Below are 57,671 nucleotides of genomic sequence, written 5' to 3' on the forward strand. Positions count from 1 at the left end.
TTTCTGTCAGTTTCAGCTCCGTATTTGCGTGTGCAAAAGTAAAAATTATTTTCTTTATGACCAAATGTTTTTAAAAGAATTTTAAAGTTTTTTAAGTAACCTTAAACCCTTCACCAACACCCTCTCAAAATACTCCTGCGCTTCCCGTTTTACCGGACTGCAAAGATACTAATCTTTTTTAATCCCACAACTTTTTTTATTTATTTTTTTTATTTAAAACTAAATGAAAAAGTGCTTTATCCTGATTATCTCTTTTTGAAGTGTTTCTAATCTTTATGCCTACCCAAAGGCTCTTCTGCGCTACTTACTAACTTCTCGTTTTCAGTGGGGCAAAGATAGGGGCTTTGGGTAATACAATCCTAATCTATTTAACATAATATCATTTTGTTTACTTCTATTGTGGGCAACTTTTGCTTTTAACTTATTGATATTATTTCGTTTAAAACAGCAATGATACTTATCCACAATAACCGAATTTTGAAATAAGGGCTGAATTTTGGGTTCATGATGAGCGGTTTTGCTGTTTGTGAGGCATGTTTTAGAATGGAATTTGATTAAATTAATAAAAAACAACTCGGAAAGAGCCTTGCTATATAGTGTCGAGAAAATTAAAGTGTTTGATACTTTTAAAACTCCTGTGGAGGGGAAATTTTGTGTATAATAGAAGTTGTAGTATGTAAGGAGGAAGGGTTGAATTAAAAAGACCGCCGTTCAATGGTGGCTGAGGCTCTCAAAGCCACCTCTACCAACATCCCAGCCCCGATAGAAATGACATCTTTTTTTTGGGGGCGGCCGCAGCAAAGCAAAGGCCGTACCCAAAAAAGATATAATACTTCGGCTACGCTCAGTATAAATTCCTACTGGAAATAGCTCCTGAAAAAAGAAGGATTGGAGAAACTGAGAGTTTAAGTAAAATGATGTGAGAGTTAAGGAATCGGGACAGTAAGAGAAATTATTTATGCAAAGGACATTTTAGATTGCTTCTTCGCCGATCATCACAATGACGGAAATGGCATATTTAGAAAAATCTTTTGATAAGCAGCTTATATATATAATAGCCGATGAGACAACCTATAGTATCTGCGACGATGTCCAGATTCTCCATAGATCTGCCGAGTCCCATTTCTTCCTGGAAGATTTCCGTAAGGAATGCGTAAAGCAGCATAATCTGAATGAAGTAGTAAAATTTGATTTTTGGGAATGCTGCCATAAAGCAGAAACCGAGGGCGGCAAAGATGCTAAGATGCAAAACTTTGTCGATACCGCTGAACATAAACCAATATTCATGGTTTTCTTCTCCCGGCCTGAGGAGCATATAAGTAAGAAATGCCCAATAAATGGGCAATATCTTACTGAATATTTTTGAAATATTATCCAATGACAGCCTGGTATTCTTCTGCAGAAAGCAATTCTGAATGATCTGCACCGTCAGCAATTTCTAATTTGATGATCCATCCGTTTCCATAAGGGTCTGTATTCAATAACTCAGGCTGATCTTCTAAGTCTGAATTGAATTCAATCACTTTACCTGAAATAGGCAGGAATAGATCCGAAACCGTCTTTACAGCTTCTACACTTCCGAAAACCGCACCTCCTTCAAGATCGTCATCCACAGTATCCACATCTACATAAACGATATCTCCCAACTCGCCCTGAGCGAAGTCTGTAATACCGATGGTAGCTACGTTACCTTCAATCTTGATCCATTCGTGATCTTTAGTGTACTTTAATTCTGATGGTGTATTCATTTTTAAATTTTTATTTGTACAAATGTATTCAAAATTCTATAAGGTTCAAATATCGGATATAAAAAAAATGTCCTCCAAAATTGAAGGACATTAAAATTTATTTTTGTTCTAATTAGAAACCACCTGAGTCTCCGAATGTAAACGTGGCAGAAATACCTGCTCTGATCGTTGACAGCGGGAAGGCCGTTGAGATTTTGTACTTAGAAGTCATCTGCTCATAGAATACTCTTAGATTTAAATTCTCCGAAACATTATAATCTGCAGAGACTTTAATGTTCATCAGCCTCTGGCCTCCTGTAACCTGTGAATCATCTAATAAAATATTGGTGATGCTTGTCTTACTGTCCCTTAAAGAGAAGTCTCCCCTGATATTCAGATCGCTTCCTTTTCCTTTCCCTCTTCCTCTTACATTGGTCATTCCCAATCTGAAGTTTCTGATGATGTATCCTACCCTTACCACATATTCACTGTTTGAATCTTCTGTCAATGTATGGTTTACCAATCCTAATAACAATGTTCTTAATCTGTTGTACTGGATACCGAACTGCATGTTATTTCTCATGGTAACATCTACCCCGATCAGTGGTGAGAAGTTTTCTACATAACCCACCTGAGCGAAGGTAAACGGATTAATATAATCATCATTGATATCTCTTTGGGTCGCATCATAAGCATTAAGACTGTTAAAGTAATCAATACTTGACTGAATACCTGTAGCAGTATAAGTTGCCTGATAAGAATGCAAAATATCAAATTTAGAGAACTGCCCGTTAATAATCGGAACGTTTCTTAATCCTGAATAGGTTATCTTCCAGTTCGGAATCGGCAGCCCTGCTTTTTTAGGATTGGTCATTTGTTTTGGTGACTTTCCTTCTACTGCTGCCCTGAATGCAGGAATCAAGATATAAGCATTCGAAATTCCATATCCGTCTTTGAATCCGTTTGATTCCACCTGCCCCGGCATTTGTAATGATAAGGCTTTTGCATTTTCCCTGATCGCCTGATAAATGGCAGCACCGTCTTTGAATGCTGTTTTCAGAAGCACTACGGAGTTGGAGTAAGTGACCATATCATTTGCGAACGTATAATCCGGATTCACAGCTCCTGTATTCGGATCCCTGTAGTTGAAGCCGGTGTGGGTAAAGTTCCTGTTGTAATTATGCAAGGCACTGATATCAATTCTGAGGTCGTTCATCGGCATTATCTGTAAGTTTGCCCGCAATTCCCTTGTCGACATGCGGACATAAGGATCGGTCATAAATTCCGAATCACTCACCCATCCGTTTTCCATAACGGTTCTTCTGATATCTGCCTGTGATCCCAATAGGAAACCAATTGTTGGCCCGCCGAGCGTCTGTCCGTAGCCGTACCAGTTTGGCGCAGATAATAATCCCGGAAGAACGGTTCCGTTATTTTCAGAATAATTAACATCCAATTGCTTGAATGATGTTAAAAGATAAGCCATGCTCTGAAGCATTGTCAGCCTGTTTTTAAACTTATATTTTTTATAGGCATATCTGTTTTTCTCCCAAGCTTGTGTGTAGACGTTGTTTAATGAGTCTATTTCCTGCTTACGCTTCTGAAGTTTTGCAGAAATATTTTTAAAATATTTAAACTGACCAAAAAACTTAGTGAAATCAGCACTTCCTGTAGCCTGGATTACATTGGTGTTCTGGCCAATTGAACCTAAGCTTCCGTCCGGACTGGAAAGTAAAACCGTAGATCTTGCATTCCAGTTGTAAGTAAATCCGTAACCCAATTCCGCATCGATGAAGTCTAAATACGGAAGGTACTGGAACGGCAGCTTATAATTCAGCTGAACCCTGTGGTTATACAATACCGGCCTTCCGGCTCTGAATATGTTTCCGAAGATGGATTTATTATCCATGGTATTTACATCTACATTATCATTCAGGGTTCTGGTTGCAGAGTTGATTTCAAGCTTTAAAGATTTTGTAAAGTTGAATCCTAAACCGTACTGCCACCCGAAATAGAAGTTCCTGTTTTTGATGGCTCCGAAATCATCATTATAGTTTCCGCTAAGAATAGCATCAATATTTCTAAATTCAAGCTCGTTGTAATTTCTGTCAACTTCCGTTCTGAAAGATAATCTTGTAGGAACCGGATTGAAGTTGAATTCTTTTACCCATTTCAGATATTTTGCAGACTTCGCCGTGTCGCTGATCATCTTGTTAAATGGTTTAATCACCCACGGTTTGAATGTATAATTATAATCAATATATCCTCTCAGATATTGTCTGTAATTTCTCTTCGTATAAATATCCCTGTAGAAATCATCATTATAAACAGCCGTTACGGAAAGGTTTTCCACATCATAGAATTTTGGCTTTCTATTTTGGTTCATTCTTTCTTTGTGCATGTTTACCACCCCGATGCTTCTTTGCTGAGTATAGGTTCTTGCTACTTTCTTCAATTCTTCTTTATTCGCAGCTTTATTAAACTCAACATCGGTATCCAGAGGATTGTATTTCGGATCTTCAATGGTTTGTGAATATGAATAGTTTACCGGGATCTTAACTCCACTTTTTTCAGGTAAGAATTTATCCACGTTTACTGCCGTATTGATACTGAAAGCAGATTGGGTAGACTGGTTTCTTTCCGCCGGTTTCGAATCAATATTTCCGAAACCTACCGAAGTATAAGAAGCACTGGTGTTCACCGTAGCAAAATCTCCAAGGTTAAAATTTAAGCTTGCGTTTCCTGCGTAACCTCCATCATTTTCAATTTCAGAAAGACGGATTTCGTTTACCCAAAGAACTCTTTCAAGATTAAATCCAAGGCTTCCTCTATCAATACCATTTCTAATCCCAATCATGATGGTGGTTACATTTCCTAAACTAGGACGACCTTTGATATAAATACTCTTTGAGGTATTTCCAGGATCAAAAACCTCATCTCTTAATCTTTGAACAATTTGGGTCGGATGGTTTTTATCTCTTCTTATCTTTGCATCTACAAAATCCTGAATATCCAGATCTACATCATTCTCCATCGGCCAAATTTCCATAGGAGCAGTTGCGCTATTCTGAGTCAGTTTTAAAGATGCTTCATATTCATAGTAGTTATCCGTAGCATCACTACCGAAACGGATGAAGAATTTAGTTTTAGGGTCTATCTGTCCAATATTTGCATCTCTGTTTGAAGGATCATGAGCATGTACAAAAAGCTTAAGCTTCTTATATCTTCTCATATCAAGCGAAGTATTTTTAAACACCCCTCTTGACTGTGCATTAGGAAGAGCTTTTATCTTCATATACAGGGAAGCTTCGTTTTGTCTTTGTGCTCCTGCATTTCCGCTTAAAATTTGTCTGTCTATTCCCGGAGGTAAAACATAAGGGGGCTGGTTCAACGCATTTTCCTCAATATTTACACTTCCTACTTCAAGGTTACTTGTATCTTCAATTATACTACCCTCATCGGTTGCCGGATCCGGAGGTGTCTGACCGAATTGTGCAATATTTTTAGGGTATTTTCTCCAATCTGATCTTACCAAATCCATCGTTCCGAATCTCAAGGTTGAAGTTTGATCAAAACCTTTTAATAATAATCTCGCAAATCTTACATTGTTAAGAATTGAAGGATCATGATCACCTGCTGTATTAACATATTGCGAAACAGGAATTCTGAATAAATACCATTTCACCTGAGAAGTCTGCCCATTCTGGAACTGTGCTTCTACGGTTTTAACATCTACGATATTATTCTGACCTAAAGCTAAGCTTGGCTGGTCTAAATTAACCTCATATTGATTATAACTTTCACTTTGATCCAAGTTATAATCTTTATTGATATCTTCTGCATCAGGAGTCTGAGAAGCTACCTCCAAAGAATTGCTTTGAGAGTTTCCTTCCGGGCCTCTGAAATACTTGTATCGCTGAATTACAGATGAAGCCTGATTTCCTGTAAACTTATCAGACAAATAAAATACAAAATCATCTACCGCAGGGTCAGAAATATTGGTAACAGGATTCACAAAAGTGTTCCCGAATAAAGCTGCTTCCTGATCAGAATTTAAACCGTCATAACCCGTATCCTGAGCAACCCTGTCTCCTCCTTCGCTTGAGAAAGCGTAAAGAATCGGCGGCTGCTTTGGCTGTGTACCCCAATTTGAATTGGTGGTGGTAGATGGAGCTGCAGGAGTAGGCAATCCGTTTTCATACTGCATTTGTCCGTCTTTCAAAATGTCTTCAGACACGTTACCCAACTGTAGTAAAAGTTTTGGAGCTGTACCTAAAGTGTTACCGTCTGCATACGGATCCATCATCCAGAATTCCACATATTCAATGTTGGAACTTACAAAGTTGGAAACCGTAATCGGTCTCATGATCCCGGCCCATCTTTGCGTTGTACTTTCAGGAGTAGGATTTGCGTTGTAAGGTCCTTTTTCTGTTGGATAATATGAAATATCAAAAGTATTCGTATATGTTTGCTCACCTGCGACAAAATCTCTGTTGTTGAAAATCTCAGAGAACTGAACTCTTCTTGAAGCGTGATTGGAAACTGACTGCGGTGTAATCCCGTTTGGAGCCTTACCTCCAATTCCCCAGAATCTCGGATCAATATTATACCAGGACAATAGACCTCTTCCGTATCCTTCCGTAATATCATTATTTTTACCGGCACCCTGGAAAAGAGGATCAGACTGATTCTTTTCCGGTTTTGAAGCCAAGCTCCATGCTGTTGGTTCTTTTAAGGTAATTTTTGATGTGGTCTGTTCAAAATCATCAATGTATGACTGGTCATTAATTCCTTTATTCAATCCCGGAAGTAAGTAGGCAGCCTCCATTTTGAAATTCAAATTAGAAGGCGCTTCTGTATTTACCAGCGGAATTTTATCTGTTAATCTTGTCAGGAATGGCAATTGGTTGTTGTACATCAAATTGATGCCCGCCATGGTGTTGTTTACTGCTTCCTGACCATAATTTACTTTTTGAGTAAGAGGCGATTCCGAATAGTTGACAACCGTACCTCCTAAAATAAAGTTTTCATTAAACCTTCTTTCTAAATTTAATCCTAAGAATCTTTTTCTCTGGGTATTAAATGTCAATTGGTTTTCTAATGAAATATTGATTGCCTGGCCGGACTGCTTCACCTGTTCATTGATGATGGTCACTGTTCCTAACAGATAATCCACGGTATAGTCGATACCTTCCGTCAGCTGAACCCCGTTTGCGGAAACTTTTACCGAACCTTGAGGCACATTTACCGCTCCCAATGAAATTCCCTGTCCCTGCGTTCCTTTATAACGTCCTTCGATGGTATATCGCTGTGCAAGGTTACTTGATGTAGCAACCTGTTTCTGCTGCTCGTAAAGGTCTGTAAAGACGAATTGCGGATCATTGGAACCAATCACAGAAGTAATATAATTTCCGAAAGGCTGAACTTTCGTGAAAATCACCCTTCCCGTTTCCGGCCTGATGGTAATACCGTTTACAAAGTCAAAAATACCATCTCCGGTAGAACTACCATTGTTTTGTAAGTCTCCGTTTACGTTGAGTCTGTCCCAGTTTAATAGCTTGATTAAAGGCTGGCTTCTAACCTGATCGTTATTGTTAACCGGAAGATAATTTACCTTACCTCCGGATTGTGGATCTCTGTATAAAACGTTTAGGATAAATCCGTCCTGATTTACCTGTCCTGCATCCAGGGAATAGATGTTTTTCATCATCAAATCCCACATTGGCGAGGTGGTTTTAACGGTAGTATTCGGCTTCAAAAGTTTGGTCACCAAAACTGTACTTTCTTCGGAGAATTCCCCCACTTTGTACACTTGGTTACTTCCATTGACAGTATAGGAGAATGAAACCGCCAAAAGCTGGTTGTCATTTAATTTTTGGTTTAATGAAATATATCCTAACTGTGGCTGCAATACATATTCATTCTGATTAAGCCTTCTTGCTTTTTTGTTAAAAATAAAATGCTCCCCGTCTACATACGTTTCCGTACCACCCGTAGCAACAGGAAGGTTATTTCCTTTGATGGCATTATAAGCCGTACTTGCATCCCTAATTCCCGGAAGTGCATTTACAGTTGAGTATAAATTAAAGCCGGTCTGGTCATTATTCGGAAGGCCAGCGCCGTCACCTAAATCTCTTATCCCCACAATACTTTTCTGGTACTGCAGGTTGCTGTTCCCCTGATCCAATACCCACACTTCCATCCTTGTGATGCTGATTTTTGAGTTGATCTGCGGATAATTTAATAATGAATTATCGTAATTATTTAAGAAGTAATGTCCTAAAAAGTAGTGCTGGTTATCTTCATAATCTATGGCGCTAAGCTTAAAATTATTCATGACACCACCGCCCTGAACTGTAATATTCCTGGCTTCACCCTGCTGTTGGGAAAGTACAACCGTACCGTATGTTTTTCCCAGTTGGAACTCGGTTTTAACCCCGAATAATGATTGAGAACCGCGTATCAAACTCGTTGACAGCGGCATGCTTACGTTACCAAATTCTACTCTTTTAATGATTTTGTCCTCACCTCCAGAGTTGGGCTTGTCTACATCATCCAGACCTTTCTGCTGCAGGTCTTTCCAGCTTCCTTTTGCCTGCCAAACCAAATTCATTCTGTTCTCAAAGGCAAAACCGCTCTGCGTGTCATAATTGGCTTTAAGCTGAAGATTTTCCCCCACTTTCCCAATTAAGCCCAGCTGAATCCGCTGATCAATATCAAAGGTGAAACTCGTTCTGTTTTGAGGTAAAATTAAGGGATTGTCGATCTTCTGGTATAACCCTGCAAAATCAAAAGAGGCATATCCGGAAGGGATAATTTCGATCTTATTGCTCCCGAAAATGGTTTCAAAAAGCCTGTTGTTGATCGTAAGAGAAGGAATAAGACCTTTTCTTGCGGCATCGCTTTTGTCTTTCCTGAACATCAGACTGTATCGGTCTGATTTTTCTTTATAATAGGCCTTTGTCTGGGCTTCCATCATGAACTCCTTGTAATCTTCGGGAGACATGGCTGTAGGAGGTCCTGTAATGGTATTCCCGATTTTCGGGTATACGTAATACATGCCGGTTTTTATGTCGTAATAGGCTTCGTACTGCGTGGGATCCGCCAGCTGATAGTCTTTCTTTATAATTGCCGTGTCTCTTACAGGCGGCCTCTGCTGTGCAAAGACACTCACTGACATACACAAGAACGACATGAACAAAAAAATATTGAGGTACTTATTATTTGCCACCAAATGTTAAATGTTTTTTAAAATTTGTTTTACCAACTCTTCTACTGAAATGTTAGGATTTTGTTTTATAATTCTGTCTGCAAGCTTCTCGCTCATTCGTTTCGGGATACCCAAAACTTCTAATGCAGATAACGATTCTTCCTTGATTTTATTATTTACAAATGTAGAAATATTTTCCTCCGGATTGCTGAATTTCTGGACTTTATCTTTCAGGTCTACAATAATCCTTTCCGCGGTTTTTGCACCGATACCTTTGGCCTTTTGAATAAGCGCGCTGTTCTTTGAAAGTATGGCAGATGCGATCTCCTCAAGGCTTAAAGTGGACAATAAAATAAGCGCTGAAACGGCTCCTACTCCATTAACGCTTATTAACAAATTGAACATTTCTTTCTCTGAACGAGTGTTAAATCCAAACAATAAATGCGCGTCTTCCCTAATGATCTGCTGAATAAAAAGAAAGGTCTCCTGATTGGGAGCCAGGGTCTGTGAGGTCATTAAACTTATACCCACATAGTAACCAACTCCCTGTACGTTAATTACTGCGTAGGTAGGCGTAAGTTCCTGAACCAAGCCTTGTAGTGAAAATATCATTATTAATTTTTAAAACTCCCAAATATAGTAATTTAAACTAATTAATATTTTCATTTCACATGAGAATGATTTTTAACTTAATTTTTATTGATCAAATTAAAATTTTCACATAAAAACAAAAGACTCCAAAATCTGGAGTCTTTATAAAATTATTTATACTTTAAGCTTATTTAATTAAAATTTAATTTAAAATAACCTCAACTTTAGAATAATCATTAATTGTAAGAAAACAGCCGTTATCCATAAGCTCTTCCTCTGAATGAGATGTGGTAATGCCTACCACTTTCATCCCGGCTTCTTTTGCCGCTTTCACTCCGCCTATGGAATCTTCCACAGCTACAGCATCTTTGTTTTCGACCTCTAGCTTTTCCAGTGTTTTCAGGAATATTTCAGGATCCGGTTTTCCTTTCATCACTTCAATTCCGCCGGTGATTTGCTGAAAATAACTTCCGATGTTTAGGTTTTTCAAAATAAAGTCAATACTGGAAGGAATTCCCATGGTGGCAAGTCCGGTTTTGATCTTATTCTGAGACAATTTTTGAAGAAACGGTGTTAATCCGTTCACCTCCTTTATATGTTCACGGTACAGGTTCTGATAGGTTTGTTCTTTTTAAATCGTGAACTTTCCCGTCCGGCAGATCATTTCCGAAAAAACGTATGATCATTTCATCCATCGTTCCGTGATTCTGGGCAGCGAAATTTTCAGGATCCATAGGAATTCCGTGTTCCTTCAAAAATACCATCCAAGCTTTTTCCTGAAACGGAATGTTGTCTACCAACGTTCCATCCATATCAAAAATAATGGCTTTATCATTAAACCTCATCTTTTCAAAATTTGTGTGTTTTTTAGTAAAATTAAACCTTCAAGGTTTTAAAAACCCTGAAGATTTGTATGTTTAAATTATTTTTTCTTCTCTCTTCTCTGAGCATCAAGAACAGCTATTGTTGCCAGGTTTACGATCTCATCAACACTTGACCTCATCTGTAAAACATGAACAGGCTGTTTCAGTCCCATCAGGATAGGCCCGATCACCTGGGCAACTTTCATACCTCTGATGATTTTGTATGATAAATTCGCGCTTTCAAGGTTAGGGAAAATAAATGTATTGCCCGGTGTTGTTCCCAGTTTTGAGAAAGGATAATCACTCAAATGATCTGCATTCATTGCAAAATCCGGCTGAATTTCCCCGTCTACAACCATTTTCGGATATTTTTCATGGAGGATGCTTACCGCTTTCGCCACTTTTTTCGATGTATCAGAAATCGCAGCGAAGTTTTCAAATCCCAACATCGCAATTCTTGGTTCGATGGCAAAAGATTTCACTGTAAACTCCGCCATTTTAGCAATATTTACAAGATCTTCAGCCGTAGGATTCTGATTTACTGATGTATCTGCGAAGAAAATAGGTTTCTTTTCAGATAAAATCATCATCATTGCCGCTACTTTATCTACACCTTTATCTTTTTCGATTACTTCTAAAACAGGTCTTAAAACCGATACATAATTCTTAGAAAAACCAACGATCAATCCGTCCGTATCACCATGTCTCAACATTAATGGCCCGAAATAATCTCTCTGTCGAACGTATCTTTTTGCTTTGTACTCGTTCATGCCTTTTCTCTGACGAAGTTTCCAAAGAGTTTCCCTGTATTTTTTCCTGTTTTCCTTTTGATCATCATCACTTGGATCGATAATCGGAACATCAAGATTGATTCCGAAACGCTCCATCTGCTCTTTGATGTACTGCTTGTTCCCCAAAAGGCTTGGATACGCAATTCCTTCTTCGTAAAGGATCTGTGCGGCTTTTAATACATTGTATTCTTCAGCATTTCCAAGAGTAATTCTTTTTGGATTTGCTTTTGCACGGCTCTGCATCATTCTTACCAGCTTTTCATCTCTTCCCATTCTGTCGAGAAGGCTGTTTTCGTATTCATCGAAATCAGTGATTGTTTTTCTGGCAATTCCGCTTTCAATGGCTGCTTTTGCCACTGCGCTTGAAACTTTAGTAATCAATCTGTTATCGAAAGGTTTAGGAATAAAATATTCTCTCCCGAATTGTAAATTCTGAACATTATAAGCTAAAATTACAGCTTCCGGAACCGGCTCTTTCGCCAGATCTGCAATAGCATGAACGGCTGCAAGCTTCATTTCTTCATTAATCCCTCTCGCCTGAACGTCCAATGCACCACGGAAAATGTAAGGAAACCCTAACACATTATTAACCTGGTTAGGATAATCACTTCTTCCTGTAGCCATGATGACATCTTTACGGGTCTCAAAGGCTAAATCGTAAGCAATTTCCGGATCCGGATTGGCCAGCGCAAAAACAATAGGATTTTCGTTCATGCTCAGCAACATTTCAGGGGTCATTACATTTCCTTTTGACAAGCCAATGAAAACATCTGAACCTTTTACGGCATCTTCCAACGTTTCAATATCAGTTTGAGCGATGAAATCTAATTTTTCCGGGGTAAGATTTTCTCTTTTATGGTTGATAACTCCTTTACTGTCGCACATTAACACATTTTCTCTTTTTAACCCAAGAGAAATATAAAGGTTCGTACATGCTATAGCTGCTGCTCCTGCTCCGTTCACAACCATTTTCACCTCATCGATCTTTTTGTTTGCGATCTGAAGGGAGTTGATTAAAGCTGCAGCAGAGATAATAGCTGTACCGTGCTGATCATCGTGCATTAAAGGAATATCCAATTCTTCTTTTAATCTCTGTTCGATATAAAATGCTTCCGGCGCTTTAATATCTTCCAGGTTGATACCTCCGAAAGTAGGAGCAATACCTTTTACAATATCGATGAATTTATCAGGATCTTTTTCATTGATTTCAATATCAAAAACATTGATATCTGCAAAAATTTTAAACAAAAGTCCTTTTCCTTCCATTACAGGCTTTGAAGCCTCAGCACCAATATCTCCCAATCCCAGAACAGCTGTACCATTTGAAATTACAGCTACCAGATTTCCTTTTCCTGTATAATCGTAAACCGTTTCCGGCTTGTCATGGATTTCCATACAAGGCACTGCAACCCCCGGAGAATACGCCAATGACAAATCTCTCTGAGATGAGTGCGGTTTTGAAGGGATCACTTCGATTTTTCCTTTAGGTTCCGCTTTATGATAATCTAACGCGGCCTGATTAAAGTTCTTTTCGTCGCGGTGGGTTTTACTTGACATAGAATTTTGTTTTTTTATTTATATATAGAAATTAATCTTGGATTATTTGTTTTTAACATTAAGAATTTTAAATACTAAAAGTAATATTGAGAATTTTGACAAGTCAAAATAATTAAGCTATATGCTTTGAACATTCAGTAATGTTAATTTAAAAATAGTCTCAAGTATATTTATTTAAAGTATGTATTTAATATGGTAGTCCACTAAGCTTTCTATAGGTTTCTGCACAATCTGCCCTACATTAAGGTGAAGTTCCGCAGCTGCAGAACGTAAAATATCTTCGTAATAATAAGCGATGGAGCCGATAAAACTGATCTCGGCCGTTTTTGATTCCTCATACGGAAGCACCTGAAAATTGAAGAAACTGATCATCTCATCAAAAACCATTTTTTTGAAATACGGATGGTCTTTTCTTTCCACAACAAATTTGTTGAAGTTGGCAAGATAGGCATTTGGCCTGGAAGTATGATACATGTTTTTAAGTACCTCTTCAATGGAAGGGTTGTATACTTTCTGAAACTCTTCATGGAGATCCTGCGGAAGTTTCTGCATAAAAAATCTTCTGATGAGCTGTTTTCCAATGGAGCATCCGTTTCCGTCATCCATAAGGAAGCCTAACGAAGGTAGCTTCACCTTTAGGCTGGATCCGTCGAAATAGCATGAATTGGAGCCTGTACCCAAAATACAGACTACGGCCGGTTTCCCGTTAAACGCCGCATAAGCTGCAGCCGTAAGATCTTCTTTAACGATAATTTCCGCTTTGCTGAAGAACTTTTGGAGCTCTCCTTCAATGATGGCACGGTTTGATGCCACTCCACACCCTGAACCGTAGAAAAACACTTTGGTTATAGAATTTTTAACAGCACCCAGACTGATATTTTTTTCAATTTCGGGAACGATAAGTTCTGCTGCAATATTATTAGGATTGAAACCAATGGTTTCAGTTTTCAAAAAGACCTTATGAAAGTCGTCCAGAATTACCCAATCACATTTTGTAGAGCCACCATCAACAATAGCAACCATATTTTAGATTTTAGTTTAAGGATGCTAAATTATGAATTTATCTTTAAACAGCCTTTACAAACAAAGCGGAAGCTGTCTAAAATCATTAGTGTTTAATTTCATTTTTCTTTTGATTGAATTGTATTAACCAATCTTCTATTTCATCTTCAAGATATGAAGTCTGAATGATCATTGCATTAATAAAATCATCGGGTACGGGTTCATTGGTAGAATTCTCAAGGTTCCAAAGCTCATCGGACATATTTTCGTATTCTGAATAGACTCTTTTGAATCGGGAATTTTCTCTCTCAAGAGCTTCAATATTTTTCTGCTGAAGCTGAAATTTTCTGTATTTGTTTTGACGTTTCATACAAATATTATTATAAGTGTGCGTAAAATGTTTTTGATCGTATGTTTTCAATCAGGGCGTACAAGATAGAAAAACCATCAACACAAATAGTTGAAAATGAATTTATTATCAGGTGAAATTTGCATCATTCCGAAAACTAAATTTAGAAATTATTTTGAATCTAAAAAAATTTTTAACATCTTTTTTTACGGTTTAACATATAGTTATAAATTTGCATGTCATATCATATTGAATGAGAGAAATACTAATACGCCAGAAACAAGTTTTGTTCTTCATCATCGCGGGAGGGCTCAGCGCCGTTGTAGAAATAGGAAGCTTCAAGGTTTTCAGCACGTGTCTTCCCCAGTTCTTTCCCCGGGAGATGAACTTCCACGGAATCCATTATCCGCTGAGTAATATTTTCTCTACAAGCTGCGGAATTATTACCAATTATTTCCTGAGCATCTGGTTTGTATTTGAAAGAGGAAAACACTCCAAAAGAAGAGAGTTTGCTTATTTCATGATGGTGTCCTTTATTTCCACTTTACTGAGCCTTGGCTTTTTCCAGGTTTTTTACAGCTATGTTTTTAAGGATAATATAGATCTTGTGATTTATACTTTAAGTCCGGAAATGATCAGTAAGATCGCTGCGATTCTTCTGGTCTCCATTCTTAATTATTCTGTAAAGAAAAAGGTAATTTTTAACGGATAAGCTGTGACTAAAGTTTTAAATTATCTCTGGAGATTCTGGCTTTTGCTGCTGGCCTTTGTATTTACGGTACTTTTCGGAATACCGGTTTATATTTTATCATTTAGTAAAAAACATTATAAATACGCTTATAAATTCATCAGATTCTGGAGCTACTTCATTTTTTACGGAATGGGACTGCGGTATGAGCTTACCAGACTTTCCGATCAGATGCCAGATAAAAACCAGCAGTATGTTTTTATTTCGAACCATACTTCGATCATGGATATTATGCTGATGTGTATTCTGTGTTCGGAGCACCCCGTCTGTTTTGTAGGAAAAAAAGAACTGGTAAAAATCCCGATTTTCGGAACCATATATAAAAGAATCTGTGTGATGGTAGACCGCAGCAGTGCAAGAAGCCGCGCCGATGTCTACCGAAGATGCGCAGAAAAAATGGAGGAAGGAAACAGCATTGTAATTTTCCCCGAAGGCGGAGTTCCGGATGACACTTCTGTTATTTTAGATGAATTCAAAGATGGTGCTTTCACCTTATCTTCCAAGCATAATTCGCCAATTGTAATCTTTACTTTTATAGGTTTAAAGGAAATTTTTCCGTTTGATAATTCAAAAGGTTATCCGGGTAAAGTAAAAGTGTTTTTTAATGGTATTTTATCCCCTTCTGAATCCATTAAAGAGCTTAAAGCAGAAGCTTTTTCCGAAATAAAAAAAACATTGACGAAACACCATAATTAAAAGAAATAATAATATATTTGTTTTCAACAATTATCAATAATTTATGGATTCTAATCAACAGACCAAATGGTCACAATTCCTATCCTTAATAGTCGTTTTCTTTTTCTGGGGTTTTGTAGCCGCCAGTAATGATATATTAATCCCTGTATTCAAAAAATGGTTCGTCCTTTCTCAGGTACAGAGCCAGCTTGTAGCATGGGCATTTTATGTCGCCTATTTTGTGGGGTCAGTCATTTTCTTTATTATCTCTTTAAAAAGTGATATCCTTCAGAAATTCGGTTATAAGAAAACGCTTGCAGTAGGTTTGGGGCTATCCGCTTTCGGAGCATTTTTATTTGTTCCTGCGGCTGCAGCAGCAAATTTCTGGTTTTTCTTAACGGCATTGTTTATTGTAGGTCTTGGTTTTTCTGTACAGCAGATCGTTGCAAACCCGCTTGCCATTAAAATGGGAAGTCCGCAAACGGGAGCTCACCGTCTTACTTTAGCCGGCGGAGTAAATTCCCTTGGAACCACCATTGGGCCGATCCTTGTAGGAATTGCCCTTTTCGGGATGGGAGACAAAAATGAATCCAAAGCACCAGATCCTAACTTATCTAAAATAGAAGTCGTAAAAAATGAATTTATTGCTCATAAAGAAGAGCTTTCCAAAAATATTATTGCCCTGAAAAAAGACACTCAGGATGATCCGGTAAAAGTAAGAGAGGTAATTTCTACTATTGGAAAAAACATTTCCGACATTGATGCTCAGGTAGCACAGATCGATCAGAATCTGGCAAACGCTGAGGCCCAGATTGATACTTATTCTAAAAATTTAGGTGAAATAAAACAGCGTTCCAGCAATATCAATTACCCGATAGAATTTGTAAAAGATAACCTGAAAATGGTTAAAGTCCCATTTATTGTTTTGGGAGTTGCATTTATTCTGGTAGCGATTTTCATGTTGTTCTCAAAAATTGAAGATCCGGCAAAGGAAGAAGAAGCAGAATTGGAACAAGGCTCTTCAAAGTTCAGTGTTTTCTCTTATCCTCAGCTTTATTTGGGAATGCTTGCCATTTTCCTATATGTAGGAGTGGAGGTTTCTATCATCAGTAATCTTCCGGCATTGCTTCACACGAAGGAGTTCGGAGGAGTTTTGGAGCATAATATTGCGCCGTTTGTTTCTTTATATTGGGGAAGTTTAATGATCGGAAGATGGAACGGCAGTATCAATGTTTTCAATATTTCTAATGCTACTAACCTTATTCTGAAATTTGTAGTTCCTTTTATCGCGTTTGGAATTATCATTGTTGCCAATGAATTAAGCGGCAAGGATGTTTCATCTTTCTATATTTATGCGATATGGATTATTGCATTTATCATTATGAGCTTTATCGGAGGTAAAAATGCAGGTAAAACGCTAATGATATTCGGAATTGCAGGCGTTGTAATGATGTTCTTAGGTTTGATCTATCCTGACAAGGAAATTGCAAAATACTTCTTTATTTCAGGGGGCCTTTTCTGCTCTATCATGTGGCCTTCAATTTTCGACCTTGCTATTGCAGGACTGGGAAAAAACACAGGAAAAGCGTCATCTTTTTTAGTAATGATGATTCTGGGCGGGGGTATCATACCACTAATCCAGGGATGGCTTTGTGATTTTGATAAAACAAGTCCGGAGGGAATTATGGGTATTACGTGGACGCATTTTTCATACGTGATCCCAATTATCTGTTTTGTGTATCTAGCGTTTTATGGTTTTATCACTCCTAAAATATTGAAGAAACAAGGTGTACAAGTTGAAGAATCAAATGGTGGCGGGCATTAATAAAAAAATAACATATAAGAAAAGATTTTGGGCGGGTTTATTACTTGCCCAATTTCTTTTGTTTTATATATTCTCAAAATCCGGAATGGTTATTTCTTTTTTTGAATCTTTTTTTGAAGTTCAGAAAAAAATCCACCGGATCATATTTTCATGGATTCCCTTTTCTTTTGGGGACATCCTTTATATTTTGCTGGGTATTCTCCTTTTGGGGCTCATCATTAAATCTTTTAAAAAAACAAGCAGGAAATCTTCTTTGTTAAGAATTCTTATTACCGTTAATATCTTTTATTTTATTTACCAGATATTTTGGGGAATGCTGTATTTCCAGGTTCCGATTATTAAAAAATTATCCAGACAGGAAGAACCAACAATTGCAAAAGCAAAAGTTCTGGCTTTAAAATATCTGGCCAAATGCAAAGAAACACGAAAAAGTGTACAGGAAGATCACCGCGGAGTCTTCATAGTAACCGATCTACGAACTATCCAGCAGGAAATACTCGCTCAGCAAGCCAGACTTCCGAAGTACATTTCGGATAAAAAAGCACCTCAAATCAACTCTTTTAAGCCCAGCGTATTTAAAAACATTATGAGCTACACCGGCATCCTAGGATATTACAATCCTTTTACTGCAGAGGCGCAGTATAATTCGGAATTACCCGGCACTTATATTCCTTTTACTACAGCCCACGAAAGCTCACACCAGCTTGGCTTTGCAAGAGAGCAGGAAGCGAATTTTATTGGCTATTTAACAGGTATTAATTCAAAAAATTATGAGTTACGATACAGCACTGAATATTTTACATTAAAAAGTCTTCTTAATTTCATTGTAGATGAAGATCCTGAGTTCGTAAAATCTGTATTGAAAAACTATTCTGCAGAAATGAAAAGAGACCGATTTAACGAAAAAAATTTCGTTTTGAGTCATCAGGGCTGGCTGGATGAATTTTTCGGTTTCACAAATAACCTGTTTTTAAAAGGAAATCAGCAGGAAGGATCCGTTACATACTCCTATTTTATAGATCTTCTTCTTAATTATGAGGAGATTAAATAAAAAAAGAATCGTATCAGGCGATACGATTCTAAAAACACAAATGATGAAAAAAAATTTATTACCTTGACTTGTTCCCTCATTCAAGGCGTTGTAAAAGTACAACATATTTTAGAAATACAAAAACATTTTTCCCTTTTTTTAAAACTTTATGAAAATTTTAAGAATTTTTAAGTTTTTCAAGTTTTAGTCACGATTGAGTGACTTATTTGTAATTTCAAATTTAATGAAAATAATAGTATTTTATAATAAATTTTAACTTAAAAGTAATAAAATATCAAACGTTCGTTTAGTAATAAGTTAATTTCAGACATGCATTTTAAGAAAAATATTTTTTTTCACGTTTAGAAATATTATTGTTGTATTTTTTTATATGAAATACATAGCTTAATAATTTCAAAGTTTTTATTTATATGCGGATAAGACTTTATCAAGCTTTAATTTTAAAACACTCCGATTTATAATACCTGTACATATAATCATAAATCACCATCTCAAAAACCCGCTGATTTGAAATAAAAAGCCTGTTGATGTTCATGTGAAATATACTTTCAAAGAATCTCTGAAGAAGTATGTTATCAGATTTTTTAGAAATAATTTTAATAGTTTCATTCAGGCTGTCTGTTTCAGAAATAATTGTGTCCCTGAAATATTTATATTCATCATGATCCAGAAAATCAGAATATTTTATTTTAAACGCCCTGTATTTTTTATCCAATTGAGCATTAAGCGTTTTATCAGCATTGAATTCCTGTTTGAAAGCGCGGTTTGAATCTTCTATCCATTTTAATTTTTCTTCAATGGAAAGCCCTAATTTTCCCAGGATTTGATCAATATAAAATACCGAAACGATGAGTTTTTCTTCATCATCAAAATCCAGATATTCCTTTACTATAAGTTCACTGTTTTTATAAAATAAATATTCAGCTTCGTTAATGGTTTGCTCACCATACCTTTCAATTTCACGATTGTAGGTGTCTATCAAAAAATTAGAAATCTCACCGGAGTCCATATACTTTTCAAGGGCAGTATTTATTTTTAAAATAATTGTATCATAATTTCCGGTTTCTGCAAGCTCAAATCTTAATCTAAGATGAGGTTTAGGATCATTATACCGGATAAAAAACCACTTTTTTATAAGCCTTTTTTCTGTTAAAAATTCAACTAAAGGCATGATACTGTCACTTAAAACAAGGTCTGCAGTTTTCACTCCGGTATATATTTTAAGATAGAGCCATTCACTTCCCGGGATAAATTTTCTTTTCATTATCAGTTCACTTTAAAAATTGGGAAAATGAATTCTCGCTTAAAATCATCATTTTCATTGTACAGATATTCTTCAATTATAATTGATTTTTCATTCTTAACTACATCCACAAACATCATTACAAGATCATAGTTTTCAAGATTAATGGTAATCTTATTATCAGATTTTACCCACTGAATCCATGCGGGAATTTTTCTTTTGTTTCTCCAGTTTTTAATCTCCTTTAAAAAGTTTGCCTTGTCTTTAGTGATGAGCTCCAGTGCAGATACATCCATTTCTGAAATTTTCCATTGAGCTTTTGAAAGTATAATGTTCCTATACTCCACTCTCGGCAGGAAATGATACACCTGTTCTAAGCCTCCCCAATTGAAATATAATCCCGTTCTTCTGTTTTGAGAATGGAAATCTGCTAAGAAATGATAGACCGGAAGGCTATTTGAAAAATAATTATGGGCATTCGTTAAGTAGGGCCGAACTTCTTTATTTAGCTTTTTTGATCTTAAAATAATACTGCCATTTTTCAAAGAAATATAAAGATCATCAATTGGAATTTGATTTTCTTCTGCTAAAACCGATTGACCTAAATATGGAATTTCATATTTTCTCAGGGTCGACCTGCGAATTACGTTTCCAATCCTGGCCTCAGGAAGGTGGATGATTTCAGCTAAAATAAAGTCGGGATTTAATTCTTCTTCCTTTTCAGCAATTATTTTGGTTAAATTTTTCAGCTTTGATTTTTCAGAGCAAAACCGGCCGAGAAGATTTGCTGCCGTGCTTCCTCCGCCTCCATTCAAAAATAATTTTTCTTGTTTATTCTCAGAAACAATCTCCCCCATAAAAGAAATTGTCTCAGGTATATCTTTCCAGTTTTCTTCAAAACCTTTAAAATCTTCATCCGATAATTCAATCATAATTTGATTTTCCCACAAAGCTTGTTGCAGTTTTTCATTCAGGACTTTGTGTACGGGGCTCAGCTCAATTTTCTGGTATTCATTTTTAGCAGAAAATGGAAATTTCAGATCTTCAAGGTATGGATGGATTCCCTTTGACTGAACATCTTGCCTGTAACCAATCCCAACTTCTACATCGAGGACGTAAGTTAATGGCATTTCCTGAGTTTCAAACCTTTCATTAAAAGCTTTTTTAAATTGCTCGAAATGATTATCTTTTTGCAGGAGGCATAATTTGCTTAAAAAACTAATTCCCTTTTTGAGCTCTTTTTTCCAATTTGGCGATAAAGTGTGATCTACATTATTATAGAGATCGGTCTGGAAAAGGTAGTTCTTTTCATAATCAGCATTGAGGGATTGTATGAGTTGTTCAATTTCCAGATACTGTTTAATAGAATTTCCTATTGTTCCATCAACTGTATCCAATTTTGATTTTATTAAAAGTAAAGTTTCAACTTCCTTTTCTGCATTTATCCTATTCAAAGCAGAAATAAGTGTATCCAGAAAATCATTTCCCGAAACCACCGGTTCTATTTCACTCACCAAAATCTGATTGTCTATAAGCTCTGCCATATATTCTTCTGCATCATTTATGGTTATTTCTTTACTGATAACAATACTTGCAAGCTCGGAAATTGTTTTTCCTGACTTTGAAAATTTCAGGCATTTCTCCAGCTCGTTGGAATAAACAGCGGATGAGATAATGTAATCTCTTTTTCCATTGTTATTTTCAAATTCTACATACCGGATTTTGTCTCCAATTTTATAAATACTGTTATTCGGGAAAAATAATAATTGTTCTTTTATATGAGGAATTCTCTCAAAACTTCTCGCTAAATTTACTAAAAAGTGCATATCCAGCTTGGTATCTCTTATTATTTTTGCAGCACCAGCCGAAGATTGAGTATGGTTAAATCTGCCAAGACCAACCTGCGAGAATAAGCCGAATGGTGTACATCGCGTACTCATCCGGCTATAATATTTTAAAATGGTATTTTTTAGTTTTTGAATTTGTTTAGATTGCAGTTCTTTCCCTGAAAACCATTGCTGAACTTCCTGGTACACATACGGCGAAGCCAGGTAGATTGCTTCCTGAAAAACAGGATCTTTACAGACTTCTTTCAAATCATCATCAGATAGCTTTTCTTTCTCAAACTTTTTTTGAAAGTCCTTATTTGAAAAAAAAGGTGTCCGGACTACGTATTCCTCAAAAAATTGATATGGGAACTGGGGCATTTTTATTTTTTTGTGTTTTTTCTGATACAATAATACAAATTTTTATCAATTTGTCTACAATTCACCATTACGGAAACTCCCTGCCGTAATATTTCTCTAACTGCTCATAATTTTGGTTTTTAAGGGTCTGGGATATAAAACCCTTTTATACTTTGCGAAAACTATCGATTACAATAAAAAGGAAATAAAAAAAGCATCTAATTTTTAGATGCCTGTATTTTTTTAAATACTGTAAACTCATTTCAATTGAGATTTCAAATCTTCATTTTCTTTTTTCAATGATCCGTTTTGTTCTTTTAAAAGATTAATGTAATCCTGCAGATTATCTATGATTGAATTGGGTACACTATAATAATGATTATAATTCCCTGCATTATCATTAAATGTTGAATTTTCATTATGTATTATCCCTAATCCATTTTCTTCTTTAATTTCTTCTACAGAAACATCTAATGCTTTTGCAAGTTTTTCCCATTCATCATCATGAATTCTAGATTTTCCATTTTCCTTGCGGGAATAGCTGGAAGTATCTGTAGATAATATTTTTGCCATTTTTCCTGAGACATGCCCCTTTGTTTTCTAAGATTTCTTAATTTCTCTTGTATCATTTTGCTGTGTTTTTTGCAAATGTATGCAAATTTCATGCAAAATTAAGCCGAAAATTGCAAAAAAATCGCAACCTTTTGTCTATTTCGAAATGTAGTTTTTTTATAGTTTTGAAAATCAATATTGATAAAGCGCTTTTAATTATTCAATTTACACTTGCGCAGGTATAAATTAAAAATAATTAGAAAAAGCCCATGTCAGGGATTATATGACAATAAATTATTATTAAATTTAAAAAACAAAAAATGAAAAATTTAAAAAAACTTTCAAGAAATGAGTTGAAAAGAATTTCAGGAGGAAGAAAGGCATGTTCTGTTGTTGTTAAACAACCTGATGGATCATTTAAAACTTACCCTGGTACATGTTCCACAACTAAACCACCAAACTCAGCAGTCTTGTCGGATTTAGTAAATTGGGCATTGACTTCACCAGGATATTGTGAAACTGGTTTAGGAAATTTGACACTAACATCAAACGGAGGCGTTTCCCATTGCAATGACTAAAAATAGAGGCTGGTAACACAGCCTTTTTAATAAAATTTATTATGAAAATTTATATATCAATTTTTCTTTTAATTATAACAACCTTTTCTTGTTCTAAAGAAAACGCTAATAAAACATTAATAACAGGTAATATTCCTAATTTACCAGATGGAACGATGTACCTTTTTAAAGAAACAATGTTGGAAAAAATAGATAGTACAAAAGTAGTTAGTGGAAAATTTGAATTTAAATATTTCAATAAAACTAATTTGCCTGTATATCTTGGTATATTTCATATTGATAAAAAGAATGTTAAACGAGTTTTTGGGTTTCCTACAAAGTCTAAATATAAAGGTTCCCCATTAGTACAATCTGTTTTTATGTCAGACCCTTTTATAAAAATAAATGGCGAATTTTTTGACAACACACCAAATGGTTTTCCAGAACATATAAGGTCTGTCGATTTGAAAACACCTATTAAGTCTGGTATACAAACTGAAGCTTTTTACAATATCGATGGGGACCTATTTGAAAAAATAAATGCTCAAACGATACAAGTTATAAAAGAAAAAATTTACACTTTCCCTTCATCATATTATTTATTAGAAAAAATAAGTGAAAATAAAAACAGTTTTCCTCCAGAACAAGTGGATCTATATTTAAAATTATTCAAAGGAGATATTACCAAAAATGATCTATTTAAAAATTTGTATGCCTACAACAAAAAAAGGTATGCCGAAAAAAATACTTCTCTCCCTATGTTGGAAAATTTAAAAGGAGTTAAATCTCCAGTTTTGGATTCAAAATACAAAAAGCATCTTGTCGTATTTTGGGCAAGTTGGTGCGGACCATGTAGACAGGAAATTCCTCTTTTGAAAAGAATATATAGTACAAAAGATGAATCAATAGAATTTATTTCAATTTCAATTGATGAAGATAAAAATGCATGGAAAAAAGCATTAAATCAAGAGCAAATGAATTGGAAACAGATGTTTATAAGTGATAAAGATCCAAATTATGAAAAAATACAGATATATTTCAAGTTAAACGGTGCAATCCCTTATACCGTACTTCTTGATGATAATTCTAAGATTTTAAAGACAACTGTTGGATTGTCTTCTGAAAAAGATTTAATTAATTTCATTAAGTAAAACACAATAAATCCCACAAAATTGAAAAACCATTTGTTTTTTTCAAACATCTGCGTATTTTAGTTAAAAATATTAATATGCTATTGGACAAACTCATCAATTATCTGAAACTCGACAAACAGGAGTTCCTGTTTCAGTTCAATTCACATCCCAATTACCCTTCCGCACTGGCCTTTAGCGATACTTTAAATTTTATGGGCATTCGAAATGATGCCTATGAATTAGACAAGGAATATTGGGATGAGCTGCCGGAAGAATTTATAGCCATTGTAGATAATACCTTTTCACTGGTTAAGAAAACCGGAGCTTCCTATTCAATATATTCAGATAAAACAAAAACGCTCAATAAAGAAGAACTTTACAAAAATTCTACAGACTTTGTCTTACTTTTTGAGAAAGAAAATGTAGAAACAAAAACAGTTACCAGCTACAAGCCATTTATTTATGCAATTTTTGCACTTACAGCAATCTATTCGTTTTGGAATCATGTCTGGTATGAAGCTGTTTTTAATGTGCTTTCTTTGGCCGGAGTTTATATTTCCCTGGAAATTTTCAAACAGAAGTTCGGAAATACTTCAGCAGTTATAGGAAGTATCTGTGGCGATACTACAGCCCAACAAAGTGTAAATTCATGTAATAAAATCATTGATCAGGATAAAACAAGCATATTAGGTTTAAAATTTTCAGACTTTTCATTGATATATTTCATCGGGATTACTGTACTCGGCATTTTCCTGCCCTCAACCTCATTTATCATAAAAGGTTTTGCGCTGGCTTCTATTATTGCCATTGGATATTCAGTGTATATACAGGGGTTTGTAGAAAAAACATTTTGCAGGGTTTGTCTTTTAATTATTTCAATTCTTGTGGCTCAACTTTTGATTTCCTCATTTTTATTCGAGCAGATTTTTTTTGATCTAAAGATTATTTTATTGAGCCTGATTTTATGGATAGCCTCTTTCTCATTGGTTTTATATTTAAATAACACTCTTAATGAAAAAGAAAACCTGCAAAAATCAAATGCAAAAAATTTAAGGTTCAAAAGAAATTATAACCTCTTCAAAAGAGAATTTTTAGAAAATGAAAAAATTATTTTTTCCGACAATGAAACATTTGCGTTGGGAAATAGGGATGCAGGATTAAAAATTTCGGTTGTTTCAAATCCATATTGCGGTTTTTGCAAAGGTGCTCACAAAATCATGGAGACTTTACTGCAAAAATATCCGAATGACATTTCTGTACAGATGAGATTCAATTATTTCCCAGAAAAGCAGGATGAAAAATTTACCCGCCTTATTTCAGATTTCATGCATATTTACAGAAATAAACCGGAAGCAGATTTTCTTGAAACTGTTGATTATTGGTTCGAAACTAAAGATGAAAACAAAATAATACAAAAAGCAGGAACGGCTTCCGCCACTGAAGATCTTACTTCACTCATCAAAATGTCTGAAGAAAATAAAGAAGCCGGACTAAACTTTACACCAATTATTTTAATCAATGGGCATCAGTTTCCTGAAAAATATGATAGAGAAGACATTTATTACTTTATTGATGAATTAATAGAAGATGATGAGGTTTAATAAAGAATTAGTATTCAACAAAATTGCTTATTTTTAAAGCTTAAAAAAGCTTAATCTAAAAAAAATCTGTCGTTGAAAAGGCGGCAATTATTTTAATACAAATTGATAAAAAATTGAAATCCTTCCCTTTCTACCGCCAACCCGATTCAAAAGACTGCGGTCCTACCTGCCTCCGTATTGTAAGCAGATATTATGGAAAAACTATCTCGCTGCAACAGATTCGTAACCTCTCAGAAACCACACGGGAAGGAAGCAGCTTATTGGGATTAAGCGATGCTGCAGAAGATTTGGGATATCGATCGCTTGGTGTTCAGATCAATTTTGAAACGCTTGCGGAAGAAGTTCCGCTGCCCTGCATTGTTCACTGGAACAAAAATCATTTTGTAGTTGTTTATAAAATTGACAAAAATAATAAAGCCTATATTTCGGACCCTAGCTATGGATTAATTACTTATAACAGGGACGAATTTATAAAGCTTTGGATCGGCGAAAATGCCAATGAAAAAACAGAAGAAGGAATTGTTTTAATCCTGGAAACAACACCCGCTTTTTTCCAGACAGAATTTGATGATCAGGAAAGTAAGGCCAGCTTCAGCTTTTTATCTAAATATTTATTGAAGTACAAATCGCTCGTTATCCAGCTTGCGATCGGGCTTTTGGCCGGAAGTTTACTGTCGCTTATTTTTCCTTTTCTTACCCAGAGTATCGTGGATGTGGGGATTCAGAATCAAGATCTTAATTTTATTTATCTTGTTCTTTTAGCCCAAATCATGCTTTTTCTCGGCCGGATGGGTATTGAAGTTATCCGAAGCTGGATCCTGCTGCATCTTTCCGCGAGAATTAATATCTCCATTATTTCCGATTTCTTTATTAAGCTAATGAAATTACCGATCAGCTTTTTCGATACGAGAATGACCGGCGATATCATGCAGAGAATCAACGATCATCACAGAATTGAGCAGCTTTTAACGAGCTCTTCGCTGAACACCCTGTTTTCATTAGTCAACCTGATCATTTTCAGTATTGTCCTTTTATTTTATGATTACAGGCTGTTTATCGTATATCTTGTCGGGGCAATTGCCTATATCGGATGGATCAGTTTTTTCCTCAGCAAAAGAAAAGAGCTTGATTATAAAAGATTTTCCCAGGTTTCGCAGGAACAGAGCAAGGTCATTGAGCTCATCAACGGGATGCAGGAAATTAAAATGCATAACGCCGAAAAGCAAAAACGCTGGGATTGGGAGTTTTTACAGGTTAAATTGTTTAAAATTAGAATAAAATCACTTTCACTCGAACAATGGCAGTCGGTCGGTGGTAATTTTATCAACCAAATGAAGGATATCCTGGTAAGTTTTCTTTCAGCGAAACTTGTTTTGAGTGGAAATTTAACCTTAGGGATGATGCTTTCTGTGCAATATATCATCGGCCAGCTGAATAGTCCGCTATTGCAGCTCATTGATTTCATTAAACAAACCCAGGATGCTAAAATTTCCCTGGAAAGATTGGGTGAAATTCACGATAAAGACGATGAAGAAAGTAAAGACGAACAATATGCACATGATCTGCCTCAGAAAGATATTGAAATAGAAAACCTTTCATTCCGTTATATTGGTTCAGACCAGTTTGTTTTTGAAAATTTAAGTTTAAATATTCCCTATCAGAAAACTACCGCCATTGTAGGAGCCAGTGGGAGCGGAAAAACAACCCTTTTAAAGCTGTTGATGAAATTTTATGAGCCCACTCAGGGAGACATTAAGTTAGGAAATACCAAACTGAAAAATATCTCCCCCAGATTCTGGAGAGATCATTGCGGGGTTGTGATGCAGGAAGGTTATGTTTTTAATGATACCATTGCCAACAATATTGCTGTAGGAGAAGATTATGTCGACAAGCAAAAGCTGAGAAAAGCTGTAGAAATTGCCAATATTAAAGATTTTATCGAAGAGCTGCCCCTCAGCTACAATACCAAAATAGGGAATGAAGGATTGGGGGTCAGCGGCGGTCAGAAGCAAAGGTTATTCATTGCAAGGGCAGTTTACAAATCTCCGGAATATATTTTCTTTGATGAAGCTACTTCAGCACTCGATGCCAATAATGAAAAAGTGATCATGGAAAATCTTGAGCAGTTTTTCAAAGGCAAAACAGCCATTGTGATTGCGCACAGGCTTTCTACAGTAAAGCATGCAGATAAAATCATTGTTTTGGATAAAGGAAAGGTAGTGGAAGAAGGAAATCATGCAGAACTGGTTGCAGCCAGAGGCGAATATTACAGATTGGTAAAAAATCAATTAGAACTTGGAAATTAATTAAATATTTTTATTAAATTTAAATAACCAACTCAAAATCTTATAGTTATGAAAAATTTAAGAAAAATTGAAAGAAAAAATTTAAGCGAAATCCACGGTTCAGGGCCGATTCCTGTATTTCCATGCAATTGCTTTTGCTACATCAACAATGTAAAGCAGTGGAATGCATGTAACCGCTATTGCCCGGATGGAGACATTCCGGGGGTAGAACCAGGCAATAATCCGAAATGTGATTATACATTGCCGTTATAAGATTATTTTAAAAGCACACTCAATAATCTTCGGGTGAAGGTTATTGAGTTTTAAATTCATATGGAAAAAGACATTTTAGACAATATTGAGCTTCGCTCGGAAAGCGTTCAGGATATCCTTACTCAACCGCCTCACTGGATGATCCTCTGGGGAAATACTATCATTCTCATCATCCTCATTCTCATTTTAATAATGAGCTATATCATCAAATATCCGGAATTTGTTCCGGCTCCTATTGTGGTAACTTCACAAAACCCGCCTGAAAAACTCGAAGCCAGAACCAATTCTAAAATTGAAAAAATATTCATTAAAAATCATCAGCAGGTTAATAAAAATGAAGTATTGATGGTGATGCAGTCCACTGCTAATTATAAAGATGTTTTAGCGCTAAAAAAAATCATTGATTCTCTTACCCCCAATCAGCTTTCGGCTTTCCCTCTTCAGGAAACCTCCCATTTTAAATTGGGTGAACTACAAAGTGATTACAACAGTTTTGCAAAAGCATTTCAGGATGAAGCGTTATTTACAAGGCTTCAGCCTTACGCGCCTGAAAATTTAGCTGCGAATCAGAGCCTTTCTGAATACCGTGTAAGAATTGCAACTTTAAAGCAGCAGAAAAACCTTGAGCAGGCAAAATATGAGCTTACCAGAAAAAACTATCAGCGTTCTCAGGAATTGTTTAACCAGGGTGTTATCGCCCAGGTAGAACTGGAAAATGAAAAGATTAAATTTATTCAGGCTCAGCAGAATTTAGAAAATATTACGATTTCCCTTTCTCAAATAGAAGAAGAGATATCCAATTTAAATAAAACAAAAAGCGGAACCGCCATTAATACGGAAAAAGATAAGATCACCTACTCTTCCCAGACACTGCAGTTGTTTGAACAGCTAAGAAAATCGCTTAAACAATGGGAACAAAATTACCTGATCATTTCCAATACTGAAGGACTGGCCAGTTTTCAGCAGTTTTTTGGCGAAAATCAGTTTGTAAAAGCCGGAGATGTAATTATCTCTATTCTTCCCAAAAACAGGGAAAATTTAGTAGGCAGAATGGCTGTACCAGCCGTTAATTCCGGAAAGGTAACATCTGGAGAAAAAGTTTTAATTAAATTAGATAATTATCGTTATCAGGAATACGGCATTGTTGAAGGAAAGGTGCAAAATATTTCGCTTTCTCCGGATAAAGATGGAAATTATTATGTGGATGTAATTCTTCCAAAAGGACTAAAAACTAGTTACAATAAAAACCTTCCTTTTGATAAGGAATTAAAAGGCAATGCTGAAATTGTTACCCAAGATTTAAGGCTGATTGAAAGATTCTTCTATCAGATGAGAAAATTGCTGGGTTATCAGAGTTAGGATCAAAATTAAAGACATAAAATAGCGTGAATAGATGGGTATTTTTAACTTAAATTAAAAAATTAATTAAATGAAAAAATTCTTTTAGTACTTTGTTATCAATAAAAACGTACTAAGTAAAACAGATCCGGCAACTGAAATAGAATTATTTACTAAATCAGTAGCTATTGTGAAATTCAATTATGGACAAACTCCTTCGGAAAGTGTTCTTTTAACGGTAAGAATGATTTCTTATGACGAAAATTATGAACTTTTACCTGTTTATAAGTACGATGGTGTAGAGTATTCTGATAATGGATTATTTAATGATGCAGTAGCAGGAGACGGTATTTACACATCTGTTGAAAATCTTAAGCTTGCTCAGGAAGACATCTACAACGGTGTAGAGGTTAGTATTGGTGAGGATTTCCTTCATAAAGATAAATTAGTTACCCAAGTAAAAACTGAATATGCCGGCAAAGTTAAGCCTGGAGGAGGTATTAAGTTTGGATGTAAATGAAACTAGGTAAATGTCCGAATACAAGCTGGTACAATACTTCTTATTTTGGAGAGCCATGCGTATTTTTCTATGATTGCGAGGCATCTTTTGAAATCGGAATAGATTTCTAATATTATAAGTAAATATTCTCACAACTAATACGGGTTTCTATTTTACATTAAAATGATAAAATAATTCGTATAGTTGTGAGATTTTCAATTTTATAAATAATGAAAGTTTTTAATAAAGATATTGTATTTGCATTAATTTTAATTCTTCTATTAAATTCAGTTTTTCAGAACCTAATAAGTACTTTCATTTCTTCCACAAATGAAGCTTTAGCTTTTAAAGTAGCTTTAAAGCTTATGCTTTCTATAGTAATAATACTTTTAATAAAACATAATAATCAGGAACCTGTAAAGGTAAATTTTAAAGGTATTCTACTTTCATCAATTGTAATTGTTTTTAGTTTTTTTTCTATACAGAATGAAAAAATAGAAATCATTACAAATTTTTTATTCCTACTTTCATGCATTTCAGTAGCAGTATTTGAAGAACTACTTTTTCGGAAGTTTCTATTTGAAAAAATAAATAATTCTAATACCAAAAATTACGAATTTCAGGTAATTCTAATAACTTCTGTTTTTTTTGCTGCTGTACATATTCTTAATCTGTTAAAAGTTAATTATGACCTTTATTCTACTATCAATCAGATATTTTTTGCTTTTGGAATAGGCGTGATATTACAGTACATCTATTATCGAACAAAGCAACTCATAGCGTGTATAACAATTCACGGAATTATCAATTATTTCGGTACTTATAAATCATATTTATACGATACAACTACTGATGGTATTTCTTATAGCTTTTCGGATTTTATAGTTACACTTATTTTTATAAGCATTGTTAATTGTGTCATAGTAGGAGTCATTTACCTTTTGTATCAACAAAGCAGGAAACTTATTTAATAGTTCCTTTCTCGAATAGATATGGAACTCCAGATAGCTCTTGATTAGAAAGAATTATTGGATATGAAAGTTAAAATTTTTAACTAAAAGACATAAAAAAAACCGAAACATCTGTTTCGGTTTTTTTTCGCTATTGTAGCGAAGACGGGAATTGAACCCGTGACCTCAGGGTTATGAATCCTGCGCTCTAACCAACTGAGCTACCTCGCCGTTTTGGTGGTGCAAATATAGAAAATATTTACTTACCTCCAAAATTATTTTAACTTAAAATATTCTAAAACATCGCCTACATGGTCTGGTTTATTGATTATCTTATTGTTAGCATCCAAAATAAAATACGTAGGAGTTGCATGAACATTGTACGTATCTACATAGCTGCTGTTCCATCCTCTCAATTCCGAATCATTTACCCAAGGAAATGCCGTTATTTTTTTAGAATAAGAATCTTTATCAACATCCAAAGACAATCCCACTACCTGAATATTTTTCGCTTTTAAATCATTATACTTGGCCAATAATTGAGGAAGTTCGCTTTCACAATGTGAACAGGTAGAAGACCAGAATACAATCACCTTTTTATCAGCTTTAACATCATACAATGATTTAGCAGTAGTATTTACAGGTGACTGAAATTTCGTATTAGGAAAAGTTGCTCCCATTTCTACGTTTGCGTTAGACTTTAATGTAGAAGCAAGCCTATCCGTAATGGTGCACTTCAGATTTTTGGCCAGGTTTAGGTACTTATCCTTATATTCAGCCATGTCATAGACGTCAAAAATATCAATCAGCTCAGATAAAACCGTCTGTCCTCTCGGAGTTTCAACTTTCAATCTATCTAAAAGCTTATCTACAGAAGCAGTGACATTTGTATTTCCGCCGGTATTAAGATAGTTGACAAGTATAGGTCTCAATAATGTAGAGGTCTCAAGCATATCATTTGACTTATCTATAAAGTTGATAATATCATCCTGACTTGCTTTTTTTGAGGCATCATTAGAAAGAAATTTACTATAGTTTGTATTATAATAATAAATGAAAGGATGCTTTGTCTGATCTATACCATCAGCGCTGCCGGAAAGTCTGTTTATTTCCGTTTTAAGAGCTTTTCCGAAGTCTGTATCATCTTTATAATATTCTTTAATCTGAGATAATGCAGGTAAGATCAATTCCTTTTTTTGAGATCCTTCCTGTATTTTACTCATAATATCATTGGATTCATCCAAATAAACAACATTTTTAATTTTGTTCGTCTGGGTTTCAAGCTTCACATTTACATTTTTATTCTCGGAAATAAAATTAAATGCGTTATTTGAGTTTGGAAAATATACTTTCATCATACCCATATAATTTTTTGGGTATTTAAAAGTCCAGGTATTATTTTTATTCTGCTCCTTGGAGAAAATAATATCTTTAGAACCGTTTAAAGTATATAGGATAGCGTCTTGTTCTTTGAAGTCAGAAGGAGCCTGAATTGTAACAGTAAACTGTGCCTGTAAAGAAAATACAGCTAGTAAAGCTGAAATTGTATAAATCTTTTTCATATGGTAAAAATAAAAAAACTCTCTGAGTAAACAGAGAGTTTAATAATATTTTAATAAAATTTTATATTTTTTTACTTGAATATTTCTTTGTAAAGAATACAATGAACATTACCGCAATAACACCTAATGCATATACATACATATCAATTGGTGAAGCCGCTCCTGTTCCGTTACCTCCACTACCGCCTCCGATTGGGTTAGGGGGTGTGTCTGCACTCACCCACATGGCAGCAAAAAGAAAAAGAAGTGATACTAGTTTATTTATAGCTTTCATATACTTTATTTTAAGATTTTAGTGTTAACAATATCTCCTTTGTCAGAAACAACTTTTACAATGTAAGAATTTTTGATTTTACCATCTAATTCAATTACAAAGTCTCTTGAAGCATCTACTGCTTTTTTAGAGATTACCAATTTACCACTCATATCATAAACTTCAATATCTGCTTTTTTCCAATTTGGATCAAATCTTACAATATAGTTTTCAATTGCTGAGTTATACACAACCTGAGTTCTTACCGGTGCTGTTGCTTTAGTATCTACCGCTAGAACAAGGTTGCTAGGCTCACCATAATAAAGGTCATATTCTGATCCTGTTACCGGAACAGTTTCACCTTGTTTTGCCTGCTGAACACTTCCGTTAGCTGCCTTATAATAGAAACCAGTACCTGATGATAACTGATGTACTCCAGGATTAATTAGTTCTGCATTTTCTCTGATTTCGAATTTATAAGATTTAACTTCAGAGTTAAAGTTAACTAACTTAATGTTCTTACCTTTAAAGTTATCCTCATTTGCTTCATTGATATATAAAGCATATACTGAGCTATAGTTAGGATCATAACCACCTGTAGGTGCTTCTTCAAAAGTCCCTAAAACAATGCCTCCTAAAGCTCTAGCCTGAACAGTAGTAGCTGTTGTGTTTTGGTGACCAGTAGTTGATGTAGGAGAAACTACATAATAAGAACGACCGATTTCTTTTCCTGATGCATCTAAAGCAATAACACCTAACTGCTTTAATGTATTTGTAGTTCCTTTATTAGATCCACCTGTATGTTTAGCAGCAACTACACTGTAATCAGTACCCGCAGCTCTGGTTGTATTAGCGAATCTTCTTAAAGTATTAAAATCTAAAGTCTGTAGAGTATTATCTCTTAATTTAATTTTGAATGACTGCATAGGCTTAATAAGAAGACCAATGTCACCTACAGGTATACCACCTGCACCAAAATTCTGTACCTGATTTCCTGTTGCATAGGTAGCACCATTAGGAAGTGTAACTACAGTACCTGGGTTATATTCAACACCCCAAATGTTTGATATATTATTTCCATCTGTAACACCTCCATTTTCTACATATCCGATTTTAGATAAATCTAGGTTAGTAAGGAAAGGGTTACCAAACTGATAAATATTTTTACCAAATGTACCAGCCCAAGGGCTTATAGTATACTCCCAACTATCATCTAGGTAAGTGTTATAGCTCTCGTTGTAAGCGTTTTTGTTTGAACCACCTGGGCCGAAGTTTACATTCCCTGCATTCTGTAATATTACAGGAGCTGTAAGATTAGCATACGGCTTTCCATTTAAAGTGTAAACGGTTCCTTGAAGAGTTGGAGCAATTGTTGGCTGAGTAACTGGAGGAGTAGCTGTATTAAGGTTATTATTTGTTGATTTCAACATGTAATATCCTGTAGGATCACTAGTAGCACCAGTTGCCAGATTTGTAAAATGATTAGAAACAGCATTAGTGTTATCCCATTTCAAAATAGGCTCACCATTTCTGTTTATATTGAAATTCTTGCCAAATTCTGCAGATAAACTTCCTAATACTTTGCCAGAGAAAGGCATAGCAATTTGTTGGAAATAACTATTACTGTTACCGTGTCTTTCAGCTCTGAATTCTTTACTTACAATACCTGTAATATTATCTTGACTAATACCGTCAATATATAATTGACCATAAGTAGATGTAGCATAAGAGCCTGGAGTATTAAGCCTTAACATAACACTACCACCAAATGTTTTGTCTGCACCTAAAGTAGTAATTGTTTTAAAAGCATCTCCTGCTGCCCCTACTATCATGACATTACCATGGATATCCATAGTACCATCACCTCTTGTTTGAACGCCTCCTCCGGAATAAACCAGAGCGCCCTCACTCACATACGTGTTAGCTGCGTCGTCTACGTGTAGTAGAACATTCTGCGCCTGAACAGAACCTATCGCTGCTAATAAACCAATAGCAAATAAACTTTTTCTCATTGTATATAATTATTTGTGTGTTAATACAATATCTCAACCGCAAAGGTATGTCTTTTTTTCAAGAAAAAAAAATTTAATTTATTTATTAACAAAAATATTATCTTCAGTTAATGTAATTTCTTTCTCTTCACCTATTGAAAACATATAGTCTTCAAGGACTTTTTCAGTGGTTCCCCTTAGCCCTCTTGCACCTAAACCTTTTTCTATTGTCTCGTCCACAATTTTTTCTATAGCACCATCCGTGAATACTAAATTTGTGCCATCCATTTTAAAAAGTTCCACAAATTGATTCACAATTGAGTTTTTCGGCTCCTTCATAATTCTTACCATCGTCTCTTTCGTGAGTTTATCGAGATAAGTAATGATTGGAAATCTTCCTAAAAGTTCGGGAATTAATCCGAAAGAACGAAGATCAGTGGCATTAATATTTGTTAATATGTAATCTTCTTCATCCGTTTTATTGATTTTTTCTGAGCTGAAACCAATCGCCTGCTTATTCATTCTTCTTTCTATGATTTCTTTAATCCCGTCAAAGGCTCCTCCGGCTATAAATAAAATATTCTGTGTATTTACCTGAATATATTTTTGGTCTGGATGCTTTCTTCCACCTTGCGGCGGAACATTCACAATACTTCCCTCCAATAGCTTCAATAATCCCTGCTGAACGCCCTCTCCGGAAACATCTCTTGTGATACTTGGATTATCTGATTTTCTGGCAATTTTATCAATTTCATCAATGAAAACAATTCCTTTTTCAGCTTTTTCCACGTCATAATCTGCTACCATTAACAGCCTTGATAAGATGCTTTCCACATCTTCTCCCACATATCCGGCTTCCGTAAGAATAGTGGCATCTACAATACAGAAAGGCACGTTCAGTTCTCTTGCAATGGTTTTTGCAAGCAACGTTTTTCCTGTTCCCGTCTCACCGATCATAATGATATTTGATTTTTCAAGCTCAACTTCCCTGTTTTCATCCTGAGCGTGAAGCAATCTTTTGTAGTGATTGTAAACCGCTATTGATAATTGCTTTTTTGCCTGATCCTGCCCTATGACATACTGATCAAGAAATACTTTGATCTCCTTTGGCTTTTTCAGTTCATCTATATTTTCTGCGGGTGCATAACCTGATTTTGAGCTGCTGTCTTTTACAATTGCGTGGGCCTGCTCGATACAGTTTTCGCAAATAAATCCGTTCTGGCCAGAAATCAGCATCTGTACTTCATTTCTTTTTCTTCCGCAAAAAGAACATTGGTTTGAATTCATTTTTTATATATAATATATAAGGTATTGATTAAAGAAACCCGTAAATAGGATTTACGAGTTTCTGTGATTTTTTAAGAATTGATAATTGAGTTCTGAATTTCAGTGTACTCTTCCGCTGACAGCTTTAATCTCTCGTTCCTGAAATTCATATCTTCCACTTTATTCAGGGGAATCAGGTGAATATGGGCATGCGGAACTTCCAATCCTACCACGGCCACGCCAACTCTTACACAGGGAACTGCATTTTTTATTTTCTTGGCAATTTCCTGGGTAAAACCCCAAAGGTTTTTATAATCTTCTCTTTCAAGATCAAAAATCAGGTCAACTTCTTTTTTAGGAACTACCAGAGTGTGTCCTTTTACCAAAGGCATTGCATCCAGAAACGCAATAAAATTTTCATCTTCGGCTATCTTATAGGAAGGAATTTCACCGTTGATGATCTTTGTGAATATTGTGCTCATTTTTTGTAGAAATTAGATTTTAGAAGTTAGAAATTATTCAAAATTTATTCTGAAAATTTTATCTTTTATCTTTTATAAAGTAATTTCCAATACTTCGAAAGACAGTTTGTTTCCGTTTGGTAACGTGATGTCCGCTGTTTCTCCTACCGCTTTTCCAAGCAGTCCTTTTGCAATAGGTGTATTTACAGAGATTCTTCCTGTCTTAAGATCACTCTCGTTATCAGGAACCAATGTAAATACCTGCTCCTGCTTTGTCGCATTATTTTTAAGTTTCACTGTGGTAAGGATAGAAACTTTTGATGTATCTAGCTGACTCTCGTCTATGATTTTAGAAGTAGAAATAACATCCTTAAGCTTAGAAATCCTCATTTCAAGCATTCCCTGGGCTTCTTTAGCCGCATCATATTCTGCATTTTCAGACAAATCTCCCTTATCTCTGGCTTCTGCGATCTGCTGAGTAATTTTTGGTCTCTCTACAGTTTCCAACTGTTCCAGCTCAGCTTTCATTTTCTCTAATCCCTCCTTTGTAACATAGCTTGCCATAATTTTCAAAATTTAGTTTTAGTATAAAAAAATAATCCGACATTTGCCGGACAATGTTTTCGTGTTGTAATCGTTTAACTTTTACAAATATATAAAAATTTAAATTCAAATGAAAAAAACTTTTTCAATCCTATCTATAATCACATTGCTGATTTTCAGTAATTTAGCAATAAATTCCTGTGGAAGTCGCGAAGATACCGTAAGTTGTTTCCCGAACAATCCCATCAATGTGACCCTGAATCTTAATCTTCCCGCTTATTATGTCCTGAATCAGGTTGGCGGCTGGGTTTACATCAATGAGCAGCAGTCCGGAACGAGAGGTTTGATCATTGTAAGAGCTTCTGACAATTCTTTTAAAGTTTACGACAGGAATGCCCCTCACACCTGCCCGGACAGCAATACAACGCTTGAGGTTCAGGATAATATAAGGATTGTCTGCCCAAAGGATAATGCCCAATGGATTTTATTAACCGGCCAGCCGACAGCAGTAGCGAATGTTCCTCCTAAAACTTATATGTATAATTACGATCCTACGGGGAAAATTTTAAATATTTATTATTAAAAAATGAAAGTTGTCATTCAGAGAGTTTCCGAATCCCATGTGAAAGTAGACGGAAAGATAGTCGGGGAAATTGGAAAAGGATTGATGTTGTTAGTAGGAATCGATGAAAATGATGAAAAACATGATGCAGACTGGCTCGTACAGAAAATTCTGAACCTTAGAATTTTCGGGGATGATGAAGGAAAACTGAATCTGTCTGTTGTAGATATTTCCGGAGAAATTCTTTGTATCAGTCAGTTTACTCTCATTGCAGATTATAAAAAAGGAAATCGTCCTTCGTTCATTAAAGCCGCCAAACCGGATAAAGCAATCCCTCTTTTTGAGTATTTTAAAGAAGAAATTTCAAAATCAGGATTAAAAACAGAAAGCGGAATTTTTGGAGCAGATATGAAAGTTTCATTAATCAATGATGGTCCGGTAACAATTGTGATGGATTCCATAACCAAAAACTGATATGGCATTTAAGATTAAATTCAGCATATTTTTACTTATCATTAACTCATTTTTATTGTTTGGGCAAAATAATGACCAGCTTTTAAAAACTAAATTGGATTCTGCTTTTTCTGAAATATTCAAGGAAAATGAACCCGGCGGAAGCATCTTTATCCAACAAGGTGACAAGGTTTTATATGAAAAATCTTACGGTCTGGCAGATCTTAAAACGAAAGAAAAGTTTACTTCCAAAACGGTTTCCAACCTAGGCTCAATCAGCAAGACATTTGTTGCTTACGGAATTTTATTGCTTGAGGATAAGCAAAAGCTTTCTACAAATGATAATTTGCTGAAATTTTTTCCTGATTTTAAAAATAAAGAAATTGCTTCCAAAATTACACTGAAACATTTTTTGACACATACCTCGGGTATTCCAGACAACAGGCATGTAGAAAAAGACAGCATTTTTTACTTGACGGCTAAAGATGATGATAATTTCAGACCACTGGAATTGTCTGATTCACTTGAGTTTGAACCTGGGTCAAAATTTAGTTATTCAAATCCTGCGTACAACGGTTTAGCCTTAATTATTGAAAAAACCGCGAAGATGAAATGGCAGCGTTTCATCAGGGAAAACATTTTCAAACCGGCCGGGATGATGGAAAGTAAAATCACTGATGGAAGTTTCCCGGATAAAAATGTTGCCCATGCCTATATTCTTAAAAATAATAAATACGAAGAGTATGATTATGGTGAGTATCCTACTTTTACAGCTGCCGGAAACGGCGGAGTCTGGAGTTCCGTGGAGGATCTGAAAAAATATGTAAAATCTATTAACGAGTGTAAATTCGCAAATTGCAAGCTTATAAAGTCATCTAAAACAGCATGGAATCCCGAAAACTGGAAAGAAGAAAAACCACTTTATCATTCAGGGGTATGGTTTATACATAATGGATTTTATTATTATACAAAAACAGAAGAAAATGTAAATGTAGTAGAACATGCGGGGGATCAGGGCGGATTCAAATCTCATTTGCTACTCATTCCAGAGAAAAATATTACGATAATCTGGCTTACAAATAACAATAAATTCATTACCGGCATAATTCGCAGGATATTATTTAAGCTTAACTACATTACACCTTAATAAAATTTTCACAGCAGACAATTGTGATGGATTCCATTTTAAAATCTTAAATTCGCAACATATTTAAAAAATTAAAATTCAAAAATGAAAAAAACCTTAATTACCTTAGTTCTTTTGACAGGAATTAATTTTTCTTTTGCTCAAACCAATTACTCAGACGAGCAAAAAGCTTCTTATTATATCGGTCTTGATATTGCTCAAAATATGAAAAGACAAGGATTCCCGGTAGACGCTAATCTTTTGGCCCAGGCAATAAAAGATGAATTCTCGGACAAGCCGGCATTATTCCCGAAAGATCAGATGGGAACTTTTTTACAAGGTTTCATGCAGAAGCAAAATGAAAAAAGACAAGCTGAAGAAAAAGTAAAAGCTGAAGAAAATAAAAAGAAAGGAGCTGATTTTCTTGCAAAAAACAAGCAAAACAAAAAAATAACAACCACAGCAAGCGGACTGCAGTATGAGGTGTTGAAACCTGGTGACGGTAAAGCAAAACCAACAGCCACAAGTACAGCGAACGTAACCTATACCGGAAAATTAATGGATGGAACGGTTTTCGATTCTACTGATAAAAACGGAGGAAAGCCGATTGAGCTTAATCTTTCAGGCGTGATCAAGGGCTGGACAGAAGGAATTCAGCTGATGACAAAAGGTGCTAAATACAGATTTTACATCCCATCTGAACTTGCGTATGGCGACAATGGAGCGGGTGGTGTAATTCCTCCGGGAGCAACGCTTATCTTTGATGTGGAATTGGTTGATTTTAAATAATCTAGTATTCCTTAAAAAATAAAAACGTCTTTCAGATTTGAAAGACGTTTTTTTAACAAACTTTTATAAAAATTAATTCGCAGGAATACTGCTGAAATTAAGTGCAATTCTAAGGTTCATATCCGAGCTGGTCTGATTCTTCAGCTCATAAACCGTTCTTACCGTAACTCCGGTGCTTTTTACCACTTCATCCAAAAATCCTGAATTTTCAAGGTCAAGCGTTAAGCTGGACGCACTTGAGGAAATATTTGATCTTGAAGCGACCAGCCTTTCCCCGGTTCCGCTGGATGAAATATATACTTTTATAGATTTGAAAGCACTCAGATTTCCTCCCGATGGAGTAACCACAGAAACTTTAGCTTCTGAAATTCTTACGTCTTTAATTTTCGCATTGTTATTGCCTCCAAACCACGTCTGCACGTTAGAAGCAGTTGCGGTGGAAGAAACCTCTTTATCGGCCGGAACTCCCGTAGATACTAAAACATTGGCTGTATAAGGAAATGTATTCTGAACCAACGACTGTACCGTTCCACAACTTACCAACGCTACTGAAGCCACTGCCGCTGTCAAAAAAATATTTTTCATAATGATAAATTTTAAAGATTAGGTTGCACAAATTATACCAAAAAAATAAAAATTATTCTACACTTACCGTAAAGCTTCCTTTAGTATTTCCGGATGCCATATTGCTTTTGCCTATGATAAGCCATACTTCACCTTTGTCTTTTAAGTCGTAAGTGATTTCTCTTCCGAAAGGCCCGTCATAATCCCCATTTGGAAGCTTAATCTGATTGAAACGGATATTAAAATCTTTTTCTTTCGTAGAAATTGAAGCTTTAATAACCGGCTTATCATAATTTGTGATTTTTAAGATAAATTCCTGAACGTCTTTTGTAAATTCTTCACCCAAAGTGAACGGAAGTTGCTCTGCATCTGCTGTTCTGATGATCTGCCCGTCTTTCACGTTTCTCATAACACCGGTACGCAGAACTTCTTTAGTTTTCGGAGCGTTATTAATAATTGAATCCCTCATCCTCAATGCAGCGGAATCTGTTTTTTGTGCTGAATCTGGCTGTTCTGTAACCGCCATTGAATCCTGACTGCTCTGGGTTTCCGAGACTTTCGGGTCCTGTTTGCATGAAAGAATGATCAATGGGATTAGAAATAAGGATTTTTTCATAATAATGATTTTTAAATGAATATTCTGAAAAGTCTTCTGACTTTTGAATATACTTTGAAGCTAAAATTGTTCCATTGACCGTTTTTAAAACTTAAAAAATTATTAGATTTCTTCTTTTATTTTATATTTTGATAATAAAGAACTTTAGAAAGGAATTTTTCATTTTTCTGGAATTTCACTCTGTCCAGGTTTAAAATCTCAGCTTTCAATTTTGCATTATGCTTTTCTTCAGCATATTTCAGCAAGTGCTTTTCATTGAAATTAATTTCTCTTTTATGATAATCCAAAACGAAATCTTTTCGTTTCATGTTTTGGGAAGTGATGATGCCACCCCAGTTGATATAGCTGCAAACCAGTATTGTTCCATAAAAATACCACGTCATGGTATTGAAAAGATAAGCATTTCTTTTCTTCGTCTGAATTTTAATAAATGTAAGGATCAAACCAATCAATGATAATATCAAAAACGCATAAACCCCGAGTCTTTTGTAGGTAAATCCGTAACTGACAATATACTCCGTATTTTTTGCCATCGCTGAAATAACAAGAACGGCGTTCAGTACAATCCATACTTTGACCAAAATTTTCATTAATCCTGCCTTCGGGTCAAAATTAAAATTTGATTTAAAATAAAACATGATCACCAGAATTGCCATTATAATAGAAATAATGACGGCATTCACTCTTTCATGGGTTTCTTCTGAAAGCTTTACCGGGCTTTTCGTAACTTCATAAAACTGCTCATAATTGTAGGTAAATAAAAAGAAAATCAATAAAATATTTAGTGCAAAGAAAGAAATCATCCCGCTCATCCTTTCGATCTCCAGATCCAGGAAAGAATAAGTCGGCTTCTGAATTTTGTCCTTTTCCTGAAATTCATTGTCAAGGATATGATTGCTTTTGTAGATCAGCTTTTCCACGGCATAATTCCAATAATTGAAAGCGATGAAAAAACCTAAAACAGTGATCGCAATAAGCTGCCAGAAATTAATATCAATTTCTATATTGGTGAAAAGATTCGCAAAATGATTACTTCCTACAGAATAAATTGCAAAGAAAACAGAAATCAGCATCAAAGGAATCAGTACAAATGCAAATGTTTTCTGCCACAGTTTTGATACGTTTGTTTTAGGAAGCCATGTGTCAAAGCTGAAAAACCTGCAAATTGCTGTAAAGCAGTTGACAACAAATACGGGAATCAGCAATAAAATTTTCATCCTCCTGTTTTTGGACCGGTAACCCAGCAGTAAGATTGAGCTCACAACCGCCAGAAATGAAGGAAAATCTCCGTACCACGCAAATGCAATCCCCGAAAGAATACTTGTTACGAAAAGGAAAAGAAATGTTTTCGTCCTGTTTTTCGACGGTGTTCTGAAAAACGTAAGAATAGCATATAAAATACTGATGATTCCAAGATTCAGACCCACATTCTGATCATAAAAAACAATGATGAACAGAGCGGTTGTGAGGAATATATAGTGATGTGTTTTCATTTTTTAGAGATTAGAAATTAGTGGTTAATTTTAGTGATATACTTCGGTTTGCTTTTGTTGTATGAAGTCTTTCAGGTGATCGAAATTCTGCCACAATAATGCCTCAAAATCCCATTGATGGAAAGGTCTCATGCTTTGTCCCTTTTTATAGGAATTGAAATACATTTTATAGTATTCCGGTAAAATGAGACTTCCCAAAACGATTGCTGCCAGTAAATGAGAGTTGAGCTTTCCGTTTCCCAAAAGAAGAAACTGCATGGCGATTTCATCTTCGAAATTGGTTCCACAGCCGGTAATCAGGTGATGTACATCGTGGTTTTCCATTTTTGGAATCATCGTAAAGCCATGTTTTTTATAAAATTCTCCCAGCTTCCTTCCCAAAGAATCCTCCTGAAATTCCAATAGCTGTTTTTCTGTAAACTGCCATTGCCTTTTCTTCTTTTTAAAATATTTCCTGTACAATTTTTGAGTTTTAGCATACACGAAAAGCAGGAACTGAACCCGTATTTTTTTCATTTTTATAATTTTAAATTCTTACTATGTTTATTCCGATGAGTGTGTAAATAATAGCTACAGGAATATTGATCAGCATTATTCCTATTGCTTTTAGGCACAAGTCAAGTTTCGATTGAGTGGAAATTCCATAGATAATTAATACTAAAGTAATTATCATATTCAGAATAAAACCCCAGCATACAACCATGAGACCGCCTTCGACAAAAAAGTCTTTTTTAGTAAAGATGTATCCGAAGAGACAGATATTTCCCAGTATAAAAGAAATCCAAAACGCTGATTTCCCAATCAATACAATATTTTTATCTTCCATATTTTTTAAGCCTGAGTTAAAGTAAAAACCGTAATTTCCGGACGAACCATGAAACGAACCTGAAAAGAATGCCCCAGAGCACGGTTTACATAAAGCATTCTCCCATCCTGCAAATCAATTTCTCCTGCAATGTATTTTTTGTTTTTTACAGGAACCACTGGGGTTATAACTCCCGGGATTCTACATTGTCCGCCGTGGGTATGCCCGCTGAGAATCCATCCCTGGTAACCATTCCAGATATCCAGATCACAAGCATCAGGATTGTGGCAGAGAATTATATTTGCTTTTGAAGAGTCATAATCCTGCATGACCTGATGTGGATTAAAATTGGATGTCCATAGGTCTTCAAAGCCGATAAAATTCAATCCGTGAATTTCTTGTTGAGCATTCTTCAGCATTGTTATGCCAAAGGTTTCAAGGGTATCTGAGATACTTTGGGCAACCTCCATTTCTTTCCAGTTAACCCCATAATCATGATTTCCTAAAATCCCAAAGGTGGCAAGCTTTCCTAAAACAGCATGATTCATCACCTTTTTAAGATCTTCACGCTCCTGTTCCGTCCCACGATTGACAAAGTCTCCTGTATACACCACAAAATCCGGGTTGTACTTTTTTGCTTTTTGAAAAGAATCGATAATAAAATTCCAGTCGAACCGGGGCCCTATATGCAAATCTGAAATCTGCATTAAAGTTTTTCCTTGTAAGCTTTCAGGAAGATGTTTTACCGGCAGTTTCTTTTCTACAAACTCCAGCCAGAATGGTTCTATCTGCCACGAATACAGCACAGGTAACGCCCCAAGAGCAGAAAGCTGGCCTATTCTTTTTAAAAATGTTCTTCTATTCATCATTTAAGTTACATTCAAAACTAGCTTCCGGCAAAAGGGCTTCCGAAAATCCCGACTGCCAGTTCTGCCCATACCAGAGCCAGAATTACCAGAATAACAAGGCTGATTATAATTTTTGAAACAAAGCTTTTCTTCGATCTGCTTACGACAAAAATGGCAGAGGCAGTCCCGAAAAGCAAAACCGCGGCAATGAGGAAATCAAAAGGAGACCAGTTCCAGCCTTCTACAAAGATGTTGCCGAAAAAAGCTGCCGCCATTAGCAATGCCGGTACAGCGAAAATAATTGTTGTTTTTTGTTTTTGTGTAGTCATAATTTTATGTTTTAATTTTGTAAAGTACTTTGTTTTTCAAAGTTAATTAGTAAAAAAATATAGGATTACCTTCCTAATAGCTTTTCCAGTGCATTCAAATGTTCGGTAAAAGCCTCTCTCCCGCTTTGGGTAACTCTGTATGACGTTCTTGGTTTTTTACCTACAAATTCTTTCTTTACTTCAATATAGCCGCTTTTTTCTAATGCATTGCTGTGGCTTGCGAGATTACCGTCTGTAATTTCCAGCAAATTTTTCATTTCGGAAAAGTCAACCCAATCATTGACCATGAGAACGGACATAATGCCCAATCTTACACGGCTTTCGAATTCTTTATTGAGTTGATTTATTTTAATCATGATTTAAATAGGTTGCAGGTTTTAGGTTATAGTTTCCAGAAACCTGAATTTATATTTATTTATATTTTTTATGCATAATAAGCCCGTAAACAATATGCAAAACTCCAAAGCCTATGGCCCAGAAAAGAAGTCCCCAACCCAAAAAGAAAAGAGAAACCAGTCCTAAAACCACCTGACAATATCCTAGATTTTTTAAATCTGTTAAAGTATAGCGTTCTGCACTTATTAAGGCCAGGCCATAAAAAATGAGAGTCGATGGCGCAACAAATACGAAAAGATGGTGATACAGAAGACCCAGACAAAAGAATCCGCCTGCTACCAAAGGAACAGCAAAGGTTACTAAAAGACGTTTTGTAGTAGCATCCCAAATCTTCAGGCCTTTTTTCTTACTTTTTTTTGCCGTAAAAATATAGCCGCTGAAAAGAGCTGCTGCAAGTATCAAAGTTCCAATTACTACGAGCTCCTTTACCAAAGATGGACTAAAGATGTTTCTATCCCCGTCAAAATAATCAATGCCTTCTCTTTTAAAAACAAAGAAAACATACGTTGCTCCAAGAATAGCCGCCAATCCTGCAAAAACACCGGATAATCCGCTCAAAGAAATAAATCTTGAGGACCGCTCCATCATGGAACGGATATGTGATAAGTCTTCGTGATAGTTTTTCGAATCCATATAAAGAACTTTGAAATACAAAGTTAGTACTTTTTTTGAATGAACAAAATTTTTATTACAATTTTTAAAAAGATAGCAATGAATTTATCTCATGCTTTATTAATGAATGTTCAGCTTATCTTTAACTAAAAAACCGCCGGAAAATTCAACGGCTGTAATATTATAAAAGATTAAGAATTACTTCGCTCTTAACTTTTCTTTTATTGATTCAATACTTTTCTTGGCAGAATCTTCAAGAATTAAGCTTGCACTCATGTGAATTCTAGCTGGCATAAGCTCATTAAAATGGTCCGTTCCTTCCCATGAAACTTTTTTGATCAAAGCCAAAGCATCTTCGCTTCTGGATGAAAGCGTTTGTAAAAACTTCTCTAATTTAAGATCCATCTCCTCAATACTTGCTGAAACTGAGTGATAAATATTATGCTGTTCTGCCCATTCTGCCGATCTGAAATCTGCATCAATAGCCATCGCAGAAAATTGAGATTTTCCTATTTTTCTTTCAACATAAGGTCCGATTACAAATGGGCCTATCCCAAGATTAATCTCCGTTAATGCTAAAGCAGAATCTTTTGTTGCAAAACAATAATCTGCCCCACATGCTATACCTACACCTCCACCGGTAGTTTTTCCCTGAACTCTTACTACGACAATTTTACCGCAGTTTCTCATAGCATTCAAAACTTTTGCAAAACCTCCGAAGAATCTTTTAGAAGCTTCCAATTCGTCAATAGATAAAAGCTCATCGAAGCTTGCACCCGCACAGAATGCTTTTTCGCCTTCACTTTTAATAAGAATGGCTTTTACTTCTTTTTTTGTGCCTTCTTCAAGAATGGTTTGGGCTAATTTTTCCAGAATGGCTCCCGGAAGAGAATTACTTTTCGGGGTACCGAATGTGATTTCGGCAATATTATTTTTAAGTTCTGATGCTACAAATTCGTTCATTTTTAAATTTAATTGGATTCTTACAAAAATACTAATTACACTGCGTTTGAAGAAATTAGTTCATATAAATTTCAACATTTGATTTCATTAAAATTCTCACTACGTAGAAATACGTAATCCTCAATTTGGTATTTTCTACTCTACCCTACAGCTAGCTATTGTTGTTACTTTGGGTTGTCAATCAATAATGACATTTACAACCAAAAGGCGGTATCCGAAAAGCCACGAAAAGAGTAGGAAAATTTAAAACTGAAAAAAAGATATTAACCATGGAAGAACTGATCGGAGTTGTAAAGGTATTCGCAGGAAACTTTGCACCAAGAGGATTTATGTTTTGCAACGGAGCTTTGTTAAGCATTGCTCAGAACACTGCACTTTTTGCAATTTTAGGAACTACTTACGGTGGAGACGGAATTACTACATTCGCTTTACCGAACTTAAACGGACGTTATCCATTAGGACCCGGAACAAACGGATCTCAAAATTATTTACTGGGAGAACAGGGAGGAACATCCCAAAACACGCTTTTATCGATTAACCTACCTAGTTTTTCAAGCCAGTTGAAGGTTTCAGGTTCTAATGCTACAAGCTCCACCCCATCTCCTTCTTCATCAATTGCAGTTACAGGAACTACTACTGGAAGAGATTTTACGGCTGTACCAAGCTTTGTGGATGCTGCTCCGGATATGCCAATCAATCCTCAGTCTGTAATGTTTATGGGGCAAAATATACCCGTGAATAATATGCCTCCTTATTTAGGAGTAAATTATATTATCTGTGTGGAGGGTATTTTCCCTTCAAGACCATAGTTTTCTAAACTGAAATTATTTAACAATTAAACTAAAAAATCATGGAAGAAATATTAGGAACCATTAAAATGTTTGCAGGAAACTTTGCACCAAGAGGATATCTTTTATGCAACGGAGCCATTCTCAGCATTGCACAAAATCAGGCTTTATTTTCACTTCTTGGAACTGTCTACGGTGGAAACGGAACTACTACTTTTGCTTTGCCTAACCTTAACGGACGTTATCCTGCTGGAGCCGGAAATGCAAATACCGGAAAATCTGTAAGTCTTGGTGAAGTCGGAGGAACTCCTACAAATACACTATTAACATCAAATATGCCTTCATTCATGAGCCAGATGAGAGTTTCAAGATCTAATGCAACCTCTTCCACTCCATCTCCAACCTCATCTATTGCAGTAACCGGAACTACGACGGGAAGAGATTTTACAGCGGTACCAAGCTTTGTAGATACTGCACCGGACACTATTATTAATGGAGCTTCTGTTTCTTTTACGGGATCCAATGCACCTGTTAATAATATGTCTCCTTACTTAGGAATGAACTACATCATTTGTGTAGAAGGTATTTATCCATCAAGACCATAATTAAAACATAAAAAACCTAAACATTAAAACTTTACATCATGAAAAGTACTATACTATTTACGATCTGCAGTCTTTTCATTTCGATTTTTTCATTTGGACAGGCCAGCACAGAGCAGTTTGAAACTGAGTCTCACAGCAGCAGCAGCTTTACAGACAATGGAGTGATTTTCAATATCATTTCACATGTCGGAGGATTTGATATTCAGGCAAATTATCCGGGAACAGGCTGGAGCGGAACATCTAATGACAACAGATATATTGATAATTCAGGAACCGGAAATATTGCCAGCGGAGCTTCTTTCGGCATTAAAACAACATCTAATTTGTTTAAAGTAAACAGATTCTGGATATTTTTATCTGACACGAATTTAAACCAAACAGTTGTGGGTAATTTAACGGTTACCGGGAAACTGAGCGGCGTAACAAAATTTACCCAGACAAAAAATACCGGTTTTGCAACAAGTCTCGGCGCAACGAATGGCTACACATTGATAGATCTTACCAACCTAAACGGCCAAAATTATTCTAATATTGTGATCGATCAGCTGCAGGTAACACTAGGTGGTGCTTATACTTACGGAGGCCTTGATTCTTTCACATGGGTAAAAGACAGCAACGTGGTATTAGCATCAGAAGAGGTAAAATCTTCGAAAAAAGAACTTAAAATTTACCCTAATCCTACACATGGCCCGCTTACCATCACTTCTGAAGAAAATAAAAAGCTGGAAGTTTACAGCCAGTCCGGCCAACTGGTGAAAACCATTGAAGCTAAAAAAGGAGTAAACGAAAGCAATATTTCGGAACTTCCTGCAGGAGCATATTTAATAAAATCTTCCTCAGAATCTTATAAAGTTATTAAAAGGTAAAAAGCACTGTTATTAAAGTGAAAGACTAATAACCATGAAACTTTAAGAATAAATAACAGGTGACTGTACCGCGAAAGATTCTAATGCATAAGTGTGATAATCCCTTGAAATTTTTCAGGGGATTTTATTTTTTAAGCTCCAGAATATATTTATTGATAAAAAGGTCTTTCTCCTTAGATTTGTACTGCTGAATATACCTTGGATGCTCCAAAACCGTCATTTTCTGGAATAAATGTGCTTCCTGATTCAATTTTGATATAAATTCTGCATTTTTTTTACCTAAAACAAAAACTTCGGAAGAATCAAGATTTAAACTTAAATGATTCTTTAAAGAATCAATCATAAAACTTTTTACATCATTAAAAAGTGCTTTATCATCGTAATAATTTGCGTTGATCCAATTTCCTTTTGACTTCCTCACAATAGCAAGCGGAAAAGGCGAATTAATATAAATATCGCTATAAAACTCTTCTGCACCACCATACTCTGCAATCATGTCATACATAAAAACGGAAGAAACTTCATGGGTATAAGCTGAATTCATTTTGATGCCGCAAACACTTTCCAGACGCTTGGTATCGGTGAACGGAACGCCTGTTACTCCTGCTCCGTGACGGCTTGGATTGATCCCGATGATAAATTTCCGTTTGTTGGAATCATTATAATATTTTTGATAAAACTGTTTCATGACAACAACAGTTTCAGGATTATTGAGATACGGATTCAGAACCTGAAAATTATCGGGAAGATTTCCATTATATTTTAAATTCAGATTAAAATTAACAACTTGCTCGGCGAAGGTTTTCATATCAGTGTAGCAATTTAAAAATATAACAGTGTAACAAATATTGCTACACTGTTATAATGGTATATTGTTAAATTAAATTAAACTGCTCAAAATGATGCGTAAAATGTTTTCTGTGCATCAGTTCCCACATTTCTTTATTTAATTTTCCGAATACAAAATTCATGTGTTCTGCCTGCGGATTTTCTTTATAATAGATTGAAAATCTTTTTAATGTATCGATGAAAGACTGTTTTGCAGCTTCAAGGTTTTTATGTCTTAATTCTAATAATTTTTCGTCTTCAGCCAAGAACGGTGCAGGAAAATCTTTCGGCATTTTTCTGTGATTGTACAAAGAATCCTGCCACTTTTCCAACTGTTCTTCCGGAGTGAAGCATTTATCCGCTTCCGGCTCCCCAAGACTTACCAAAACACCGTGCTCCAAATGCTCAATCATTTGCTGAGGAGACATTTTGCCCCAACCTGGCTGAGTAGATTCGGTTAACCCATTCAACGCTTTTTGAATGTTTTTTATATTTAAATCGATAAAAGGAGAGTGTTTTGCCACCAATGTTAAAATAGTTGCTACGCAAACAATCTCATCTCTTTGGTTCACCACTTCCACCAGCCATTTTACCACACCAGAAGGAATATTTCTTCCTTTTACGCCTCTGTTGATTTTTTCTTTGGCCGTTAAATAAACGGTGATTGTATCTCCCGCATAAACAGGCTTGAAGAACGAACAGTTTTCCAAACCATAATTGGCGATAACCGGACCTTTTTTCCCTGAAACAAATAATCCGGCCGCCGCAGAAAGGATAAAATATCCATGAGCTACAGTTTTATCGAAGATCGTTCCTGTAAGACTCGTTGCATCAGTATGTGCGTAGAAATGATCCCAAGAAACGTTTGAAAAATTAACAATATCTGCATCAGTAACCGTTCTTCCTGCTGTTTCCAACGAATCCCCAACCTCTACATCTTCAAAATATTTCTGGAAAGGATGTTTGTCAGCAAACTTTTTCTCTGCTCCCTGCTGATAAACTTTCGTAATAGCCGTCAAAACATCCGGAGAACCTTGAATGGCCGTTTTCTGAAGGAAGAAATGAAGACCGTTCAGTCCGCCCATTTCTTCGCCACCCCCTGCTCTTCCGGGACCGCCATGCATTAATGTAGGAAGCGGAGAGCCGTGGCCCGTACTTTCTTTCGCACTATCTCTGTTCAACACGAAAATTCTACCGTGCTGAGAAGCCATCTTCCAGGAAGTTTCTGCCACAAATGCATTATCATAAGATACAATTGAGCCTACAAGGCTTCCTTTTCCTCTTTTTGCCAACTCCGCCGCTTCTTCTGCATCTTTGTAAGGCATCAACGTAGAAACCGGACCGAAGGCTTCAACATCATGAGAGATATTTTTCTCGAAAGGTTTATCATTTAAAAATAATTTCGGAGACATGAATGCACCGCTGTCATAATTGGCGTCCACCAATTCGTGTTGTCCATCATAAACCAGCTCCGTTTCAGCTTTTAATAAGTTGATTTTTCTTAAAACCTCATCGTACTGCTGTTTTCCTACCAAAGAACCCATTCTTGTTTCTCTGCTTAACGGATTTCCGATTTTAGTTTGATCTAAAGCTTTAGATAAAGCATTCTGAACGTCTCCTATTAAGTTTTCCGGAACAATAATTCTTCTGATTGCGGTACATTTTTGTCCGGCTTTTGTGGTCATTTCATTACGGACTTCCTTGATAAATAGATCAAATTCCGGAGTTCCGGGTTTTGCATCCAAACCAAGAATCGAACAGTTTAAAGAATCAGCTTCCATATTGAAACGAACTGCATTTCCTGCAATTGAAGGTAAAGACTTTAATCTTCTACCCGTACTTGCAGAACCTGTAAACAACACAGAATCTCCATCCTGAACATAATCCAAAATATTTCCCGGCTCGCCGCAAACCAATTGAACGGCTCCTTCGGGAAGAATTCCGCTTTCAATCATGTCGTGGAAAACTGCGTTGGTTAAGTAAGAACCAAATGGAGAAGGCTTCACAATGGAAGGAACACCTGCCAATAAAGAAGTTGATAATTTCTCTAACATTCCCCAAACAGGAAAATTGTAAGCGTTGATTTGTACAGAAACACCTTCACTTGGAGTTAAAATATGGGTTCCTAAAAAAGTACCGTTAGCAGAAATTTTCTGCGTATCACCATCCACCCAAAACGGAGTGTTCGGAAGCATTCTTTTTGCTAATCCTGAGTACGTGAAAAAAGTACCAAAACCTCCCTCAATATCTACCCAGGAATCAACGTGTGTTGCTCCCGTTTTATAAGATAATTCGTAATATTTTTTCTTTCTTTCTAAAAGATAAAGCGCGACTTTTTTCAACATTTCGCCACGATCATAGAATGTCATGGATGAAAGGTTTTTGTATCCTACTGTTCTTCCGTAATCCAAAGCCTGTTCGAAATTCAGCCCTTCCGTATCGGAAACGGCAACCTGCTCTCCCGTCACGGCATTGTATAAAGGAATTCCGTTTCCGGTACCTTCCACCCATTCGCCGTGAATATAGTTTTTTAACTTTTCCATATAGTTTTTTACTTTTTACTTACAGAAACCTAACGGGTTTTGAAAACCCGTTAGGTTTGATTTTTATAGTTATTCAAAATTTAGAAAATCATACTCAACATTAGATTCATGATAATTTTTAAAAACTACCGAAGAATCAAAGTATTGCATGATCTCTGTTCTATTCAGTTTACTTTCTTTCTGAGGATTTAAATATGAATTATACGAAGAATGTTCCCATTCACTAATCCTATTTACAAATCCATGATTAACAGGATTACTGTGAATATAATGCAGAACTTTTAATAAATATTTATCATCAGATATTTTCTTTCTTTTTATAGCATTGAGAAAAAGAGCTCCTTTTCTATCATACATTTTATTAAATGCTTTTGCATAAGAATTCAGAAAATTTCCAAAATTTTTCATTAAATATTGATGCTCATCCTCTATACTAACAGCATTAAAATTTTTAAATCTTAATAATAAATGAAAATGATTAGGTAACAAGCAGTATGCATAAATATCTGCAATCGGAATAATGTATTTATCTAATTGCTTCAGAAAAAAAAGATAATTTGTTTTTTCACGGAAAATCAATTCTTTCCCATTAACATGAGAAAAAATATGGTAAACAGATTCAAACTCAAAGCTTTCCGTGTTAATCATTATTTTCTAATTCAAAATCTAATAATATTAAACCTAACGGGTTTTGAAAACCCGTTAGGTTTGACTAATATCTCAAATTATTTCACATCATCCCAAATGCTGTAATCGACAACTTTATTTGGTATCTGCTGAACATATTCCGTAAAGGGCTCGCAAGGTAAAATCGCATCTTTTCCTTCTCTAGCCAATTCCTGATAGAGTTTTGTACCTTCTGTTTTCCATTTGATCATTTCATCAGAAACATCACGAATGATTTTTGCAGGACTTCCCACAATTAATTTTCTCGCTTCACATTTGAAATTGGCCGGTACAAAAGCTAATGCACCGATGATACATTCATCACCAATTACCGCCTTGTCCATCACAACGGCATTCATTCCGACCAGACAGTTTCTACCAATGTGACCAGAATGGATAATCGCACCGTGACCGATGTGCGCGGATTCTTCCAAAATCGTTTCAATACCCGGGAAAACATGAAGCGTACAGTTTTCCTGAACATTAGCACCGTCTTTGATGATAATTTTACCCCAATCCCCACGGATTACCGCATTTGGACCGATGTAAACTTCCTCGCCGATTTCCACATTTCCAATAATCACCGCCTGCGGATGAACGTAAGCAGAAGGTTTTATGATAGGACGAATTCCGTGATATGAGTAGATGTTCATAATTTTTAAATTTAACAATATATCAATCTAACAGTTTACCAATTGAGATTCTTCACTTTGTTCAGAATGACAGGAATTGTTACATTGATACATTTTTTATATTGTTACATGATTGAAAAAGTTATACTTTTTCAATCACCATTGCATAGCCTTGTCCGACACCAATACAAAGCGAACACAAAGCATATTTTTTATCTTGCTTCTGAAGTTCTAAGGCCGCAGAACCGATGATTCTTGCTCCGGAAACTCCAAGTGGATGCCCGATTGCGATCGCTCCTCCGTTTGGATTTACTCTCGAATCGTCATCTTTTAAACCTAAACTTCTTGTTACTGCCAAAGCCTGAGCTGCAAAAGCTTCATTCAATTCAATAACATCTATATCATCTAAAGAAAGATTTAATCTTTTTAATAATTTTTGAGTCGCTTCCACAGGTCCGATTCCCATAATTCTTGGCTCAACACCCGCAACAGATGATCCTAAAATTTTTGCTTTTGGTTTTAATCCATATTTTTTTACAGCTTCTTCACTTGCTAAAATTAAGGCTGCCGCTCCGTCATTCATTCCCGAAGCATTTCCGGCTGTTACTGTTCCTTCTTTTCTGAAAGCCGGACGAAGCTTTCCTAAACCTTCTATTGAAGAGGCTGGCTTGATGAATTCATCTTTATCAAAGATTTTTGGATCACCTTTTTTCTGAGGAATTTCAACTTTTACTATTTCTTCCGCCAATCTTCCGCTTTCCTGGGCTTTAGTCGCTTTTTGTTGTGACCAAAGAGCAAATTTATCCTGATCTTCACGGCTGATGTTATGCATTTCCGCTAAATTTTCAGCCGTGTCGCCCATTCCGTCAACGCCATACATTTCTTTCATTTTTGGATTAATAAATCTCCATCCGAAAGTGGTATCAAACATCTGACTGTCTCTTCCGAAAGCAGCGCTTGGTTTTGACATAACATACGGTGAACGCGTCATATGCTCAACTCCACCGGCGATGTAAATTTCACCTTCACCAGAAGCAATCGAACGGAAAGCATTCGCTACCGCGGACATTCCGGAAGCGCACAATCTATTTACTGTTTCACCCCCGATTTTATATGGCAGTCCAGCCAATAAAAGTCCCATTCTTGCCACGTTTCTGTTATCTTCACCTGCCTGATTGGCACAGCCGAAAATAACGTCTTCAATTTCCTCAACTGGAACTTCAGGATTTCTTGCAACGATTTCCTTAAGCACGATGGCAGCCAAATCGTCTGCTCTCACTTCTGATAATCCTCCTTGTAATTTTGAAATAGGAGTTCTGATGTAATCTATAATGTATACGTTGTTCATGATATTTCAATTTAACAATGTAGCAATGTAACAATATAACAATGTTAAATGCCTTGGTTTTTATTTAGACTTGTACTTAATATTTTATAAATAATTTTTCCTAATTCTACTATCTGATGTTCAAGTTTTTCATCAAATGGATAATTTTTGGAATGCTTACACAGATAAAGCCAATATTTTGTTTCTTCTAATTCTTTAGCTGAAATTTTTATCTTATTGATAAAATCATTTTTACTGTGAGGGTTTTGTGCTTCGAATGCATTTGCTCCAATGCTTGTTCCTGAGCGTAACAATTGTTTCGCAATAACAAATTTTCTTTTTTCTTCTAACAATTCACAAAATTCAACAATATCTAACGAAAATTGAAGTGCTTTCTGAATTAATGGATTATTTTCAAAATTGATCATCATTATTAATTGTTAGATTGGCAAATTATTACATTGCTACATTGAGCTTACAGCTCCGTTACTTTCTTTCCGATTTTATACACTGTTCCAACAAACTTTGCAATCAAGTCGTTGTTTTGATTGGTAATTTTAATGTCGTAGACAGCGGTTTTTCTGGTATCATTCACCAAAATACTTTCTGCTCTGAAAGTGTCGCCTTCTTTTCCGGCTTTGGTAAAATTGATGATACAGTTCAGGGCAACAGCCGCATCTCCGGAGTTGTTGGATGAAAATGCCAATGCAGAATCCGCAAAAGCAAATGTAACGCCTCCGTGAACCGTTTTCAGCCCATTGATCATATCTTTTTTAATGGGCATTTCTATTAAACAATAATTTTCTTTGACCTCGATCATTTTGATATTCATCCATTGGGAAAAATAATCCTGATCGAGCATATATTCTGCAACCTGTCTTGGATTCATTTTAATTTACGCTTGTTATTTTATATGTAGATATTTATTGTTTTCATAGGTCATATATAATCGCGCCTTCATCATCAATGTTTGTGCTTCCGAATCATGGCGATTTCTTCATATAATTCATCAACCAATTTGTCATAAATACTCATGGTTTTACCAAGAATTACCTGCTCGTTTGAAAGATTTTCTGAATCTGACGGATTTTCAGTTGGGTAAGGAGCATTTAGATCAATACCATTTTCATTCGCCAATCTTTTGATCAGTTCGCGGTATTTTTCATTAAATTCCCCCAATAATCCAAGTTTTTCCTGATCATCATTCATGGAAGAAAGTCCCTGAATGATGTATTCTTTTTCAATGAGGAGCCTTGTTTCTAACTCGGCTCTGAATCCGTCTATATCCATTTTTAATGTAATAATTTAGCAATATAAAAGTTTACCAATGAGATTCTTTGCTTTACTCAGAATGACAAACAAATTGCTACATTGTTAGATTGATATATTGTTACATTTTTCGCAGCAACGGGCTTTGTCTATATCTTTCTTCCTGATGTTCTTCGTAAAGATTCTGCAGAGTTTCGGAAATTTTTGCATAACCGATTTCTTTTCCCCAAGCCAATAATCCTTTTGGATAGTTTACTCCTTTCTGCATTGCTAATTCAATATCTTCATCGTTCGCAACACCTAATCTTTTTGCTTCCACCGCTTCATTGATCAACATTGAAATAATTCTTAAAAAGATTTGCTGATACAATTCCTCGTCTTTTTGAGGAATAGTTTTTTCAGCACCTTCAGTGTAATCGTAGAAGCCTTTTCCTGTTTTTCTTCCGTGAAGTTTCGCTTCAGACATTCTTTGTTGAAGAAGAGATGGTTTATATTTGGGATCGTAGAAATAATCTTTGTAAACGGTTGTTGTTACGGAAAAATTTACATCAACGCCAATTAAATCCATTAATTCAAAAGGTCCCATTTTAAAGTTTCCGATGGTTTTCATAGCATCATCAACCTGCTCGGGAGTTGCGATATTTTCTTCAACAATTCTCAATCCTTCACCGTAGTAAGGACGGGCAATTCTGTTGACTATAAATCCGGGAATATCTTTAGCAATAACTGGAGTTTTGCCCCAATCTTTCATCAGATTATAAATTTTTTCCGCTAAAGATTTTTCTGTTAATAAAGATGGAATAACCTCAACCAAAGGCATCAGAGGAGCCGGATTGAAGAAGTGAATTCCGATGAAACGCTCCGGTTTTTGTAATTCCGCACCGAGAGAGGTGATGGAAATGGATGATGTGTTGGAACCTATAACACAGCTTTCAGAAACGTGTTTCTCTAATTCTGTGAAAACTTTGGTTTTAATTTCTTTGTTTTCGATGATGGCTTCGATGATTAATTCACAATCTTTGAAGTCCTTCAATTCTGTAGCGATGGAAATATTGGCTAAAATTTCAGTCATTTTTTCTGCCGAAATTTTTTGTTTATCCACCAATTTGGTCAATGTTTTTTCCAAACCTACGGTTGCCGTTTCTACTTGTTTTGCGTTGGTGTCATAGACCCAAACTTTGCATCCGTTCGTTGCGGCTACTTGCGCGATACCGATTCCCATGGTTCCGGCACCTATAATTCCTACATATTTCATAATGTAACAGTGTATCAATGTAACAATGTAACAATCATTGTCATGCTGAGCTTTTCGAAGCATCTCATTGATAAACTGCTACATTGGTACATTGTTATATTAATTCTTATCTTCCTTTATAATTAGGTTTTCTTTTTTGTAAAAAGGCATTAACTCCTTCGATAAAGTCTTCTGTTTCTGCCGCTTCCTGCTGCAGATCTCCTTCCAGCTCCAATTGCTCTTTCAAGGTATTGTTGTAAGAGGCTGCAAAAGCT

Annotated in this window: 57 protein-coding genes and 1 tRNA gene (1 of these 58 running past the window's edge); 19 read left to right on the forward strand and 39 right to left on the reverse strand. The window is 35.7% G+C overall.

All coding sequences use genetic code 11. From position 1 onward, the window contains the following. Positions 1–1,018: 1,018 nt before the first annotated feature. The 9 genes from H560_RS22710 to H560_RS0111515 form a co-directional block, all read right to left on the reverse strand. Complete coding sequence (locus H560_RS22710; protein WP_081413970.1) at positions 1,019–1,345, reverse strand: VanZ family protein; 327 nt, start codon at positions 1,343–1,345, stop codon at positions 1,019–1,021. Between the two features lie 25 nt (positions 1,346–1,370). Continuing rightward, positions 1,371–1,748: a glycine cleavage system protein GcvH gene (gcvH, locus tag H560_RS0111485; RefSeq protein ID WP_027380178.1), complete on the reverse strand. Its 378-nt coding sequence runs from the start codon at positions 1,746–1,748 to the stop codon at positions 1,371–1,373. A gap of 112 nt (positions 1,749–1,860) precedes the next feature. After that, entirely contained in the window at positions 1,861–8,907 is a 7,047-nt protein-coding gene (gene sov, locus H560_RS0111490) for a T9SS outer membrane translocon Sov/SprA (RefSeq protein ID WP_081413965.1), read from the reverse strand. Positions 8,908–8,964: 57 nt separating this feature from the next. Beyond that, positions 8,965–9,549, reverse strand: a complete 585-nt coding sequence (ruvA, locus tag H560_RS0111495; protein ID WP_027380180.1) for a Holliday junction branch migration protein RuvA — start codon at positions 9,547–9,549, stop codon at positions 8,965–8,967. Positions 9,550–9,730: 181 nt separating this feature from the next. Continuing rightward, a complete protein-coding gene (locus H560_RS23575) occupies positions 9,731–10,114 on the reverse strand; it encodes an HAD family hydrolase (RefSeq protein ID WP_262486271.1) in 384 nt (127 codons plus the stop codon). Between the two features lie 13 nt (positions 10,115–10,127). Continuing rightward, positions 10,128–10,373, reverse strand: coding sequence for an HAD hydrolase-like protein (locus tag H560_RS23580; protein WP_262486272.1), 246 nt, complete (start codon positions 10,371–10,373; stop codon positions 10,128–10,130). A gap of 77 nt (positions 10,374–10,450) precedes the next feature. Further along, the gene (locus tag H560_RS0111505) at positions 10,451–12,739 is read right to left on the reverse strand and encodes an NADP-dependent malic enzyme (protein WP_027380181.1); all 2,289 of its coding nucleotides are present in this window, start codon (positions 12,737–12,739) and stop codon (positions 10,451–10,453) included. Positions 12,740–12,913: 174 nt separating this feature from the next. Continuing rightward, complete coding sequence (locus H560_RS0111510; protein WP_027380182.1) at positions 12,914–13,762, reverse strand: ATPase; 849 nt, start codon at positions 13,760–13,762, stop codon at positions 12,914–12,916. A gap of 85 nt (positions 13,763–13,847) precedes the next feature. After that, on the reverse strand, positions 13,848–14,111 hold the full coding sequence (locus H560_RS0111515) for a hypothetical protein (protein ID WP_027380183.1): 264 nt from the start codon (positions 14,109–14,111) through the stop codon (positions 13,848–13,850). A gap of 232 nt (positions 14,112–14,343) precedes the next feature. Between H560_RS0111515 and H560_RS0111520 the strand changes: the two genes are divergently transcribed. From H560_RS0111520 to H560_RS0111535, 4 genes are all read left to right on the forward strand, one after another. Next, on the forward strand, positions 14,344–14,802 hold the full coding sequence (locus H560_RS0111520) for a GtrA family protein (protein ID WP_027380184.1): 459 nt from the start codon (positions 14,344–14,346) through the stop codon (positions 14,800–14,802). A 3-nt stretch (positions 14,803–14,805) separates the two neighbouring features. Then, positions 14,806–15,534, forward strand: a complete 729-nt coding sequence (locus H560_RS0111525) for a lysophospholipid acyltransferase family protein (RefSeq protein WP_027380185.1) — start codon at positions 14,806–14,808, stop codon at positions 15,532–15,534. Positions 15,535–15,577: 43 nt separating this feature from the next. Beyond that, positions 15,578–17,338, forward strand: a complete 1,761-nt coding sequence (locus H560_RS23370; protein ID WP_027380186.1) for an MFS transporter — start codon at positions 15,578–15,580, stop codon at positions 17,336–17,338. A gap of 85 nt (positions 17,339–17,423) precedes the next feature. Then, positions 17,424–18,389 (forward strand): DUF3810 domain-containing protein, encoded by a 966-nt coding sequence (locus H560_RS0111535; protein WP_155844993.1) that lies wholly within the window; start codon positions 17,424–17,426, stop codon positions 18,387–18,389. Between the two features lie 427 nt (positions 18,390–18,816). On the opposite strand, the gene H560_RS0111540 is transcribed toward H560_RS0111535, so the two are convergent. The 3 genes from H560_RS0111540 to H560_RS21480 all read right to left on the reverse strand — a co-directional run bounded on the left by H560_RS0111540 (position 18,817) and on the right by H560_RS21480 (position 22,391). Beyond that, complete coding sequence (locus H560_RS0111540) at positions 18,817–19,653, reverse strand: thiopeptide-type bacteriocin biosynthesis protein (RefSeq protein ID WP_228372467.1); 837 nt, start codon at positions 19,651–19,653, stop codon at positions 18,817–18,819. A gap of 2 nt (positions 19,654–19,655) precedes the next feature. Then, positions 19,656–21,839: a lantibiotic dehydratase family protein gene (locus H560_RS0111545; protein ID WP_027380189.1), complete on the reverse strand. Its 2,184-nt coding sequence runs from the start codon at positions 21,837–21,839 to the stop codon at positions 19,656–19,658. Positions 21,840–22,076: 237 nt separating this feature from the next. Continuing rightward, complete coding sequence (locus H560_RS21480) at positions 22,077–22,391, reverse strand: helix-turn-helix domain-containing protein (protein WP_228372468.1); 315 nt, start codon at positions 22,389–22,391, stop codon at positions 22,077–22,079. Between the two features lie 299 nt (positions 22,392–22,690). On the opposite strand from H560_RS21480, the gene H560_RS22725 reads away from it, so the two are divergent. From H560_RS22725 to H560_RS0111590, 8 genes are all read left to right on the forward strand, one after another. Continuing rightward, positions 22,691–22,948 carry a bacteriocin-like protein gene (locus H560_RS22725; RefSeq protein WP_081413966.1) on the forward strand — a complete coding sequence of 86 codons (258 nt, stop codon included), beginning with the start codon at positions 22,691–22,693 and terminating at the stop codon, positions 22,946–22,948. Between the two features lie 41 nt (positions 22,949–22,989). Continuing rightward, the gene (locus tag H560_RS0111560) at positions 22,990–24,078 is read left to right on the forward strand and encodes a TlpA disulfide reductase family protein (RefSeq protein WP_027380190.1); all 1,089 of its coding nucleotides are present in this window, start codon (positions 22,990–22,992) and stop codon (positions 24,076–24,078) included. 77 nt (positions 24,079–24,155) lie between these two features. After that, the gene (locus H560_RS0111565; RefSeq protein WP_027380191.1) at positions 24,156–25,661 is read left to right on the forward strand and encodes a thioredoxin domain-containing protein; all 1,506 of its coding nucleotides are present in this window, start codon (positions 24,156–24,158) and stop codon (positions 25,659–25,661) included. Positions 25,662–25,774: 113 nt separating this feature from the next. Further along, the gene (locus H560_RS0111570) at positions 25,775–27,967 is read left to right on the forward strand and encodes a peptidase domain-containing ABC transporter (RefSeq protein WP_027380192.1); all 2,193 of its coding nucleotides are present in this window, start codon (positions 25,775–25,777) and stop codon (positions 27,965–27,967) included. Between the two features lie 48 nt (positions 27,968–28,015). Beyond that, the gene (locus tag H560_RS0111575; protein ID WP_027380193.1) at positions 28,016–28,219 is read left to right on the forward strand and encodes a hypothetical protein; all 204 of its coding nucleotides are present in this window, start codon (positions 28,016–28,018) and stop codon (positions 28,217–28,219) included. Between the two features lie 60 nt (positions 28,220–28,279). After that, positions 28,280–29,578 (forward strand): HlyD family secretion protein, encoded by a 1,299-nt coding sequence (locus H560_RS0111580; protein ID WP_185095856.1) that lies wholly within the window; start codon positions 28,280–28,282, stop codon positions 29,576–29,578. A 169-nt stretch (positions 29,579–29,747) separates the two neighbouring features. Continuing rightward, a complete protein-coding gene (locus H560_RS0111585; RefSeq protein WP_027380195.1) occupies positions 29,748–30,077 on the forward strand; it encodes a hypothetical protein in 330 nt (109 codons plus the stop codon). Between the two features lie 209 nt (positions 30,078–30,286). Beyond that, a complete protein-coding gene (locus H560_RS0111590; protein WP_027380196.1) occupies positions 30,287–31,027 on the forward strand; it encodes a CPBP family intramembrane glutamic endopeptidase in 741 nt (246 codons plus the stop codon). Positions 31,028–31,163: 136 nt separating this feature from the next. On the opposite strand, the gene H560_RS0111595 is transcribed toward H560_RS0111590, so the two are convergent. From H560_RS0111595 to greA, 7 genes are all read right to left on the reverse strand, one after another. Continuing rightward, a tRNA-Met gene (locus H560_RS0111595) sits at positions 31,164–31,237 on the reverse strand. A 44-nt stretch (positions 31,238–31,281) separates the two neighbouring features. Continuing rightward, positions 31,282–32,568, reverse strand: coding sequence for a TlpA family protein disulfide reductase (locus H560_RS0111600; RefSeq protein ID WP_027380197.1), 1,287 nt, complete (start codon positions 32,566–32,568; stop codon positions 31,282–31,284). A gap of 61 nt (positions 32,569–32,629) precedes the next feature. Beyond that, positions 32,630–32,842 (reverse strand): hypothetical protein, encoded by a 213-nt coding sequence (locus H560_RS0111605; protein ID WP_027380198.1) that lies wholly within the window; start codon positions 32,840–32,842, stop codon positions 32,630–32,632. Between the two features lie 5 nt (positions 32,843–32,847). Further along, positions 32,848–34,833 (reverse strand): T9SS type A sorting domain-containing protein, encoded by a 1,986-nt coding sequence (locus H560_RS0111610; RefSeq protein ID WP_027380199.1) that lies wholly within the window; start codon positions 34,831–34,833, stop codon positions 32,848–32,850. A gap of 78 nt (positions 34,834–34,911) precedes the next feature. Beyond that, entirely contained in the window at positions 34,912–36,099 is a 1,188-nt protein-coding gene (gene clpX, locus H560_RS0111615; protein WP_027380200.1) for an ATP-dependent Clp protease ATP-binding subunit ClpX, read from the reverse strand. 71 nt (positions 36,100–36,170) lie between these two features. After that, positions 36,171–36,560 carry an HIT family protein gene (locus H560_RS0111620; protein WP_027380201.1) on the reverse strand — a complete coding sequence of 130 codons (390 nt, stop codon included), beginning with the start codon at positions 36,558–36,560 and terminating at the stop codon, positions 36,171–36,173. 72 nt (positions 36,561–36,632) lie between these two features. After that, on the reverse strand, positions 36,633–37,103 hold the full coding sequence (greA, locus tag H560_RS0111625) for a transcription elongation factor GreA (RefSeq protein ID WP_027380202.1): 471 nt from the start codon (positions 37,101–37,103) through the stop codon (positions 36,633–36,635). A 109-nt stretch (positions 37,104–37,212) separates the two neighbouring features. Here greA and H560_RS0111630 point away from each other — a divergent pair, with 109 nt between their 5' ends. The 4 genes from H560_RS0111630 to H560_RS21485 all read left to right on the forward strand — a co-directional run bounded on the left by H560_RS0111630 (position 37,213) and on the right by H560_RS21485 (position 40,012). After that, on the forward strand, positions 37,213–37,665 hold the full coding sequence (locus H560_RS0111630; RefSeq protein ID WP_027380203.1) for a hypothetical protein: 453 nt from the start codon (positions 37,213–37,215) through the stop codon (positions 37,663–37,665). 3 nt (positions 37,666–37,668) lie between these two features. After that, entirely contained in the window at positions 37,669–38,118 is a 450-nt protein-coding gene (gene dtd / locus H560_RS0111635) for a D-aminoacyl-tRNA deacylase (protein ID WP_027380204.1), read from the forward strand. 1 nt (position 38,119) lies between these two features. Next, a complete protein-coding gene (locus H560_RS0111640) occupies positions 38,120–39,244 on the forward strand; it encodes a serine hydrolase domain-containing protein (protein WP_027380205.1) in 1,125 nt (374 codons plus the stop codon). 84 nt (positions 39,245–39,328) lie between these two features. Then, a complete protein-coding gene (locus H560_RS21485; RefSeq protein WP_034752722.1) occupies positions 39,329–40,012 on the forward strand; it encodes an FKBP-type peptidyl-prolyl cis-trans isomerase in 684 nt (227 codons plus the stop codon). Positions 40,013–40,084: 72 nt separating this feature from the next. Here H560_RS21485 and H560_RS0111650 read toward each other — a convergent pair whose 3' ends face one another. The 10 genes from H560_RS0111650 to H560_RS0111700 form a co-directional block, all read right to left on the reverse strand. Further along, a complete protein-coding gene (locus H560_RS0111650) occupies positions 40,085–40,597 on the reverse strand; it encodes a hypothetical protein (protein ID WP_027380206.1) in 513 nt (170 codons plus the stop codon). A gap of 52 nt (positions 40,598–40,649) precedes the next feature. Continuing rightward, positions 40,650–41,192, reverse strand: coding sequence for a hypothetical protein (locus tag H560_RS0111655; RefSeq protein WP_027380207.1), 543 nt, complete (start codon positions 41,190–41,192; stop codon positions 40,650–40,652). A 116-nt stretch (positions 41,193–41,308) separates the two neighbouring features. Continuing rightward, positions 41,309–42,685, reverse strand: coding sequence for a DUF4153 domain-containing protein (locus H560_RS0111660; RefSeq protein ID WP_027380208.1), 1,377 nt, complete (start codon positions 42,683–42,685; stop codon positions 41,309–41,311). 30 nt (positions 42,686–42,715) lie between these two features. Further along, on the reverse strand, positions 42,716–43,201 hold the full coding sequence (locus H560_RS0111665) for a Coq4 family protein (RefSeq protein WP_027380209.1): 486 nt from the start codon (positions 43,199–43,201) through the stop codon (positions 42,716–42,718). Positions 43,202–43,211: 10 nt separating this feature from the next. Beyond that, positions 43,212–43,511: a hypothetical protein gene (locus H560_RS23115; RefSeq protein ID WP_027380210.1), complete on the reverse strand. Its 300-nt coding sequence runs from the start codon at positions 43,509–43,511 to the stop codon at positions 43,212–43,214. Between the two features lie 5 nt (positions 43,512–43,516). Further along, positions 43,517–44,356, reverse strand: a complete 840-nt coding sequence (locus H560_RS0111675; protein WP_027380211.1) for a metallophosphoesterase — start codon at positions 44,354–44,356, stop codon at positions 43,517–43,519. A 20-nt stretch (positions 44,357–44,376) separates the two neighbouring features. Next, on the reverse strand, positions 44,377–44,667 hold the full coding sequence (locus H560_RS0111680) for a hypothetical protein (protein ID WP_027380212.1): 291 nt from the start codon (positions 44,665–44,667) through the stop codon (positions 44,377–44,379). A gap of 65 nt (positions 44,668–44,732) precedes the next feature. Continuing rightward, positions 44,733–45,023, reverse strand: coding sequence for a winged helix-turn-helix domain-containing protein (locus H560_RS0111685; RefSeq protein ID WP_027380213.1), 291 nt, complete (start codon positions 45,021–45,023; stop codon positions 44,733–44,735). 55 nt (positions 45,024–45,078) lie between these two features. Then, positions 45,079–45,696, reverse strand: coding sequence for a hypothetical protein (locus H560_RS0111690; protein ID WP_027380214.1), 618 nt, complete (start codon positions 45,694–45,696; stop codon positions 45,079–45,081). Positions 45,697–45,873: 177 nt separating this feature from the next. Then, complete coding sequence (locus H560_RS0111700) at positions 45,874–46,638, reverse strand: enoyl-CoA hydratase/isomerase family protein (protein WP_027380215.1); 765 nt, start codon at positions 46,636–46,638, stop codon at positions 45,874–45,876. Positions 46,639–46,907: 269 nt separating this feature from the next. On the opposite strand from H560_RS0111700, the gene H560_RS0111705 reads away from it, so the two are divergent. Genes H560_RS0111705 through H560_RS22380 form a run of 3 tightly spaced genes read left to right on the forward strand, consistent with a single transcriptional unit; the run spans position 46,908 to position 48,897 of the window. After that, positions 46,908–47,447: a phage tail protein gene (locus H560_RS0111705; protein WP_027380216.1), complete on the forward strand. Its 540-nt coding sequence runs from the start codon at positions 46,908–46,910 to the stop codon at positions 47,445–47,447. A 41-nt stretch (positions 47,448–47,488) separates the two neighbouring features. After that, on the forward strand, positions 47,489–48,031 hold the full coding sequence (locus H560_RS0111710; protein WP_027380217.1) for a phage tail protein: 543 nt from the start codon (positions 47,489–47,491) through the stop codon (positions 48,029–48,031). 38 nt (positions 48,032–48,069) lie between these two features. Then, a complete protein-coding gene (locus H560_RS22380) occupies positions 48,070–48,897 on the forward strand; it encodes a T9SS type A sorting domain-containing protein (protein ID WP_027380218.1) in 828 nt (275 codons plus the stop codon). Positions 48,898–49,021: 124 nt separating this feature from the next. Here the strand turns inward: H560_RS22380 and H560_RS0111720 are convergent, their stop codons facing one another. The 10 genes from H560_RS0111720 to H560_RS0111765 all read right to left on the reverse strand — a co-directional run. Continuing rightward, on the reverse strand, positions 49,022–49,705 hold the full coding sequence (locus H560_RS0111720) for an SMUG2 DNA glycosylase family protein (RefSeq protein ID WP_027380219.1): 684 nt from the start codon (positions 49,703–49,705) through the stop codon (positions 49,022–49,024). A gap of 67 nt (positions 49,706–49,772) precedes the next feature. Then, complete coding sequence (paaZ, locus tag H560_RS0111725; protein ID WP_027380220.1) at positions 49,773–52,268, reverse strand: phenylacetic acid degradation bifunctional protein PaaZ; 2,496 nt, start codon at positions 52,266–52,268, stop codon at positions 49,773–49,775. Between the two features lie 69 nt (positions 52,269–52,337). Then, positions 52,338–52,916, reverse strand: a complete 579-nt coding sequence (locus H560_RS0111730) for a hypothetical protein (RefSeq protein ID WP_027380221.1) — start codon at positions 52,914–52,916, stop codon at positions 52,338–52,340. A 77-nt stretch (positions 52,917–52,993) separates the two neighbouring features. Further along, positions 52,994–53,587, reverse strand: coding sequence for an acyltransferase (locus tag H560_RS0111735; RefSeq protein WP_027380222.1), 594 nt, complete (start codon positions 53,585–53,587; stop codon positions 52,994–52,996). Positions 53,588–53,708: 121 nt separating this feature from the next. Beyond that, positions 53,709–54,914, reverse strand: coding sequence for a 3-oxoadipyl-CoA thiolase (pcaF, locus tag H560_RS0111740; RefSeq protein WP_027380223.1), 1,206 nt, complete (start codon positions 54,912–54,914; stop codon positions 53,709–53,711). 44 nt (positions 54,915–54,958) lie between these two features. Beyond that, positions 54,959–55,324, reverse strand: a complete 366-nt coding sequence (locus tag H560_RS0111745; protein WP_394330263.1) for a four helix bundle protein — start codon at positions 55,322–55,324, stop codon at positions 54,959–54,961. Between the two features lie 44 nt (positions 55,325–55,368). Continuing rightward, positions 55,369–55,782, reverse strand: a complete 414-nt coding sequence (locus H560_RS0111750; RefSeq protein WP_027380225.1) for a PaaI family thioesterase — start codon at positions 55,780–55,782, stop codon at positions 55,369–55,371. Between the two features lie 74 nt (positions 55,783–55,856). After that, complete coding sequence (locus tag H560_RS0111755; RefSeq protein ID WP_027380226.1) at positions 55,857–56,183, reverse strand: hypothetical protein; 327 nt, start codon at positions 56,181–56,183, stop codon at positions 55,857–55,859. A 100-nt stretch (positions 56,184–56,283) separates the two neighbouring features. Further along, entirely contained in the window at positions 56,284–57,417 is a 1,134-nt protein-coding gene (locus H560_RS0111760) for a 3-hydroxyacyl-CoA dehydrogenase NAD-binding domain-containing protein (RefSeq protein WP_027380227.1), read from the reverse strand. 106 nt (positions 57,418–57,523) lie between these two features. Beyond that, positions 57,524–57,671, reverse strand: the final stretch of a protein-coding gene (locus H560_RS0111765; RefSeq protein WP_027380228.1) for an enoyl-CoA hydratase/isomerase family protein. 653 nt of this gene lie beyond the right edge of the window; the window shows 148 of its 801 coding nt (coding positions 654–801); its start codon lies beyond the right edge, outside the window; its stop codon occupies positions 57,524–57,526.

The organism is Chryseobacterium daeguense DSM 19388 (genome assembly GCF_000430825.1).
GTDB classification, from domain to species: domain Bacteria; phylum Bacteroidota; class Bacteroidia; order Flavobacteriales; family Weeksellaceae; genus Chryseobacterium; species Chryseobacterium daeguense.

Bases quoted from the DNA above. Each gene is read 5' to 3' on its own strand.
- gcvH (WP_027380178.1), bottom strand. From the start codon at position 1,748: ATGAATACACCATCAGAATTAAAGTACACTAAAGATCACGAATGGATC.
- sov (WP_081413965.1), bottom strand. From the start codon at position 8,907: ATGTCAGTGAGTGTCTTTGCACAGCAGAGGCCGCCTGTAAGAGACACG.
- ruvA (WP_027380180.1), bottom strand. From the start codon at position 9,549: ATGATATTTTCACTACAAGGCTTGGTTCAGGAACTTACGCCTACCTAC.
- H560_RS23580 (WP_262486272.1), bottom strand. From the start codon at position 10,373: ATGAGGTTTAATGATAAAGCCATTATTTTTGATATGGATGGAACGTTG.
- H560_RS0111505 (WP_027380181.1), bottom strand. From the start codon at position 12,739: ATGTCAAGTAAAACCCACCGCGACGAAAAGAACTTTAATCAGGCCGCG.
- H560_RS0111510 (WP_027380182.1), bottom strand. From the start codon at position 13,762: ATGGTTGCTATTGTTGATGGTGGCTCTACAAAATGTGATTGGGTAATT.
- H560_RS0111515 (WP_027380183.1), bottom strand. From the start codon at position 14,111: ATGAAACGTCAAAACAAATACAGAAAATTTCAGCTTCAGCAGAAAAAT.
- H560_RS0111520 (WP_027380184.1), top strand. From the start codon at position 14,344: ATGAGAGAAATACTAATACGCCAGAAACAAGTTTTGTTCTTCATCATC.
- H560_RS23370 (WP_027380186.1), top strand. From the start codon at position 15,578: ATGGATTCTAATCAACAGACCAAATGGTCACAATTCCTATCCTTAATA.
- H560_RS0111535 (WP_155844993.1), top strand. From the start codon at position 17,424: ATGGTTATTTCTTTTTTTGAATCTTTTTTTGAAGTTCAGAAAAAAATC.
- H560_RS0111540 (WP_228372467.1), bottom strand. From the start codon at position 19,653: ATGAAAAGAAAATTTATCCCGGGAAGTGAATGGCTCTATCTTAAAATA.
- H560_RS0111545 (WP_027380189.1), bottom strand. From the start codon at position 21,839: ATGCCCCAGTTCCCATATCAATTTTTTGAGGAATACGTAGTCCGGACA.
- H560_RS21480 (WP_228372468.1), bottom strand. From the start codon at position 22,391: ATGGCAAAAATATTATCTACAGATACTTCCAGCTATTCCCGCAAGGAA.
- H560_RS22725 (WP_081413966.1), top strand. From the start codon at position 22,691: ATGAAAAATTTAAAAAAACTTTCAAGAAATGAGTTGAAAAGAATTTCA.
- H560_RS0111560 (WP_027380190.1), top strand. From the start codon at position 22,990: ATGAAAATTTATATATCAATTTTTCTTTTAATTATAACAACCTTTTCT.
- H560_RS0111565 (WP_027380191.1), top strand. From the start codon at position 24,156: ATGCTATTGGACAAACTCATCAATTATCTGAAACTCGACAAACAGGAG.
- H560_RS0111575 (WP_027380193.1), top strand. From the start codon at position 28,016: ATGAAAAATTTAAGAAAAATTGAAAGAAAAAATTTAAGCGAAATCCAC.
- H560_RS0111580 (WP_185095856.1), top strand. From the start codon at position 28,280: ATGGAAAAAGACATTTTAGACAATATTGAGCTTCGCTCGGAAAGCGTT.
- H560_RS0111590 (WP_027380196.1), top strand. From the start codon at position 30,287: ATGAAAGTTTTTAATAAAGATATTGTATTTGCATTAATTTTAATTCTT.
- H560_RS0111600 (WP_027380197.1), bottom strand. From the start codon at position 32,568: ATGAAAAAGATTTATACAATTTCAGCTTTACTAGCTGTATTTTCTTTA.
- H560_RS0111605 (WP_027380198.1), bottom strand. From the start codon at position 32,842: ATGAAAGCTATAAATAAACTAGTATCACTTCTTTTTCTTTTTGCTGCC.
- H560_RS0111610 (WP_027380199.1), bottom strand. From the start codon at position 34,833: ATGAGAAAAAGTTTATTTGCTATTGGTTTATTAGCAGCGATAGGTTCT.
- clpX (WP_027380200.1), bottom strand. From the start codon at position 36,099: ATGAATTCAAACCAATGTTCTTTTTGCGGAAGAAAAAGAAATGAAGTA.
- H560_RS0111620 (WP_027380201.1), bottom strand. From the start codon at position 36,560: ATGAGCACAATATTCACAAAGATCATCAACGGTGAAATTCCTTCCTAT.
- greA (WP_027380202.1), bottom strand. From the start codon at position 37,103: ATGGCAAGCTATGTTACAAAGGAGGGATTAGAGAAAATGAAAGCTGAG.
- H560_RS0111630 (WP_027380203.1), top strand. From the start codon at position 37,213: ATGAAAAAAACTTTTTCAATCCTATCTATAATCACATTGCTGATTTTC.
- dtd (WP_027380204.1), top strand. From the start codon at position 37,669: ATGAAAGTTGTCATTCAGAGAGTTTCCGAATCCCATGTGAAAGTAGAC.
- H560_RS0111640 (WP_027380205.1), top strand. From the start codon at position 38,120: ATGGCATTTAAGATTAAATTCAGCATATTTTTACTTATCATTAACTCA.
- H560_RS21485 (WP_034752722.1), top strand. From the start codon at position 39,329: ATGAAAAAAACCTTAATTACCTTAGTTCTTTTGACAGGAATTAATTTT.
- H560_RS0111650 (WP_027380206.1), bottom strand. From the start codon at position 40,597: ATGAAAAATATTTTTTTGACAGCGGCAGTGGCTTCAGTAGCGTTGGTA.
- H560_RS0111655 (WP_027380207.1), bottom strand. From the start codon at position 41,192: ATGAAAAAATCCTTATTTCTAATCCCATTGATCATTCTTTCATGCAAA.
- H560_RS0111660 (WP_027380208.1), bottom strand. From the start codon at position 42,685: ATGAAAACACATCACTATATATTCCTCACAACCGCTCTGTTCATCATT.
- H560_RS0111665 (WP_027380209.1), bottom strand. From the start codon at position 43,201: ATGAAAAAAATACGGGTTCAGTTCCTGCTTTTCGTGTATGCTAAAACT.
- H560_RS23115 (WP_027380210.1), bottom strand. From the start codon at position 43,511: ATGGAAGATAAAAATATTGTATTGATTGGGAAATCAGCGTTTTGGATT.
- H560_RS0111675 (WP_027380211.1), bottom strand. From the start codon at position 44,356: ATGAATAGAAGAACATTTTTAAAAAGAATAGGCCAGCTTTCTGCTCTT.
- H560_RS0111680 (WP_027380212.1), bottom strand. From the start codon at position 44,667: ATGACTACACAAAAACAAAAAACAACAATTATTTTCGCTGTACCGGCA.
- H560_RS0111685 (WP_027380213.1), bottom strand. From the start codon at position 45,023: ATGATTAAAATAAATCAACTCAATAAAGAATTCGAAAGCCGTGTAAGA.
- H560_RS0111690 (WP_027380214.1), bottom strand. From the start codon at position 45,696: ATGGATTCGAAAAACTATCACGAAGACTTATCACATATCCGTTCCATG.
- H560_RS0111700 (WP_027380215.1), bottom strand. From the start codon at position 46,638: ATGAACGAATTTGTAGCATCAGAACTTAAAAATAATATTGCCGAAATC.
- H560_RS0111705 (WP_027380216.1), top strand. From the start codon at position 46,908: ATGGAAGAACTGATCGGAGTTGTAAAGGTATTCGCAGGAAACTTTGCA.
- H560_RS0111710 (WP_027380217.1), top strand. From the start codon at position 47,489: ATGGAAGAAATATTAGGAACCATTAAAATGTTTGCAGGAAACTTTGCA.
- H560_RS22380 (WP_027380218.1), top strand. From the start codon at position 48,070: ATGAAAAGTACTATACTATTTACGATCTGCAGTCTTTTCATTTCGATT.
- H560_RS0111720 (WP_027380219.1), bottom strand. From the start codon at position 49,705: ATGAAAACCTTCGCCGAGCAAGTTGTTAATTTTAATCTGAATTTAAAA.
- paaZ (WP_027380220.1), bottom strand. From the start codon at position 52,268: ATGGAAAAGTTAAAAAACTATATTCACGGCGAATGGGTGGAAGGTACC.
- H560_RS0111730 (WP_027380221.1), bottom strand. From the start codon at position 52,916: ATGATTAACACGGAAAGCTTTGAGTTTGAATCTGTTTACCATATTTTT.
- H560_RS0111735 (WP_027380222.1), bottom strand. From the start codon at position 53,587: ATGAACATCTACTCATATCACGGAATTCGTCCTATCATAAAACCTTCT.
- pcaF (WP_027380223.1), bottom strand. From the start codon at position 54,914: ATGAACAACGTATACATTATAGATTACATCAGAACTCCTATTTCAAAA.
- H560_RS0111745 (WP_394330263.1), bottom strand. From the start codon at position 55,324: ATGATGATCAATTTTGAAAATAATCCATTAATTCAGAAAGCACTTCAA.
- H560_RS0111750 (WP_027380225.1), bottom strand. From the start codon at position 55,782: ATGAATCCAAGACAGGTTGCAGAATATATGCTCGATCAGGATTATTTT.
- H560_RS0111755 (WP_027380226.1), bottom strand. From the start codon at position 56,183: ATGGATATAGACGGATTCAGAGCCGAGTTAGAAACAAGGCTCCTCATT.
- H560_RS0111760 (WP_027380227.1), bottom strand. From the start codon at position 57,417: ATGAAATATGTAGGAATTATAGGTGCCGGAACCATGGGAATCGGTATC.